The sequence below is a fragment of the Burkholderia sp. LMU1-1-1.1 genome (genome assembly GCF_040675865.1).
GTDB lineage: Bacteria > Pseudomonadota > Gammaproteobacteria > Burkholderiales > Burkholderiaceae_D > Rugamonas.
This window is the reverse complement of sequence record NZ_JBEGHG010000005.1, coordinates 111391-168677: the sequence shown is the minus strand read 5'-3', so window position 1 is coordinate 168677 and position 57287 is coordinate 111391. Positions and strand designations below refer to the sequence as shown.

Here is a 57287-nt window from a genome sequence, read left to right as displayed (position 1 = left end):
AGCGCCGTGGCGCTCGGCGTTTCGCCGGGCAGGGGCGTCTCGTCGATGTCGGGCACGGCGACCTCGAAAGGTAGTTGTAGCCGTGATAATAATTCCTTGCGATAGGCCGAACTGGAGGCCAAAACGAGCCGTTGTGCGGCGATTTGAGCGGTTGCGCTTGATGTCATAGGGGGAATGTTATATGCTCTGTCGCCGGCTTGGAGAGCGACGGAAAAAGACGAAAAACAGGAAAAAGCCGCGCAGGCTTTGACTTGGTGCCGAAAACCCTGTTATTATCGCAGGTTTTCCGGGGAATTTTCTGTAATGAATGCTATTGTCATCGACGCTTTTGAGTTCTGTCGGAGCAACGGCAGCCAGCAAGGCGTCACGCCTGTTGCCGAAATGACCCGCCTGACCAAGGATTGTGCCGATACCTCGGGCACCATCACCTGGAAGGTCGAAGGAGGCTCCGGCAAGATGGGCTTCCCGCAGTTGAAGCTGTCGGTTGCCGGCACCGTGCAATTGGTCTGCCAGCGCTGCCTGACCCCATACGCTCACACCATCGATTCGTCGACGCTGTTGATGCTGGGTAAGGATGATCAGCAGGCCGATGAAATCGAAGAAATGATCGACGACGAGACGATCGACGTGATCGTCGGTAGCCGCACCATGACGGTGGCGGATCTGGTGGAAGACGAAGCGCTGCTGGCCTTGCCGCACACGCCGAAACACGATGTCTGCCCCGACACCGCCCTGCTGGACAAGGCGAAAAGCGAGAAGATCTCGCCGTTCGACGCCCTCAAGGGCCTCAAATCCGAATAAGTAGCAAGACCGAACAAGTAGTACGTAAAGAACGTGCCACGCACGTGTTGTAGTCGAGTATGGCAAGTCAGTAGGGCAATGTAGTAAATCTCAGTTTAACTATGCCGGTTCCGTTTTGCCGGCAGGATACTCGATTCGCATGTATTTGCTGGTCGAATGTGTTAAAATTTTAGAACTTATGTATTAGGAGTCATTAACATGGCAGTTCAACAGAACAAGAAGTCCCCTTCGAAGCGCGGTATGCACCGTTCGCACGATTTCCTGGTAGCTCCACAACTGGGTATCGAGCCAACCACCGGTGAAACCCACCTGCGTCACCACATCAGCCCTAACGGCTTTTATCGTGGCCGTAAAGTCCTGAAAACCAAAAACGACGAGTAATCGACGCTTTTGCTGGACCTGGGAATAGGCGGTGCTGTCTTATGAAGCATCGCTTTTTCTTTTTTCATCGGCTGCAATCCTCTTTTGCACACCGTCATTTTGAAACGCGTAGACCTGGGTTTCAGTGGTCCGCCGCTTGCCGCAGCTTGCCCAGACAAGGGCTGGAGCGTGGTACTGAATCAAAACAATGACAATCAAAATTTCTATCGACTGCATGGGCGGAGATCACGGTCCATCGGTCACCATCCCCGCAGCTATTTCCTTCGTCAAACGCGAACCAGAGGCTGAGCTGATCCTGGTCGGTTTGGAAAACGTTATCCGCGCAGAATTGAAAAAACATCACGCCGAAGCGCATCCGCGCCTGTCCGTCGTGCATGCATCCGAACAAGTCACGATGGACGATCCGCTGGAAGTGGCGTTGCGCCGCAAGAAGGATTCGTCGATGCGCGTGGCCATCGAGCAGGTCAAGGGCGGCAGCGCCCAGGCCTGCGTCTCGGCCGGCAACACCGGCGCGTTGATGGCGGTGGCCCGCTACGTGCTCAAGACCATGACCGGCGTCGACCGTCCGGCCATCTGCAGCATCATGCCCAACCAGAAGGGCGGCCCGACCTACATGCTCGACCTGGGCGCCAACGTCGATTGCGAACCGCATCACCTGCACCAGTTCGCCATCATGGGGTCGGTGCTGGTGTCGGCGATGGAAAACATCGAGCGTCCGACCCTGGGTCTGCTCAACGTCGGCACCGAGGACATCAAGGGCAACGACGTCGTCAAGGCCACCAGCAAGCTGCTGCAGGCCGACCACGAACGCGGCGCGCTCAACTTCTACGGCAACGTCGAGGGCAACGACATCTTCAAGGGCACCACCGACATCGTCGTCTGCGACGGCTTCGTCGGCAACGTCACTCTGAAGGCGGTGGAGGGCGTGGCGCGCTTCTTCGCCGACACCGTCAAGACCGAATTCAAACGCAATCCGCTGACGATGCTGAGCGCCCTGATCGGCGGCGGCGCGTTGAAAGCCATCAAAAACCGCCTGTCGCCGTCGCGCTACAACGGCGCCAGCCTGCTCGGTTTGCGCGGCCTGGTGTTCAAGAGCCATGGCGGCGCCGACGCATATTCTTTTGAATGGGCGATCAAGCGGGCGTATGATGCTGCAAAAAATGATGTGTTGCCGCACATTTCGACGTTAATCGCCGAACTCATGCCGCGCAACACCGAAACCCCGGAAGTACCAAGCTCAACTATTTAGTGGATGGTAGACGGCATGACTTTGTACAGCAAAATAATCGGCACCGGCAGCTATCTGCCCGAGCGGCGTGTCACCAATCAGGATCTGACCGATCAGCTCGCAGCCAAGGGCATCGAGACCTCGGACGAATGGATCGTCAGCCGCAGCGGCATCTCGGCGCGCCACTTCGCCGAGCCGGGCGAGAAGTCGTCCGACCTGGCCGTGAAGGCCGCCAAGCGCGCGCTCGACATGGCCGGCTTGCAGCCCAACGATATCGACCTGATCGTCCTGGCCAGTTCGACCCCCGATTTCTTCGGCAGCTTCCCCAGCACCGCTTGCATCGTCCAGCAAAAGCTGGGCATCACCAACAACGGCGCCGCCGTCGACGTGCAGGCCGTCTGCAGCGGCTTCGTCTACGCGATGTCGACCGCCGACGCCTTCATCCGCGCCGGCATGAACAAGAACGTGCTGGTGATCGGCTCGGAAGTGTTCTCGCGCATCCTCGATTTCAACGACCGCACCACCTGCGTGCTGTTCGGCGACGGCGCCGGCGCCGTCGTCATGACCGCCTCGCAGGAGCCGGGCGTGCTGGCGACCGCGCTGCACGCGGACGGCCGCCATTCCGGCATCCTGTGCATGCCCGATTCGTTCGGCGGCGCGGTGGCCGGCGAGGCCTACCTGTACATGGACGGCCCGGCGGTGTTCAAGCTGGCCGTGTCGGTGCTGGAGAAGGTGGCCCACGAGGCGCTGGAGAAAGCCAATATGGGACAGGATCAGATCGACTGGCTGATTCCGCACCAGGCCAATATCCGCATCATGAACAGCACCGCCAAAAAGCTCGGCCTGCCGCTGGAGAAGATGGTGGTCACCGTCGACCAGCACGGCAACACCTCGGCCGCGTCGATTCCGCTGGCGCTGGACGCCGCCGTGCGCGACGGCCGCATCAAGAAGGGTCAGAACATCATGATGGAAGGTGTCGGCGGCGGCTTCACATGGGGCGCCGTACTGGCCCGCATCACCGACGACCTGGGCGCCCGCTAAGCTCCTGGCATGTTTTTGAGCGTGAATTAGAATTAGAACTCTAACGGGCTCTGCGGTAGTGGTGCGGTCATTATTGCATGCTAGCGTAGCTGCCAATTAATGAGATGGATGATGTAATGACTAAATTTGCTTTTGTATTTCCAGGCCAGGGTTCGCAGGCGATCGCGATGATGGACGGCTTCGCCGGCAACCCGGTGGTGGCGCAGACCATCGCCGAGGCGTCGGACGCGCTGAACTTCGACCTGGGCAAGCTGATGGCCGAAGGCCCCAAGGAAGAGCTGGACCTGACCACCAACACCCAGCCGGTCATGCTGACCGCCGCCGTCGCCACCTACCGCGCGTGGATCGCCGCCGGCGGCCCGGCGCCGTCGGTCGTCGCCGGCCACAGCCTGGGTGAATACTCGGCGCTGGTCGCCGCCGGCGTGATCGCGTTCAAGGACGCGGTGCCGCTGGTGCGCTTCCGCGCGCAAGCGATGCAGGAAGCCGTGCCGGTCGGGCAGGGCACGATGGCCGTGGTGCTGGGCCTGTCGGACGACGACGTCCGCGCCGCGTGCGCCGAGGCGGTCGCCGCCACGCCGGGTTCGGTGGTCGAGGCGGTCAACTTCAACGCGCCGGCCCAGGTCGTCATCGCCGGCGAAACCGCCGCCGTCGAGCGCGCCTGCGAGATCGCCAAGGCCAAGGGCGCCAAGCGCGCCATGAAGCTGCCGGTGTCGGCGCCTTTCCACTCGTCGCTGCTCAAGCCCGCGTCGGACCGCCTGCGCGACTACATGGCCGGACTGGCCTTCTCGGCGCCGCAAATCGCGCTGATCAACAACGTCGACGTCGCCGTGCTCAACGATCCGGCCGCCATCAAGGACGCGCTGGTGCGCCAGGCCGCCGCGCCGGTGCGCTGGGTCGAGACGATGCAAAAGGTCGCCGCCGAAGGCATCACCCAGGTGGTCGAATGCGGTCCGGGCAAGGTGCTGATGGGCCTGACCAAGCGCATCGACGCCACCCTGGTGGGCGACGCCATCACCGACCAGGCTTCGCTGGACCGTATCTTGGCCTCGCTCAAATAAGCGGCGAAGGCAAATCAAAGACACTCGTTATTTACGTAGAAGGACAACCATGAATTTAGCAAATCAAGTCGCCCTGGTCACGGGCGCATCGCGCGGCATCGGCAAGGCCATTGCGCAAGAGCTGGCCCGCCAGGGCGCGCGCGTGATCGGCACCGCCACCACCGAGGCGGGCGCCGAGGCGATCAGCGCCTACCTGGCCGAGTTCGGCGCCGAGGCGGGCAAGGGCATGGTCCTGAACGTGACCGACGCCGAACGCTGTGCCGCCGTCATCGACGAGATCGCCAAAACCTTCGGCGCCGTCGGCATCCTGGTCAACAACGCCGGCATCACGCAGGACCAGCTGGCCATGCGCATGAAGGACGAGGAATGGGACAGCGTCATCGCCACCAACCTGACGTCGGTGGGCCGTTTGTCGCGCGCAGTACTGCGCGGCATGATGAAAGCGAAAACTGGGCGTATTATTAACATCACTTCGGTGGTGGCGTCGTCCGGCAATCCAGGCCAGATGAACTATGCCGCCGCCAAGGCCGGCGTCGAGGGCATGGGCCGCGCGCTGGCGCGCGAGATCGGCAGCCGCAACATCACCGTCAACAGTGTGGCGCCGGGCTTTATCGACACCGACATGACCAAGGCGCTGGGCGAGGAGCAACACGCGGCGCTGCTGACGCAGATTCCGCTGGCGCGCCTGGGCAAGCCGGAGGATATCGCCGCGGCGGTGGCCTTCCTGGCGTCGCCGCAAGCGGCATATATTACCGGTACCACCTTGCACGTGAATGGCGGTATGTACATGAATTGACGGGTTCCGGCGTGAATAAAACGCCGATTCCCGTCTTTTACCAGTGATTTCGAAAGAGTTTGCAGTAAATTAGCGGCAGACATCGAAATTAGTTTTTCAGTGCGCAAACCTGATAAAATGCGCGCTTTCCGTAACAAACAAATGGAGCCATAACATGTCGGATATCGAACAACGCGTTAAGAAAATCGTCGCTGAGCAACTGGGCGTCGCCGAAGCAGACATCAAGATCGAATCCTCGTTCGTCGACGACCTGGGCGCTGACTCGCTGGACACCGTCGAGCTGGTGATGGCCCTGGAAGACGAATTCGAAATGGAAATCCCTGACGAACAGGCAGAAAAGATCACGACCGTACAGCAAGCGATCGACTACGCTACTGCACACGTCAAGGCCTGATTTACCGCCCGATCGACTTTAGGAGAATCGCTTGAGAGGTTCTAAAAACCGTCGTGTTGTCATTACCGGCCTGGGCGCCGTTTCCCCGATCGGCAACAACGTTGCCGACACGTGGGCCGCGGCGCTCGAGGGAAAATCCGGTATTGCCACCATCACCAAGTTTGACGCGCAAGCTTTCAGTACCCGTTTTGCCGGTGAAGTCAAAGGCTTCAACATCGAGGACTATATCTCGGCCAAGGAAGCCCGCCATATGGATACGTTTATCCATTACGGCATGGCGGCCGGTATCCAGGCCGTGCAGGATTCCGGCGTGGTCGTGACCGAAGAGAACGCCGATCGCATCGGCGTCATCATCGGTTCCGGCATCGGCGGCCTGCCGATGATCGAAGAGCAGAAGGAAGACTACGACAAGCGCGGTCCGCGCCGTATCTCTCCGTTCTTCGTGCCGGCGTCGATCATCAACATGATCTCCGGTAACCTGTCGATCAAGTACGGCATGCGCGGCCCTAACCTGTCGATCGTGACGGCCTGCACCACCGGCCTGCACTGCATCGGCGCCGCCGCTCGTTTGATCGAGTACGGCGATGCCGACGTGATGGTGGCCGGCGGCGCGGAATCGACCATTTCGCCGCTGGGCCTGGGCGGTTTCGCCTCGGCCAAGGCGCTGTCGTCGCGCAACGACGACCCGGCGACCGCTTCCCGTCCCTGGGATGCTGACCGCGACGGCTTCGTGCTGGGCGAGGGCGCCGGCGTGATGGTGCTCGAAGAGTACGAACACGCCAAGGCGCGCGGCGCCACGATCTATGCCGAACTGCACGGCTTTGGCATGAGCGCCGACGCGTATCACATGACCTCGCCGTTGGAAGACGGCGCCGGCGGCAGCAAGTCGGCGCAAGCCGCGTTGCGCAACGCCGGTGTCAACCCCGACCAGGTGCAGTACGTGAACGCGCACGGCACCTCGACGCCGCAGGGCGACGTGGCCGAGGTGCAGGGCATCAAGCGCACCTTCGGCGAGCACGCCAAGAAGCTGGTGGTCAACTCGACCAAGTCGTTGACCGGCCACCTGCTGGGCGGCGCCGGCGGTCTGGAAGCGGTGTTTACGGTGCTGGCGATCCACCATCAGGTGTCGCCACCAACCATCAACATCTTCAACCAGGACCCCGCCTGCGACCTGGACTTCTGCGCCAATGTCGCCCGCCCGATGAAGATCGAGTACGCGCTGAAGAACTCGTTCGGGTTCGGCGGCACCAACGGCAGTCTGCTGTTCGGTAAAGTGTAAAAAAGTTTGACTTCGCGTTGAACTAAATCCGGGCTCACCTGGTCAAACCAAAGTGAGCGAGGATTCGGCGCTGGCATTCGCCAGCGCCAGAATTGCCCAGCCTTGCGCTGGCGCTTCCAAGCTGTGTTGTTTCCCCCTATTTTTTGTGTACGCGTTTTGTGGTGCTGCCGTCATGTCGATTGCGGTGTCCGTCATCGTTCGCCCCTCGGCCGGCTTGCGTCTGTTGCACGCCGGGTTGTGTAGTTGCGTGACGATGTCGGGCGCCGTCTGTCCGGGCGTGCTGGCGCCGCTGCTGTGTGTGTTGGCCGGCGTGTGCGGCTGGGTGGTGGGGCGTCCCTGCGGTATCGCGCTGCAGCTTGATATATCGGGTGTCGGCCGGTTCCGGCTGGCGGTATACCAAGAACCAGGGACGGCCTTGCGCCTGCTGGATGGGTCGACCTTGTGGCCGGGCATCTTGTTGTTACGCCTGGGTGGCGATGACGGCAGGGTGCGGTGGGTGCTGGTGCTGCCCGACGGTGTGACGCGGCCCGAGCTGCGTGCGCTGTCTCTGGCGTGCCGTTCCGTTGCTGGACGCACTGAAATAAAAACGCCAACACTGTGAACTTCTTGCAGCGGGCTAACTCTATAGCATATATGACTATAAGATTCGGCGACGCTGCAGGCCACTGAGGAATGCAGGAGTGACGACAGAACGTGAGTGTGACCAGATGCTGGTCGACCGGGTCCGGGCCGGTGACAAGCAGGCGTTTGATATGCTGGTGGCGAAGTATCAACGCCGCCTGATGCGCTTGCTGTCACGTATCGTGCACGACCCGGCCGAGGCTGAAGATGTGGTACAAGAGACGTTTATCAAGGCGTACCGGGCGTTGCGGCATTTTCGCGGTGACTCCGCCTTCTACACGTGGCTGTACCGCATCGGCATCAATACCGCCAAGAACTTCCTGGCGACGCAGGGCCGCCGTACGCCCACGTCGACCGAAGCGGATGCGGAGCAAGCGGAGGGGTTTAACGATGGGGAGCATTTACGCGACATCAATACGCCGGAATCCATGCTGGCAAGCAAACAGATCGCGCAGACGGTCAATGCGGCGATGGATGCCTTGCCTGTGGATTTGCGCACCGCGATCGCCTTGCGCGAGATCGAGGGATTGAGCTATGAGGAGATTTCAGACATCATGGCCTGTCCGATCGGTACGGTCCGCAGCCGTATATTCCGTGCCCGCGAAGTCATCGCCGAAAAATTGAAGCCTTTACTGGATATGCCGATTGACAAGCGCTGGTAAGGCTATAATGATGGCAATTGTTGTTGGCGTCCGGAAAGTGTCGACTAGGCGGCACGGGTGGATGTGTTTTAAGTGGCGGGATATGCGATGGATACCCAGAAAAGACTGCATGAAAACATCTCGGCGTTGGCCGACGGTGAGCTGCCTCACAGCGAACGGGAGTTGGCGTTTGCCGCGCTCGACACTGTGGAAGGGCAGGCGGCCTGGCGCGCTTACCACCTCACCGGCGACGTGCTGCGCGACGAGGCCGACGGCACGCTGAGCGCGGGTTTCAGCGCGGCGCTGGCGGCGCGTCTGGCGGCCGAGCCGGCCCACGAGCTATCCCCGTTCACGCCCGGCGCCACCGATCCGGCCGCGCCGCCGTTCGACCAGAGCGCGCCTCCCGAGGACCGGCCGGAGTCCCGCGCGGACGTGATTCTGCCATGACGCCGGCGTAATGCCGCCGTAATTCTGCCTTAAGCCAGCGGCCGTCACATACTCTTATAATAACTTTGCGCAAGCTGGCGGGCGAGTTTTCGCTTACCATGTATGCTAGCCACCCATGACGCTTGGCGCTTGGGGGTGGTTGAACGCATCCAAGAACTTTATAGAGACCGATACTTTCCATGAAAAACAATTTCACTGCTGGTGGTAAAACTCTTTCCGCGCTGCTGGTCGGCGCAAGCGTATGGATGTCTCCGGCCCTGCTGGGCATGGCGCCCGCGACAGCGGCCGCGCCGGTCACCGGCGCCGTGGTGGGCTTGCCCGATTTCGCCGACCTGGTCGACAAGGTCGGCCCGGCGGTGGTCAATATCCGCACCACCGAAGTGATGAAGCAGGGCGGTCGCGGCGAGGAGCTCGGCGACGAGGAAATGCAGGAATTCCTGCGCCGCTTCTTCGGCGGCGCCATTCCCCAGCCCGGCCCCGGCGGCAAGGCCGTGCCGCCCGGCAGGGGCAATCCGCGCGGACGCCGCCAGGCGCCCGAGGAGCCGGTCCAGCGCGGCGTCGGTTCCGGTTTCATCCTGTCGGCCGACGGCTACGTGATGACCAACGCCCACGTGGTCGACGGCGCCGACGAGGTGTTCGTCACGCTGACCGACAAGCGCGAGTTCAAGGCCAAGGTGCTGGGCGCGGACGCCCGCACCGACGTCGCCGTGCTGAAGATCGAAGGCGACCGGTTGCCGTTCCTGATGATGGGCGATTCCGACAAGATCCGCGTCGGCGAATGGGTGATCGCCATCGGCTCCCCGTTCAACCTGGAAAACACCGTCACCGCCGGCATCATCTCGGCCAAGCAGCGCGACACCGGCGATTACCTGGCGCTGATCCAGAGCGACGTGGCCGTCAATCCGGGCAACTCGGGCGGCCCGCTGATCAATATGCGTGGCGAAGTCATCGGCATCAACTCGCAGATCGCCACCTTGTCCGGCGCCTACAACGGCATCTCGTTCGCGGTGCCGATCGACGAGGCGATCCGCGTCTCCGAGCAGCTGAAGAAGTCCGGCAAGGTCACGCGCGGGCGCATCGGCGTCCAGATCGGCGAAGTGAGCCGGGAAGTGGCCGAGTCGCTGGGCCTGAAGAGCGCGCAGGGCGCCGAGGTGTCGCTGGTCGAGCCGGGCGGTCCCGCCGACAAGGCCGGCATCAAGTCCGGCGACATCATCCTGAAATTCAACGGCGCGCCGGTGTCGCGCTCGTCGGATCTGCCGCGCCTGGTGGGCGGCACGGCCATCAACAGCAAGGCGACCGTGACGGTCTGGCGCAAGGGCGCGCAGATCGACCTGCCGGTGGTGGTGGCCGAGCTGGAGCCGGAAAAGGGCGCCAAGGCGTCCAAAGGCAAGGGCAAGGGTGAGCAGGCGGAGCCGGAGGCGGCCGGCAAGCCGAACGCGCTTGGCCTGGTGGTCAGCGATCTGAGCGCCGAGAAGAGGAAAGCGCTGGGCGTCAGCGGCGGCGTGGTGGTCGAGTCGGCCGAGGGTGTGGCCGCGCGCCTGCAGGAGGGCGACGTCGTGCTGCAGCTGAATAACAGCGAGATCAAGGACGCCAAGCAGTTCAACGCGCTGGTGGCCAAGCTCGATCCGAAGAAGCCGTCGGTGCTGCTGGTGCGCCGTGGCGAGGCGACGCAGTTCATTTCGTTGCGGCCGAGCGCGGCGGCGAAAGAGAAATAAAAGGCGGAACCACCCCGCACCCCCCCCCGGCCAACCCGGGGTCGGACCCAGCGGGTCCGACCCCAAGCCAACGGGGTGCGGGTTGAACGGTTCCGATTTTCATGCACTTCACCCTTTATTCCCGTAGTTACTGCCACCTGTGCCAGGACATGCTGGACGCCTTGCTGCGCCTGCAAACGCCGGCGCGCCCGTTCACCGTCGACGTCGTCGACATCGATACCTCGGACGATCCCACGCTGCTGGCCCGCTTCGACGAACTGGTGCCGGTGCTGTACGCCGACCTCTCCGGGCCGGAGCTGTGCCACTACTTCCTCGACGAGCCGCGCGTGCTGGCCGTGCTTCAGGCCCGTTCCTTGCTCAATAAATAAGCAAAATCCATCTCGCGGTGCAGAAGTCGGCCTTTCCCCTCTGAAATCCGGTAAAATGCGGGGTTAGCTACATCAGGCGCTCGCCAGGGCATTACTGCCCCGCTCGGAGCGCTTTTTTTGTATTGCGCACAGGATGTCACTTCCACGCGCGCCCGTCGTTTCACACCCGTTTTTGAATATTTGTTAATGAACAACATACGCAATTTTTCCATCATCGCCCACATCGACCACGGTAAATCGACCCTGGCAGACCGCATCATCCAACTGTGCGGCGGTTTGTCTGACCGCGAGATGGAGGCGCAGGTGCTCGATTCGATGGATCTGGAGCGCGAACGCGGCATCACGATCAAGGCGCAGACCGCCGCGCTGCAATACAAGGCGCGCGACGGCGTGGTCTACAACCTGAACCTGATCGACACCCCGGGCCACGTCGACTTCTCGTATGAAGTGTCGCGCTCGCTGTCGGCGTGCGAAGGCGCGCTGCTGGTGGTCGACGCCTCGCAAGGCGTGGAAGCGCAGACCGTGGCCAACTGCTACACCGCGCTCGACCTGGGCGTCGAAGTGGTGCCTGTGCTCAACAAGATCGACTTGCCGAACGCCGATCCGCCGAACGCCATCGCCGAAATCGAGGACGTCATCGGCATCGAAGCCGGCGACGCCGTCCATTGCTCGGCCAAGACCGGCCTGGGCGTCGAGGACGTGCTCGAATCGATCATCGCCAAGGTGCCGCCGCCGAAGGGCGACCCGGACGCGCCGCTGCAGGCGCTGATCGTCGACTCCTGGTACGACCCATACGTCGGCGTGGTGATGCTGGTGCGCGTGATCAACGGCACCTTGAAACCAAAAGACAAGATCAAACTGATGGCGACCGACTCGCTGCAACTGGTCGAGGACGTCGGCATCTTCGCGCCGCGCTCGGTCTCCTTGCCGCAGCTGTCGGCCGGCCAGGTGGGCTTCATCATCGCCGGCATCAAGGAATTGAAGGCCGCCAAGGTGGGCGACACCGTCACGCTGGCCAACCGTCCGGCCGCCGCGCCGCTGCCGGGCTTCAAGGAAGTCCAGCCGCAGGTGTTCGCCGGCCTGTTCCCGGTCGAGGCCAACCAGTACGACGCGCTGCGCGACTCGCTGGAAAAACTGAAGTTGAACGACGCCGCGCTGATGTACGAGCCGGAAGTGTCGCAGGCGCTGGGCTTCGGCTTCCGCTGCGGCTTCCTCGGCCTGCTGCACATGGAGATCGTCCAGGAGCGCCTGGAGCGCGAATTCGACATGGACCTGATCACCACGGCGCCGACCGTGGTGTACGAGGTCGTCATGCGCGATAACAGCATCATCAAGGTCGACAATCCGTCGAAGATGCCGGAGCCGACCAAGATCAACGAGATTCGTGAGCCCATCGTCACGGTCAACCTGTACATGCCGCAAGAATACGTCGGCTCGGTGATCACCCTGTGCATCGGCAAGCGCGGCGTGCAGATGGACATGGCCTACCACGGCCGCCAGGTCAAGCTGGTGTACGAGATGCCGATGGGCGAGATCGTGCTCGACTTCTTCGACAAACTGAAGTCGACCTCGCGCGGCTACGCCTCGATGGACTACGAGTTCAAGGAATACCGCGCCTCCGACGTCGTCAAGGTCGACATGCTGATCAACGGCGAGAAGGTCGACGCGCTGGCCATCATCGTGCACCGCTCCAACTCGGCGTATCGCGGCCGCCAGGTGGCCGCCAAGATGCGCGAGCTGATCCCGCGCCAGATGTTCGACGTGGCGATCCAGGCCGCCATCGGTGTCAACGTGATCTCGCGTGAAAACGTCAAGGCCTTGCGCAAGAACGTGCTGGCCAAGTGCTACGGCGGCGACATCAGCCGCAAGAAGAAACTGCTCGAGAAGCAAAAGGCCGGTAAAAAACGCATGAAACAAGTGGGCTCGGTCGAGATTCCACAAGAGGCATTCCTGGCAATCTTACAAGTGGACGATAAATGAGCCTGCAAGTAATCTTAGGTAACTTCGCATTAATCCTGTTCGTGCTGATGGTGATCACGGGCGTGATCTGGTTCCTGGACGTGTTCTACCTGGCCAAGCAGCGCCGCGCCGCCGCCAACCGCGCGCTGGCCGAGTACGACGCGCGCAACGCCAAGCTGACCGCCGACGGCATCAAGGTCGACAACAACGGCAACCGCGCCGCGATCGAGGCGGGCATCCTGCGCCAGCCGGTGTGGATCGAGTATTCGGGCAGCTTCTTCCCGGTCATCGCGCTGGTGTTCTTCCTGCGCTCGTTCCTGTACGAGCCGTTCAAGATCCCGTCGTCGTCGATGGTGCCGACCCTGCTGGTGGGCGATCTGATCCTGGTGAACAAGTTCACCTACGGCATCCGCCTGCCGGTCCTGAACAAGAAGATCATCCAGATCAACGATCCGCAGCGCGGCGACGTCATGGTCTTCAAATATCCGCGCGACATGAGCCAGGATTACATCAAGCGTGTCGTCGGCGTGCCGGGTGATAAGATCACGTATGCAAACAAGCGCTTGACGGTCAACGGCGTGGAAGTGAAGTACACCGCGCTGGACGATTACCTGGACGACGAGCGGCTGGTCTACAACAAGCAGTACCAAGAAGGCCTGACCGGCGTCACGCACCGCATTCTGAACAACGAACGCGCGCCGACGTTGAACCCGGCCGAAGTGCAGCAGTTCCCGTTGAAGGACGAGTCGTGCACCTACACCTATGACAGCTTCACGTGCGTGGTTCCGAAGGGCAACTACTTCATGATGGGTGATAATCGCGATAACAGCCTCGACAGCCGCTACTGGGGCTTCGTTCCTGATAAGAACATTGTTGGAAAAGCATTCTTTGTCTGGATGAACCTGGGTAATCTGCGCCGTATCGGCGGCATCCAGTAATCTCGAACGCGGGCGGACCGAAAGGGACTAACATGCAATCAGTTCGTCGATACAGGCAACAGGGTATTTCACTGGTGGGGCTGATCGTGGTCCTGGCCGCACTGGGCTTTATCGGCGTGCTGGGGCTGAAGATCGTGCCCACCTACACCGAATACCGGGCGATCCAGAACGCCATCGTCACCGCCAAATCCATCGGCGGCAATTCGGTGGTCGAGATCCAGAAGGCGTTCGACGCCAGCGCCACGACCGGGTACATCAGCTCGATCAGCGGCCGCGATCTGGTCATCGGCAAGGAAAACGGCGAGATGGAAGTGAGTTTCGCGTACGAAAAGAAAATCCCGCTGGTCGGACCGGCCAGCCTGCTGCTCGAATACCAGGGCACGACCGCCAAGTCCGGCCCGCCGGCGGCGAAAATCAATGAATAAAGCCAGCCGATTAATTTAAAGCGTCGCTACGACGTCACACAGAACCGATCAAACAATGAATCTTCAGTTATTGCAAACCCGTTTAGGCTATACGTTCCAGGATGCTGGCCTGCTGCAGCAGGCCTTGACGCATCGTAGCCACAGCAGTTTGCATAACGAACGACTGGAGTTCCTCGGCGATTCGATCCTCAACTGCGTGGTGGCGTCGATCCTGTACGAGCGTTACGTGGCGATCGACGAGGGCGACCTGTCGCGCCTGCGCGCCAACCTGGTCAAGCAGCAGTCGCTGTACGAGATCGCCCAGAAGCTGGAGCTGTCGCAGTTCCTGCGCCTGGGCGAGGGCGAGCTGAAATCGGGCGGCTTCCGGCGTCCATCGATCCTGGCCGACACGCTTGAGGCGCTGTTAGGCGCCATTTTTTTGGATGGCGGCTTCAACCCGGCGCGCGACGTGATCCGCGCCTTCTACATCCCCATCCTCGACACCGTCGACCCGCAAACGCTGGGCAAGGACGCCAAGACGCTGCTGCAGGAATTCCTGCAAAGTAAGAAGATTTCGCTTCCGCTGTACAATGTGGTGGCCACCCATGGCGCCGCGCACAGCCAGGAATTCGAGATCGAGTGCCTGGTGCCCAAGCTGGGCATCCAGGTCTACGGACGTGGCGGCAGCCGCCGCGCCGGCGAACAGGCCGCCGCCAAGCTGGCGCTGGAAGTGGCCGAGCAGGCGTTGCTGAAGACCCCGGCCGCCGGGCGCAAGGCCAAGCCGCGCGCCGCCCAGCTCAAGCTGGCCGGCATCGCCACCGTGCAGGGCGAGGCCGGCGGCGAGACCAAGCCGGCGGCGGCCGCGCCGGCCAAGGCGGCCACCAAGTAACCGCTGGAAATTGCATTACACGAAGCGCAACACCATACTCTGAAGCGATATAGCATGACTACCGAAACGACCCCCGCCAACTTCCGTTGTGGCTATATCGCCATTGTCGGCCGCCCCAACGTGGGCAAATCGACGTTGATGAACACGCTGATCGGCGCCAAGGTCAGCATCACCTCGCGCAAGGCGCAGACCACGCGCCACCGCATCACCGGCATCCAGACCCACGACGACGCCCAGTTCATCTATGTCGACACGCCGGGCTTCCAGACCCGCCACGCGAACGCGCTCAACAAGACCCTCAACAAGACCGTCACCAATACCTTGATCTCGTCGGACCTGATCCTGTACGTGATCGAGGCGGGCACCTTCGGCCCGGCCGACCAGCAAGTGCTCGATCTGTTGCCGACCGAAGTGCCGGTGATCCTGGTGATCAACAAGGCCGACAAGGTCAAGGACAAGGCGGTGCTGCTGCCGTTCGCCCAGCAGGTCGCGGCCAAGTTCAACTTCGCCGCCATCGTGCCGGTGTCGGCCAAGCTGCGCTTCCAGCTCGACGGCCTGGAAAAAGAGATCAAGAAATTCCTGCCGGAGAACCAGCCGATCTTCGGCCCGGACGACATCACCGACCGCAGCGAGAAATTCCTGGCGTCGGAGATCGTGCGCGAAAAACTGTTCCGCTTCGTCGGCGACGAGCTGCCGTACACCAGCACCGTGCTGATCGAGCAGTTCGAGCGGGAGGGCGACCTGCGCCGCGTGTTCGCCGCCATCCTGGTCGAGCGCGACACGCACAAGTCCATGATCATCGGTAACAAGGGCGCGCGCCTGAAGGAAGTGTCGACGCAGGCGCGGCTGGACATGGAAAAGCTGTTCGGCGGCCCGGTCTACCTGGAAATCTGGGTCAAGGTCAAATCCGGCTGGGCCGACAACGAAGCGGGTCTGCGCGCCTACGGCTACGAATAAAAGAGGACCGATGTCCAACACCACGCACGACGCCGAGGCTGATGCCGATACCACGGCCGAACCGCGACAGGCGGCGCCTGGGGCGGAGCGTGGCGTAGTGCCCGTCACCACGCCGGCGCAGGCGGCCGCCACCCCGGCCGCCGTCCCGGCAAGTCCCCCGAAGCGTCCCCGCGCGCCGTCGCGCGAACGCACCTTCGGCACCAAGGTCGCCGGCCAGCCGGCCTTCGTCCTGCACAGCTATCCCTACAAAGAAACCAGCCTGATCATCGATCTGTTCACGCGCGACTTCGGCCGCGTGGCCTTGATCGCCAAGGGCGCCAAGCGGCCGCACTCGCAGCTGCGCGGCGTACTGCAAACCTTCCAGCCGCTGTCGTCGAGCTGGGTCGGCAAATCCGAGCTGCGCACCCTGACCGACGCCGAATGGGTGGGCGGCATGCTGCCGCTGGAGAAAACCGCGCTGCTGTGCGGCTTCTACCTCAACGAGCTGCTGGTCAAGCTGCTGGCGCGCGACGACGCCCATCCGGCCCTGTTCGACCACTACGTCGCCACGCTGAATCAACTCGCGCACAACGAACCGGCGCCCATCGTCTTGCGAAAGTTCGAACGGGCCTTACTTAGGGAAACAGGGGTCTCGGCCGACCTGTCGCGCTGCACCACCACGCGCGCGCCGGTGCGGGCCGACGTGGTCTACGTGGTCGATCCGGAGCGCGGGCCGCGTCCCGAGCGCGCGTCCGACCAGTCGCCGCGCGTGGCCGGCAAGACGCTGCTCGACATGGAGCGCGAGGATTACCAGGACGCCGCCACGCAATCGCAGAGCAAGCAGCTGATGCGCTTCCTGCTGGCGCACCATCTGGGCGGCGCGCCGCTGAACACGCGCCAGATATTGATCGACCTGTCGCAGTTATAGAATCGCAGTCACAGAACAATCCGCAGTTATAAAACCATCATAGACGGTAAAGACAAATGAGCTACCTGCATCCTTCCGGCACCATCATCGACCTTGGCGTCAACATCGACCACGTCGCCACCCTGCGCAACGCGCGCGGCACCATGTATCCGGATCCGATCCGCGCCGCGCTGCTGGCCGAGCAGGCCGGCGCCGACTGCATCACGCTGCACCTGCGCGAAGACCGCCGCCACATCAAGGACGCCGACGTCATCGCGCTGGCGCCGCAGCTGCTCACCCGCATGAACCTGGAGGCGGCCGTCACGCAGGAGATGATCGACTTCGCCTGCCGCATCAAGCCGGCCGACGTCTGCCTGGTGCCGGAAAAGCGCACCGAGGTCACCACCGAGGGCGGCCTCGATGTCGTCACCCACTTCAACGCCGTGCGGGCGGCCGTCAAGCAGTTGCAGGCCGAGGGCATCCGCGTCAGCCTGTTCATCGATGCCGACGAGGCGCAGATCGCCGCCACGGTGGAAGCCGGCGCGCCGGTGATCGAACTGCACACCGGCCGCTATGCCGACACCGAGGGCGCCGAGCAGGCGACCGAACTGGAAAGGGTCAAGCGCGGCGTGCTGTTCGGCGTCTCCAAGGGCCTGAAGGTCAACGCCGGCCACGGCCTGCACTACACCAACGTCCAGGCCATCGCCGCCATTCCGGACATCGCGGAGCTGAACATCGGCCACGCCATCGTCGCCCATTCGGTGTTCGTCGGCTGGGAGAACGCCGTGCGCGAAATGAAGGCCATCATGGTCTCGACCCGGCTGGGGGCGCGGTGATCTACGGCATAGGCACCGATATCTGCAAAATCCCGCGCATCGAGGAGGCGCTGGCGCGCCACGGCGACCGCTTCGCCAAAAAGATATTGGGCCCGCAGGAGATGGAGAAGTACCTCGCGCGCAAGGCCAAGAACCCGGTGCGCGGCATCCGCTTCGTCGCCACGCGCTTCGCCGCCAAGGAGGCCTTCGCCAAGGCCATCGGCCTCGGTATCCGCATGCCGATGACCTGGCCGGCCGCGCAGATGCTCAACGCGCCGAGCGGCAAGCCGATGATCGTGTGCAGCGGCGTACTGAAGGAATTCATGGACAAGAACAAGCTGACGACGCAGGTGACGGTCAGCGACGAGGCGGAATACGCCGTCGCATTCGTCATCGTCGAACAAGCCATTTGAGACAGCACCGAGACACGTAATGACTGACGTCGCACCATCCGTACCAACCGCACCGGCGCTCGACCCGCGCGAACAAGTGCTGGCCACCGTGGCCAAGCTGCCCAACCTGCCGGGCGTGTACCGCTATTTCGACGCCGAGGACAAAGTCCTCTACGTCGGCAAGGCGCGCGACCTGAAAAAACGCGTCTCCAGCTACTTCCAGAAGAACATCGCCAGCCCGCGCATCGCCATGATGGTCGAGCGCATCGCCCGGCTTGAAACGACGGTCACGCACAGCGAGGCCGAAGCGCTGATCCTCGAGAACAACCTGATCAAGGCGCTGGCGCCGCGCTTCAACATCCTGTTCCGCGACGATAAGTCGTACCCCTACCTGAAGATCACCGGCGGCGACTCGCCGCGCATGGTCTACTATCGCGGCGCGGTCGACAAGAAGAACCAGTATTTCGGCCCGTTCCCCAGTTCCTGGGCGGTCAAGGAATCGATGCAGATCCTGCAGAAGGTATTCCTGATCCGCACCTGCGAGGACAGCGTCTACTCCAACCGCACGCGCCCCTGCCTGCTGCACCAGATCGGCCGTTGCAGCGGCCCGTGCGTCGACTTGATCAGCAAGGAAGACTATAAGACCGACGTCGAAAACGCCGCGCGCTTCCTGCGCGGACGCCAGAGCGAAGTGATGGAGGACCTGGAAAAGAAAATGCACGCCTACGCCGCCGACCTCAAATTCGAGCAGGCCGCGTCGGTGCGCAACCAGATCCAGTCGCTGTCGCGCGTGCTGCACCAGCAAAGCATGGAAACCACCGGCGACGCCGACGTCGACATCATCGCCGTGCTGGTGCAGGGCGGGCGCGCCTGCGTCAACCTGGCGATGGTGCGCGGCGGCCGCCACCTTGGCGACCGCGCTTACTTCCCCAACCACATCGGCGACGCCGCCGCCATCGCGGAAGACCCGATCGAAGTGGAGGTGCTGGCCGCCTTCCTGGTCCAGCACTACACCGAGAAGTTCATCCCCGGTACCTTGATCCTGAATATCGAATTCGACCAGCCGGCGCTGATGGTGGCCTTGCAGGAGCAGTGCGGCCACCGCATCAACCTGATCTTCCAGCCGCAGGACCAGCGCCGCAAATGGCTGGAACTGGCGCAGAAGGGCGCCGAGATCTCGCTGGCGCGCCTGCTGTCGGAGCAGGGCTCGCAGCAATCGCGCACGCGCGCGCTGGTCGAGGCGCTGGCGCTGGAGCCGGAGGATATCGACCTGCTGCGCATCGAATGCTTCGACATCTCGCACACGCAGGGCGAGGCGACGCAGGCCTCGTGCGTGGTGTTCCACCACCATCAGATGCAGAACGGCGAATACCGCCGCTACAACATCAACGACATCACCCCCGGCGATGATTACGCGGCGATGCGGCAGGTGCTGTTCCGCCGCTACGAGAAGGTGGCCAACGGCGACGGCGTCATGCCCGACGTGGTGCTGATCGACGGCGGCAAGGGCCAGATCGAGATGGCGCGCCAGGTGTTCGCGGAACTGGGGCTGGATATCAGCTTGATCGTCGGCGTGGCCAAAGGGGAGGGGCGGCGCGTCGGCCTGGAGACCTTGATGTTCGTCGACGGCCGCGCGCCGCAGGAGCTGGGCAAGGAATCGGCGGCGCTGATGCTCGTCGCCCTGATCCGCGACGAGGCGCACCGTTTCGCCATCACCGGCATGCGCGCCAAGCGCGCCAAGACGCGCCAGACCTCGCGGCTGGAGGAGATCGAGGGCATCGGCGCCAAACGCCGCCAGCGCCTGCTGGCGCGCTTTGGCGGCCTGCGGGGCGTGGTCAACGCCAGCGTCGAGGACCTGAAACAGGTCGAAGGCATCTCCAGCGCGCTGGCCGAGGAAATCTACCGCCAGCTGCACTAGCGGTGGCGTGGAAGGGCGGGGCGATGGCGCCCGGGGCAAACGTGCTGGTTTAATGTGCGGCGGCAAGGTAGACTAGCGGCGCGTAACAAAATATTCACAGCAGCACCTTCATTCAAGCCTATGCCCTTCAATATACCGATACTGTTAACCTGGTTGCGCGTCGCGCTGATTCCGCTGGTGGTCGGCGTCTACTATCTGCCGACGACGATGCTGCCGGTGGCCGATCAAAACCTGGCGGCGACGCTGGTGTTCATCATCGCCGCCGTCACCGACTGGTTCGACGGTTTCCTGGCGCGCCGCTGGAACCAGACCTCGGCCTTCGGCGCCTTTCTCGATCCGGTCGCCGACAAGCTGATGGTGGCGGGGGCCTTGCTGGTGCTGGTGCAGCTGGACCGCGCCAACGCCGTGCTGTCGTTCGTCATCATCGGCCGCGAGATCGCCATCTCGGCGTTGCGCGAGTGGATGGCGCAGATCGGCGCCTCCAAATCGGTCGCCGTCAGCTCGCTGGGCAAGATCAAGACCACCGCGCAAATGACCGCCATTCCGCTGCTGCTGTACCACGACGTGCTGTTCGGCGCGATCGACACGCAGTTCTGGGGCGCGCGCCTGCTGGAGATCGCCGCCGTGCTGACGGTGTGGTCGATGTTCTACTATCTGCGCCTGGCCTGGCCGCTGATCAAGGAAAAAGCCGGGACGGTGTAATGCCCGGCGCGAACTGAATAAACAATATTCAATCTTTTTCATTCGGCAAAGTTTTTGCCATTGACAGGCGGCACAGATACTCTATAATGCTGGCCTGTTGTTGCAGAAGACGACGCGGGAGTAGCTCAGTTGGTAGAGCGCAACCTTGCCAAGGTTGAGGTCGAGAGTTCGAGACTCTTCTCCCGCTCCAGTTTGATGCAACGCGTGGCGTAGCAAAAAAAGTAGCACTAGAATTAGCAACAGCTTGCTGCTATGATGTTGGACTCCGATGCGGGAGTAGCTCAGTTGGTAGAGCGCAACCTTGCCAAGGTTGAGGTCGAGAGTTCGAGACTCTTCTCCCGCTCCAGTGTTTTTAAAGCTGGCCGGTGTGGTAACGACAGTAAAAAATGTAGCTCCAATGCGGGAGTAGCTCAGTTGGTAGAGCGCAACCTTGCCAAGGTTGAGGTCGAGAGTTCGAGACTCTTCTCCCGCTCCAGAATTTCGGATCGCAGCGCGTAACCCGCTGTGCTCTCAGTCAAAAGTTTCCTCTGGCGAGGTAGCAAAGCGGTTATGCAGCGGCCTGCAAAGCCGTGTAGACGGGTTCGACTCCCGTCCTCGCCTCCAGACAATTTGAACTCCAAGCGGGAGTAGCTCAGTTGGTAGAGCGCAACCTTGCCAAGGTTGAGGTCGAGAGTTCGAGACTCTTCTCCCGCTCCAGTATGCAGAAGGGCAGCCATGTGGCTGCCCTTTTTGCATTGAAGCTTAGGCTCCCCGCCGCTCGATCACGATCCTTCCCATGGATTGAAGAGGCTTACTCCGGTAGGCTTGAAATCGGTGACATTGCGCGTGACGACCGTCATGCCATGTACAAGGGCGGTTGCCGCAATGAGTGCGTCGCGCTTTCCGCGCCTATTGGGTACGTGCAATCGGGCGCAGCGTTGTGCGACGGCAGTATCGACAGGCAGCGTGCGTCCAGCGAACTCAGGCAGAACTTGTTGTTCCAACCAGGAACGCAACACAGCCCCTTGCGTGGCGTCCTTTAGTTCGACCGACAAAACACCCAGCTCCAGTTCCATGATGGTGATGGCCGACACGAAGAGGTCGCTGGCATCAACGGTATCGGACCACGCCGTCACATTTACGTCGGCCTTACCTAGTCGTACTTTACGCAGTTCGGACACCACATTGGTATCGAGAACAAACATCATGAAAAGTCAGCCGGCCGAGTCTCGATGGCCGCGCGCGGTGGTTCAAACTCGATGTCGGCGAGACACGGCATAGCCAGAGCATCGGCAATATTGCGCCGCTGCTTGGTGAGCCGTTGGTAATCCTCGAAGGTCAGTAGCACATGAGCCGGCCGACCTCTGTCTGTGATGAAAACCGGCCCGTCGCTTGCCGCTCGTTTGGCCTCGCTTACCCCTTGGTTAAATTCGCGGCTCGAAAAGGTGGTAATAGTCATGACATCAATTCCGCAATATTGGCTTATGTAGGGATGTTACTACATCAAATGGTTGCTATGGTTTTGCCGCCGTTCGTCGCCCGGAAATTCCGTGATTCGGAGCCCGTGCGACGATATTGTTGCTTTATTAATACAGCGCACGTCGCGTCTCGTGGTAAATTCACTAGTCCCAAATCAATTCCGCAGCGCTTACACGCTTAAAATTGTTATCGATAACTTTCGTCCGTCTGTGGGCTATGCCCGATACCCTTTTGGCGATACCGGCTGCATAGCCTTTTTTTTGAGGTAATTTGTTATCGATAACACAGTGTGAATTGGCAGGGGAATCGGCATTTCTAACTATAAGGAGACATATGAATAAGCAATCACTTCAAGGCGCCAAGCGGCAACAGCCGCCAGCGCCCACCCATTATCGCGGCAAGCTGCGCGCCGCGATCGCGTCGGCGCTGCTGGTTTTTTCCACCGCGCCGGCGGCGGCCATCAGCTTCGTCGCCACCCCGCAGGCCCAGCCGTCGGTCAGCGACGCCGGTTTCAAGCATCCGGCGCTAGGCTTCACCTTGGAACAGCTCGAGTACGCCCGCCAGCAGGTCAGGGCGGACGTCGAGCCGTACAAGACCTACTACAACACCCTCTCCACGGTCTGCTGCAACTACGCCAACATCAACCTGCAGCCGACCAACCGCGACGCCACCAAGGTCGACACGCCCAACACGCCCAACTTCAACAACGGCACCGGCCAGACCCGCCTGATCAACGATTCGCAGGGGGCGCTGACGCAATCGCTGCTGTACTACATGACCGGGCAGAACGAGTATCGCCGCAACGCCATGCGCATCCTGCGCACCTGGAGCAACATGAATCCCAACGGCTACGCCTACTACCCGGATGCCCACATCCACACCGGCGTGCCGCTGTTCCGCATGCTGCTGGCGGCGGAGATCATGCGCTACACGCCGGCCGATGCCGCCTACACCGCGTACCCGCTGGCCTGGACCGCCACCGACACGCAAAAGCTCAAGGACAACCTGATCGACCCGATGGAGCGCACCTTCTTCGCCAGTAACGAGCGCTTCATGAACCAGCACGTCTATTCGATCGTAGGCCGCCTGGCCGGCGCCATCTTCACCGACAACCGCGCCCGCTACGACGAGACCGTCGAGTGGCTGACGGTCAACGCCAGCTCGACCCGTCCGGACATCAACGGCGGCATCCTGCCGCTGATTCCCTTCATCGATACCGACAACCCGCACAACACGGTGGGCTACCCGTTCTATCAAATCCAGGAGATGATGCGCGACCAGGCCCACGGCGGCGACAACGTCGACAACCTGATCGGCCTGCTGCGCCTGGTGACGTCGCAGGGGACCAAAGTGGACCCGTACACCGGCAAGCCGTCCACCGCCGGCGACGCCGTCAGCGTCTACAAATTCGGCGGCAACCGGGTGCTGATGGGGGCCAATGCCTACGCCCGTTTCATGCTGGGCTACAACACGCCGTGGGCCGACACCAGCGGCGGCACCTCGGGCATTTCCGAGGCCTACCGGGGGCGCCTGAACCAGGTCGAAGGCATCCCCGAGGTCTACAACGTCTACAAGTACGAGGAGGGCGTGGACGTCGACTCCGTGGCGCCGTATCTGGCGATGGCGGCCGCGCACGCCAACGGTCCCGTCACGCCGTGGGGGCAGGCCTCGCCCAACAACAAGGACATGGGCGCCGAAGCCTTCCTGACCTTGCCCAGGGCGCTGACCGGCATCCCGCTGCCCGCCAGCACGGGGATGCTGGAGACCGAGCGCAAGTCGATCTTCCTCAACGGCGAATGGGCCACGGCGACCGAAGGCGAGCGCACCTACGGACGCGCGCAGTTGACGCCGTCCGGCGCGACGGTGGTGTTCCACGACATCGGCTATGCCGACCGCAGCAAGTACGCCCCGGTGGGCATCATGGTGCGCACCAACGCCGTGACCAGGCTGGCGGCCAGCGCGACCGAGGGCGCCAAGCCGTGGAGCGAGATGACGGTGCCGGACACCGGCGGGCAATGGCGCTACATCGTGCCGGACAGCTCGAACGCGGCGACCGCCGGCAGGCGCCTGGGCGACAACATCATCTACTTCAAATTCACCGGCCCCGAAGGCGCGACGGTCGACGTGGACTTCGTCAACATGGCCGCGCCCACGCAGCTGACGCCGCCGCGCTTCGCCATGCCGGTCTTCCCGGAGACGGAGCTGGTGGTGCAGGGCATGCCTTACCAGGCCGTTTATACGGCGACCGACGCCAACGCCGCCGACAGCGTGGTCTACAAGGCGGTCAGCCTGCCGCCCGGCGCGACCCTGGACACGACGACCGGCGCGCTGACCTGGACGCCGGCGGCGAACCAGACCGGCATGCACGACCTGGTCGTCAGCGCCACGGACGGCGTCTCCATCAGCACGATGACGGCGCGCCTGAGCGTGCAGCCCGACCGCCATACGGCGTTCGCCGCCGCGCTGGGCGGCTATGACACGGGGGCGGCCTATACGACGCCATCGCTGGCGACGTTCAAGGCCGAGCTGGCGCCGTTGCGCAAGGCCATGGCCACGGCGCCCGACGCCGAATTTCCGGCGCTGCTGAAAAAGGTGCAGGAAGTGACGCGCAAGCTGGAGCTGGTCAATCCCCGGCTGGCCTCGGACGGCAGCCTGGACTGGAGCAAGAACATGGTCACCACGACCGTGCTCAACCCCGCAGCCATCCCGTCGCTGGTGGACGACGACTACAACACCACCTCGGGCGATTTGCGCAACCCCGTAACCTTGGACTTCGGCGAGAACTACCGCGTCGCGGCCAACGCCTTCGGCTTCCGCCCGCGCTTCATGTTCGGCAATCGTACGCAGGGCATCAATGTCTACGGTTCGAACGACAACGCCGCGTGGACCCTGCTGACCAGCCGCGAGACCAGCGACACCGGCAGCCAGAACTTCATCATGGAGGTCATTCCCGTGCTGCCGGGACTGGAGAACGAGCGCTACCGCTACTTCATGGTGCGCGTCGACCATCCGGGACCACCGACCGATCCGGCCTATCCCGGCATCTCCTCATACAGCGAACTGCACTTCCACGGTTCGCGCTTCGATTTGCTGGCGCCGGTCGATGTCAGCGCCAGCGTCAGCATGCTGCAGTCCGGCCTGACCATGAACCGCTTCACGCAGAAGTACACCGGCACGGTGACCATCACCAACACCACCCAGCAAGCCATCAAGGGGCCGTTGCACTTCAGACTGGAGAATCTCACCGCCGGCGTCACGCTCGACAACGCGACCGGCGTCGACGACAACACGCCCTACATCACGCTGCCGTCCGCCGACCTGGCGCCGGGCCAGAGCGTGACCCTGACCACGACCTTCAGCAACCCGTCCAAGCTGGCCATCGGCTATGGCCGCAAGCTGATCAGCGCTAAATACTAAGGAGATAAAACCATGAGTTACTTGAAAGGCCTATTGGCAAAACTGCTGCTGGCCGCCTGTGTGCTGGGCGGAGCGGGCCAGGCCGGTGCCGCGCCGCGCTACACCGTCACCATCGACACCGCGACACTGGGCGGTGGCCAGGCGTATCTGGGGCTGTACTTCCTCGGCCTGGCCGATGCCGCGCCGGCCACGGCGACGGTGAACAATCTGGCCGGCGCGTTCTCCGGCCAGCCCCAGCTCACCGGGTCGGTCACCGGCATGCCGCCGGGGCCGCTGGTGTTCAGCAACGCCGGCGGGGGCGGCGAGTTGGTGATGACGGTGAGCCTCGGCGGCATGCTGTCGTTCGACGTCGGCTTCACCTTGGGTGCGGGTGATGCCGGCACGACCTTCGGCTGGTCGCTGTTCAACGAGTCCAGTTATCTCGGGGCCGATGGCGATCTCGGTACGGTGTCGCTGCAGCCGGACGCCGCGTCCGGGGCCGTTTTCACGGTCAATAACGCCAGTCCGCTGAGCCATGTGCAGGCCGTTCCCGAGCCGTCGAGTGTGCTGATGCTGCTGGCGGGCATGCTGTGCCTGATGGCGCACGCGCGCCGCCGGCGTTAAGCGCCGTCGGGTAAGTCGGGCCGGTGCGCTGGCGCCGGCCCGGCCTGTCGGTCAGGCGCCCAAGGGGCGACCCCTCCGGCGCATTGACATGGGACCGATCGTGTATATACTTGTAGATACATACGGAGGGGTGTCATGGCGAAGCCAGTCAATCTGACTATTCAACAATGGGGCAACAGTCTTGCGGTGCGGATTCCGGCGGCTATTGCCAGGTCGGCGCGTTTTTCGGTGGGGCAGCCGGTCGAGATGGTGCTTGAGGAATCCGGCTTCACGGTGCGCTCGATGGGGCGGCCCAAATTATCGCTGGCTCAGAAACTAGCTTTATTCGATCCGGCCATCCATGCCGGCGAGGTGATGGAAACGCAGCCGCTGGGTATCGAGGAGATGTGATGGCGGTCGGTAGGACGTGGTCGCCCGAACGGCGCGACATCATCTGGATCGATTGCAATCCGCAGGCCGGGCGCGAAATGAAGGACGTCCACCCGCTGCTTGTGTTGTCTCCCCGGGCATTCAACGAGCGTACCGGCATCGTCATCGGACTGCCGATGACAACGGCCGACTACAACGACGCCAATCCGTTTGCGGTACGATTTGTCGGCGCTACCGGCGTCGTCAGCTATATCCTGACACATCAACCGAAGTCGTTCGACTGGAAACGCCGGGGGGCAAAAGCGCATCCAATGAAACAGGCGCCGGAAAACGTATTTGTCGAGGCTTGCGAGGCGCTGAACCAGATTATCGCGATCGGTCAGTAGCAGGCCGGGAACGGATGGGCGCGACGGTCAACCGCGCGGCGCGATCCTTGATCGACGATACGCGATCCGCGCAGGGCGGAGGCATTGAGATTAGGCGGCCTATGCTGTAATCTGTTGCTTTTTGGTTACTAAGTATGCCGCCAGTATGAGTTTCCCGTCGCCCGCTCCCTTGGCCAGCCTGCCCCGCGCGCGCCGGCATCGCGCCCTGTGGGCGGCTGCGGTCTTTGCGGGCACGGCCACTGTGATGGCCACGACGAAGGCCACCCCGGCCGCCGGCGAGCCGCCGCCGTTCTGGCGCACCAACCTGTCGCACAAGGCTTGGACCAAGCAGGACGGCGCGCCCTCCGACGCCATGGCCATGGTGCAGGACCGCGCCGGCATGCTGTGGTTCGGCGCGTCGGACGGCCTGTTCCGCTTTGACGGCGTGCGCTTCGAACGGCTCGACGATATCGCCGGCAACAAGCTGCTGTCGCCGAACGTGCGCTCGCTGGCCTTGTCCGGCGACGCGTTGTGGGTCGGCTACTCGCATGGGGGCATTTCCGTGTTCGAGCATGGCGCGGCGCGGCACTACGGCGAAGCCGAGGGCGTGCCGCCTAGCGCCATCCTGCAAATCGCGCAAACGGCGGACGGCACGCGCTGGTTTTCCAGTCCCTCCGGCATCTACCGGCTCGACGGCGCGCGCTGGCGCCAGGTGTCGCCGGCCGACGGCGTGCCGCCCGGCGACCAGCCGACCTTCAACGTCCTGGGCGATGGCGGACTGCTCGTCACGCATCTCGACGGCCTGTATCGCCAGATACCCGGCACGCACCGGTTCCGCCGGGTCGACGGCTTCGGCAGCATGCAGCCGAGCCAGTTGCTGCCCGACGGCCGGGTGAGGGTGTTCCGCTTCGGCGTGCAGCCCCGCATCTTCGACCCCGCGTCCGAGACGTCCGCGCCGCTGTCCTTGCCCGACGTCGGCGTCATGCCCTACAGCGTGCACCGCGACGGACGCAACGCCTGGTGGATCGGCCCCGGCGACGGCATGCGGCTGTACACGCCGGACTTCAGGTTGAAGAAGCGGCTGCCGGCGCCCAACGGTTTCAGCGCCAGGCGCGTGTTCACCGGCCCGTTCGACGACCGCGAGGGCAATCTCTGGTTCATGACGGAGAACGGCGTCGACCGCATACGGGAAACCCGCCTGTCGGTGCAGGACATGCCGACCGGCAGCACCGATTTCAGCATCACCGCCGGGGCCGACGGCGAGGTCTGGATCAACAGCCACTCGTCGTTGAGCGCGCTTTCGCCGCCGACCTTCGCCATCGCGGCCGACGGGCGCCGCATCGCCAGCACGATGGAGTCGGCCACCGCCGGCGTGCTCGCCGCCGATGGCACGCTCTGGTTCGGCAACGTCCACGCGCTGTGGAGCCGGCGCGATGGCCGGGTGCGCCGCTGGCCGCTGCCGCCGGCGCTGATACAGCAGCCGGTGCAGGCGCTGGCGATCGCCGGCGATGGCTGCCTGTGGGTGTCGATCATGCGGCGCGGCGTGCATACCTTCAAGGACGGCGTCTGGCAGGCCGGCGGCGGCCACGCCGAACTGGCGGGGCGCGACGCCACCTCCTTGCACACCGACCCCGGGGGGCGGCTGTGGCTCGGCTACGCCGGCAACGCCATGGCGATGCTCGACCAGGGAAAAATCCGGCGCTTCGGCGCCGCCGACGGGCTGGTGGTCGGCAACGTGCTGGCCATGTTCAGCCGCCGGGGCACGCTGTGGGTCGGCGGCGACCAGGGCCTGGCCCGCTTCCACAATGGGCGCTTCGTCGCGCTCGGCGACAGCGCCGGCCGGCCGTTCGCCGGCGTCTCGGGCATCGTGCAGACGGCGGCGGGCGACCTGTGGCTGCACGGGCTCAATGGCCTGATCCGCATCGGCGCGGCCGACCTGGCCGCCGCGACGGCGGACGGGGAAGGTGGTGGAACGGGCCGGGTCGCCGCCGAACGCTTCGACCATCTGGACGGCCACGAGGGCGTGCCGGCCCAGGTGCTGCCGCTCGACACCCTGGTCGAAGCCGGCGACGGCCGCTTGTGGTACGCCACCTCCGGCAGCGTCGGCCTGGTCGATCCGCGCCACATCGCCCGCAACCCGGTGGCGCCGACGCCGCTGATCACCGCGCTCACCACCGACACGCGGCGCTACCGCGCCACCGGCGGCCTCGGCCTGCCCAGGCACACGCACAACCTGCGCATCGACTTCACCGCCGCCGTGCTGTCGATTCCGGAACGGGCGCGCTTTCGCACCCGCCTGGTCGGACAGGACCACGCCTGGCGCGACGCGGGCGCGCTGCGGCAGGCCTTCTACACCAACCTCGGTCCCGGCGACTACCGGTTCGAGGTGATGGCCGCCAACGAGGACGGCCTGTGGAGCGCCGCGCCGGCCAGCCTGGAATTCCGCATCGCGCCGGCGTTCTACCAGACCCTCTGGTTCAAGCTGGCGTGCGGCGCGCTGCTGGCCGCCGGCGCGTATCTGCTGCACCGGCGCCGGCTGTCCAGCCAGACGGCGCGCGTCGTCGAGCGCATGCGCGCGCAGCTCGAGGAGCGCGAGCGCATCGCCCGCACCTTGCACGACACCTTCCTGCAAAGCGTGCAAAGCCTGATCCTGCGCTTCCACACCATCAAGAACGCGCTGCCGAGGGACGACGCGGCGCAGTCGCGCATCGACGCCGCCCTCGACGCCGCCGACGCCGTGCTCGACGAGGGGCGCGACCAGTTGATGGACCTGCGCGTTCATCACGCCTGCCGCGCCGATCTGGCGCCGGCGCTGGCGCTTGCCGGCGACGCGGCGTGCGCCGAGCGCGGCGTGGCGTTCTCGCTGCACGAGCGCGGCGGGCGGCGCGCGCTGCGGGCCGACGCCCAGGACGAGCTGTACGCCATCGCCAAGGAGGCGATCGCCAACGCGCTGCGCCATTCCGGCAGCGGCACGCTGGCCGCCGAGCTGTCGTATGGCGCGGCCGCTTTCACGCTGGCCATCCGCGACCAGGGCAAGGGCTTCGATGCCGCGCCGGGGGCGCCGCCGGCCGGGCTGGGCGGGCGCCACTGGGGCCTGACCGGCATGCGCGAGCGCGCCGTGCGCATCGGCGGCGCGCTGCGGCTGCACAGCGCGCCCGGCGCCGGCACCCGCGTCGAGGTGTCGCTGCCGGCCGCGCTGGCCTACCGGTGACGGCGCGTTTATGTCAGAATGGGCGTTCCCATTCGCCCCTGGCTTTTATGAGCGCCTTCATCCCGCTGCCCATCACGATCCTGAGCGTCGATGACCACCCGCTGTTCCAGCAGGGCATCGCCAGCGTCATCGCCGCCGAGCCGGACCTGTACCTGGTCGGCCAGGCCGCCAGCGGCGCGGAAGCGATCGCGCTGCACCGGGCGCTGCGTCCGGCCGTCACCCTGATGGACCTGCAAATGCCCGACATGGGCGGCGTCGAGGCCATCGCCGCCATTCGCGCCGAGTTCCCCGCCGCGCGCATCGTCGCGCTCACCACGCTCGAGGGCGACTGCCACGCGGCGCGCGCGATCACCTCCGGCGCGGTCGGCTACGTGTTCAAGAGCGCGGTGCGCAAAAGCCTGATCGAGACGGTGCGCCACATCCATGCGGGCGGCCGCAGCATTCCGCCATCGCTGGAATCGGCGCTGGCCCAGACCCGCAACGGCACGGTGGTCACGTCGCGCGAGGTGGACGTGCTCAAGCTTGTCGCGCGCGGCAACACCAACGCGGCCATCGCCGAGACGCTGGGCATCTCGAGCGAAACCGTCAAGGGCTACATGAGCAACATCCTGCTCAAGCTGCAGGCGCGCGACCGCGCCCACGCGGTGATGATCGCGCTGGAGCGGGGCATCCTCGGCCTCTGACCCTCGCCGCGCCGGCCCGATCGTGCCGGCGCCGCCGTGCCCCCCATTTCAGGGGGGTAATCCGGCGCCATCTGCGCGTCGGGCCGCCCCGGCCGGGGGGAAATCAGGCAAGCTGGTCGCTATGACAACGACTTCCAACGAGGACGGCCTTGGCAATGGACCAGATACATCTCATGCGCGTTTTTGTCGCCGTGGGCGAACAAGAAAGTTTTGCCGGCGCCTCGCGGCGGCTCGAGCTGTCGCCGGCGGCCGTCACGCGCGCCGTGTGCGCGCTCGAGGCGCGCCTGGGCGTCACGCTGTTGCTGCGCACCACGCGCAACGTGCGCCTGACGGAGGCCGGCCAGCGCTACCTGGACAACAGCCGCCAGATCCTGGCCAGCATCGAGGAGGCGGGGCGGGCCGCCGCCGACGTCAACGCCGCGCCCAAGGGGCGCCTGTCGGTCACGGCCTCGGTTTTGTACGGCAAGTCCTTCGTCGTGCCCTGCGTGGTCGAATTCCTCAAGCGCTATCCGGAGGTCGAGGTGCTGGCCCATTTCCTCGACCAGAACGTCAACCTGGTCGACGAGGGCATCGACGTGGCCGTGAAAATCGGCCATCTGCCCGATTCGGGCCTGAAGGCCTTGCGCGTCGGCCAGGTGCGGCGCGTGCTGTGCGCCTCGCCGGAGTATCTGGCCAGGCACGGCGTGCCGCGCCATCCGGGCGAGCTGCAGCGCCATACCGTGATCGCGGCCGCAGGCGTGTCGCCCGGCGTGGAATGGAAGTTCGGCGGCGCCGGCGAGCCGACCACGGTGCGGATGAAGCCGCGCCTGACGGTCACCAGCAACGACGCCGCGATCGAAGCGGTGCTCGCCGGCCTGGGCATTTCCCGGCTGCTGTGCTACCAGGTGGCCGCCGGCCTGGCCGAGGGCCGCCTGCGTATCATCCTGGCCGACTACGAGGAGGCGCCGTGGCCGGTGCACATCCTGCACCGCCATAGCACGCTGGGCTCGTCGAAGGTGCGCCACTTCATCGACCTGCTGGCGGCGTCGCTGCGCGCGCATCCGTACATGAACCATCACGCCTGACTGCGGCCGAGCACGTGGGCGATCTTTTTACGGCGTGCTTTACCCGCCAAGGGTTTGCGCGCACAATGCATCGTCCCGTTCACTTCCTTCTCCCATGATATTTTCGCCGCCAGACTCCGCAAGCGCCGCCGGCGATCCTGGCGTGTATCGCACGCTGCTCGAATCGACCCGCGCCATTCCCTGGCGCATCGACTGGGCCACGATGAGCTTTAGCTACATCGGCCCGCAGATCGAGGCGCTGCTCGGCTGGAGCCAGTCCAGTTGGCTCTCGGCCAACGATTGGATCGAACGCATCCACGAGGAGGACCGCCAGAAGACCGTCGATTTCTGTATCGCCCAGTCGCAGCAGGGTATCGACCACGAGGCCGACTACCGCGCCCTCACCAGCGACGGCGACTACGTCTGGATCCGCGACGTGGTGCATGTGGTGCGGCGCGACGACGGCAGCGTCGATTCGCTGGTCGGATTCATGTTCGATATCACCGAGCGCAAGCAGGCTGAGGACAAGATCCTGCAACTGCAGCGCGAGCTGGAGGTGCTGTCCTACCGCGACAGCCTGACCAACGTCGCCAACCGCCGCATGTTCGACACCCTGTATCCGGTCGAGTGGGCCAAGGCGCGCGCCACCGGCGAGCCCTTGTCGTTGGTGGTGGTCGACATCGACTACTTCAAGCAGTACAACGACCATTACGGCCACGTGCAGGGCGACGAGTGCCTGCGCCGCGTGGCCCATGCGCTCGACGCCGGCGCGTCGCGCTCGCGCGATCTGTGCGCGCGCTTCGGCGGCGAGGAGTTCGTGCTGCTGCTGCCGGCGACCGACGTCGACTCGGCCCGCAATGTGGCCGAGCGCTGCCGCAAGCTGCTGGCGCACGCGGGGTTGCCGCACGCCCGTTCGGGCGTCGGGCGGGCCGTCACCGTCAGCATGGGCGTCGGCACCATCGTGCCGGGCGCGCGGGACGACGCCCACGTCTTCCTCGACCGGATCGACCGCCGCCTCTACCAGGCCAAGTCCTCGGGGCGCGACCGCATCTGCGACGCCGAGGCCTGACGGCCGGCTAGCGGCGGCCGCTCACGGCACCACCGTCACGAACAGGTACACCGCGAAGATCATCAGCAGCACCGTGCCCTGCATGATGGTGGTGCGCCCGCTGCCCAGCGACAGCGAGGTGACGATGATCGACAACAGCAGCAGCACCGTCGATTTGACGTCGATGCCCAGGGTCAGGGTCCAGCCGTTGATCAGCGAGACGATGGCCACCGCCGGAATGGTCAGGCCGATGCTGGCCAGCGCCGAGCCGAGCGCCAGGTTCAAGCTCGTTTGCAGGCGGTTGGCGCGTGCCGCCTGGTAGGCGGCGATGCCTTCCGGCAGCAGCACCACGGCCGCGATGATGATGCCGACCAGCGCCTTGGGCGCGCCCATCCTCAATACCGCCGCCTCCAGCGCCGGCGACAGCGACTTGGCCAGCAGCACCACCCCGCCCAGGCACACCAGCAGCAAGACGCCGCTCCACCAGGCCAGCCTGGCCGGCGGCACCGGCGCGTGGTCGTCCTCGCCGCCGCTGGCGGGCAGGAAGTAATCGCGGTGGCGCACCGTCTGCACGAACACGAACGTGCCGTACAGCACCAGCGACACCACGGCGATGAAAATCAGCTGGCTGCCGCTGTAGAACGGCCCCGGCGTGGTGGTGGTGTAGTTGGGCAGCACCATCGTCAGCACCGAGATCGCCGCCAGCGTGGTCAGCGCCGCCGACACGCCGCTCAGCGTGAAGGTTTGCTCGCCGTGGCGGCTGCCGCCGGCCAGCAGGCAGATGCCCACCATGCCGTTGAGGATCAGCATGACGGCGGCGAACACGGTGTCGCGCGCCAGGCCGGTGGTCTCGGCGCCGCCGGCGATCATCAGCGACACGATCAGCGCCACCTCGATCGCCGTCACCGCCACCGCCAGCACCAGGGTGCCGTAGGGCTCGCCGATTTTATGCGCCACCACCTCGGCGTGGAACACCGCCGCCAGCACGCCCCAGAACAGGCCGATGGCGAGCACCACCAGATAGGCGCCGCCCAGCAGCTCCTGGGCGCCGAGCGCCTTGCCGGCCAGTGCCAGCCAGCCGACCACGGGTCCGGCGATGGCCCAGGCGGGCAGGGTGGTGGATATTTTCATAGGCGGCTCATCAGGAAATAGTGGACGGAAACGGGCGATTTACTGCCAGCGTTTATTGCCAGCGCGTTAATTTTACCCGATGGGCCGGCGCGGCACCTGTCCCGGTCGCGCCCGGCGTGGCGGACCGTTGTGGCGGAAATGCGCCACCGTGTTCCCCGGCCGCCGTGCTGCCGGACTGAACTGCTATGATGCGAGCGCACACCCTGTAGAGGTGATCGACCAAGAGACTGACGACATATCGCAATGCAAGATTTTTATAAGAGGGCGCTGATCGCGCTCCTGCTCCTGGTGGCCGCCGACGCGCTGCTGGCGGGCTTGTTCATGTATCGGAGCTATCCGACGTTTTCGCTATTGCCGGCGCAGCGGGACGACGCCCGCTGGCATTACCGCACCTATTCGGACCAGGCGACGGCCGGAACCTCGTCCGTGCGCATGCCCGCGCCGTCGCGCGAGCGCATGCGCTTCGACTTCAAGCTGACCGACAAGGCGCCATACCCCTATGCTTCGGCCGAACTGGTGCTGGACGACCAGCGCGGCAAGCAGGCCCATCTCGACTGGTCGAAGTACACCACGATCAGCTTCCTGGCCAAATGCTCGCCGGCCAATACGATGTCGTTGGTCATTTCCACTTTCGACCCGAAGATTTCCACGCTTGGCAAGCCCGAGACCTACCGCTCGCCCGGCACCTACTTCTCCTGCAACGAGCAGGGCGTGCCGGTGTCGCTGGACATGACCCGCTTCACGATGCCGGAATGGTGGTTCACCAAGATGAAACTCGACTTCTCGGAGCAGGGCTATACGCTGGACCGGGTGTCGAAAATCGTCTTCGGAACCGCCCCCTACAGCCGCCGCGACATCGACTCCTATTTTGAGGTGAGCGAGCTGACCTTGCGCGGCCGCGATTACCGCTATCCGGCCGCGCTGGCGGCGCTCGTGCTGGCCAGCTGGCTGGGATTCGCCCTGTGGTTTTTCCGCGGGCAGGCGCGCGCCCTGATCGCCAACCGGGATACCCAAATCCACAAGGACCTGCCGCTGGTCGCCTACCGCCAACTGACCTTGGAGCCCTTCAAGGACAAGGAAAAGGCATCGGTACTGCGCTTCATCGCGACCAACTACACCGACCAGTGTCTGGACCTTGACGGCGTGGTGGCCGGAACCGGCGCCAACCGCAACAAGGTCAACGAGGTGCTCAAGGCCGAACTGGGCATGACCTTCACCAGCTACCTGAACAAGCTGCGCCTGACGGAGGCGGCCAGGTTGCTGGCCGAGCAAAACAGCGCGGCGGTGGCGGAAATCGCCTACTCGGTCGGCTACGGCAACGTGTCCTACTTCAACCGCCTGTTCAAGGAGGAATACGGCTGCACGCCGAAAGCCTTCCGCGCCATGTCCGCCCAACAAGACAAGGCGTCAACCGAAGCAACGGAGGCCGGCCGCCCCGAGGAGACGGCCGGCCCGTGATCACTTGCCGTCTTCTTCGACGATGGCCACTTCCCACGGTCCCAGGGTCAGCTTTTCGGCGGCGGCCACGCGCCGGCCCGCGAGCAGCTCGGTGCCGGCCTTGCGCGGATAGTTGAAGCCCACCTCGGCGCCGGTGTAGTTGAAGTAGTAGTGGACCGCGCGCTTGAAGCCGTTGGTGCCGGTGCGCGTCTGCACGCCCGGCGGCAACTGCTGGTCCGGCCCCACCATGCCCAGCTCGCGCAGCGACGACTGCAGCACCGCCTTTTGCAGCTTGTCCGACAGATAGGTGCCCTGGTACACCACCTTGCCGGCGCCGAACTGGTTGGACGTGATGGCTGGCCAGCGGCCGAAGAAGGCGTGGTCGTACCAGGCCAGCGCCTTGGCCGTGTCCAGTTGCAGGAACTCGGCCCAGTGCTTGACCTGGTTGTCGGCGCCCGCCTGGAAGGGATCGCCCTTCAAGGCCAACGGCTGCGCCAGGTTGGAGAATTCCTGGTAGTGGAAGCCGAGCGCCTCGCGCAGCGGCCCCGGCGCCATGGTCCAGCGCACGGCGGCGTTCTCGTTGACGAAGCCGCTCTTGAAGGTCATCACGACGTGGCCGCCCTTGCGGATGTAATCCGAGATGCGCTTGAGCAGCGCGTCGTCGGCCACGTACAGCGACGGCACCACCAGCATCTTGTAGGACGAAAAGTCCTGTGTCTCGTCGAACACGAAATCGGTGCCGACATTCATGTCGTACAGCTGGCGGTGGAGCTGGCGCACCAGCGAGCCGTAGTCGGCCTTGGTGCCGCCGCCGCCCCATTGCGATTCCTTGGCGAAGGGCATGTCGTTGAGGGCGTTGAGCGAATCGCGGCTCCACAGGATGGCGACGTCGTTCTTGATCTTCATGTTGACCAGGCGCGGGCCGATCTTCTTCAGCTCCTGCCCGGTGCGGCTCATTTCGGCGTAGGCGCGGTTCGGCTCGAGGTCGTGGGACAGCACGCCTTTCCAATAGGTTTCCTGGTTGGCGTGGATCGACGCCCAGTGCCAGTACTCGACCATATTGGCGCCGTTGGACAGGTGGGTATAGACGTCCTGGCGGAACTGGCCGTCATACGGCGGATACTGGAACGACGAGCTCCAGTCGGTCGACTGCGCATTGGTCTCCGTCACCAGGAAATTGCCGCGTTTGAGCGAGCGCGTGAAGTCGGCGTCCAGGGTCTGCGCGGCGCCGTTGTAGTACTCGCGCGGGCCCCAGTGGTAGACGTTCACGGCCGGCATGTCGAGCTTGCGCGACACCGCCACTTCGTTGACGTCGCCGTGCATGGAGCCGGCGAAATCGTGGGTGACGAACTGGCGCGGCGAGGCGCATTCGCGGATCAGCGCGGTCTGCCATTGCAGGAAGTCGGTCACGCGCATCTGGCCCCAGCGCGACCATTCGAGCTTGTAGCCGGTGCTCTGGGCGCCGTCCGGGCGCGGCAGGTCCACCCAGCTGTGCAGGTTCTGGCCCCAGTAGTTCAGGAACCAGGCCTTGCTGAGCGCTTCCGGCGTGCCGAATTTCTTCTCGAGATAGTGCTGGAAGCGGATGAAGACGTCGTCGTTGGCGGCGCCGTAGGTGCCGGTCTCGTTGTCGACCTGCCAGCCGATGACGTTCGGGTTGTCCTTGTAGCGGGTGGCGATCTTGCGGATCAGGCGCTCGGCGTAGAAGCGGTAGGCCGCCGAGTCGGTGTTCATGTTCTGGCGCATGCCGTAGGTGTTTTGGGTGCCGTTGAGCTTGCGGGCCAGGATTTCCGGGTTTTGCTTGGCCATCCAGGCGGGAATCGAGTAGGTCGGCGTGCCCATGACGACCTTGATCCCGGCCTTGCCCATGGCGTCGACGACGCGGTCCATCCACGCGTATTCGAAGCGGCCGTCCTCCGGCTCCCACAGGCTCCAGGTCGATTCGCCCAGGCGCACCACGTTGAAACCGGCGGCCTTCATCATCTCCACGTCTTTTTCCAGCCGCTCGGAGGGCATGTACTCGTGGTAGTAGGCTGCCCCGTACAGCACGGTGGGGAATTCCGGCGGCGTGGCTGGCGTGGCGGGCGTGTTTTGCGCGGCGGCCGGCGCGTGCAGTGCGGCCGCGAGCGCGCACGACAGCGCATACGAGAGGAGGGTGCGTTTCAGCATTCGATGTCTTCCTGGTTTGTTTTTATGGCGTCACATAGCGCGCGCCTATTGTGGCCGCACGCGGCCCCTCCGCGCAATTACAAAAATCACCGGCGGGGGCAATGATTTGTGCGGCGCTGCGCAATTTCATATTCCTCATTGACGAATTTTGCAATTGCGGCACATCGGCGCCGCTTCCAGAATACGTTACGAGTTCGCCGCAAGGTTTACGTAACGGGTTTGTGTTTGTCTGCCTCTCCAAAGGCACTTTCAGGGGCGGCTTCGGCCGCCCCCTTTTTTACGACCAGCAGACGGGATTCAAGGCGTCGATAGACCGGCCGTTCTAGCACTTCCTGCAGAACTTCTCGTACTTTTTGCACCGTATTAGTAATTCTTTTACGGTCGTTAACAGCGCGCCGGGGCCGGCGATATGCTTGGCCTGACTTCGCCGGACGGCTTTGGGCCGGGGTGGCGGAGGATTGATTGACCGAGGCGCTGCCATAAAGCGCCCGGATAAAATCTATAAACCGGAGACCTGGACCATGCCTACGAAAGTGCGTCGGATTGCCCTGCTGTTTAATGCGAATAAAAGTTTCGATCGTGAAGTGACCGCCGGTATCGCCGCCTACCTGGGCGGCACGCGGGCGGCCTGGGACCTGTTCCTGGAGGAGGATTTCCGCCTGCGCCTGTCCGGCATAGAACGCTGGCAGGGCGACGGCATCATCGCCGATTTCGACGATCCCGCCGTGGCCGACGCCTTGTCGCGCTGCAGCGTGCCCGTCGTCGGCGTGGGCGGCTCCTACGCCGACCCGGCCGACTATCCCGTCGGCGTGCCCTACGTGGCCACCGACAACTACAAGCTCATTAAAATGGCGCGCGACCACCTGATCGACGTCGGCCTGACCCGCTTCGCCATGTTCAGCCTGCCCAAGACCGGCGAGAACCGCTGGGCGCAGGAGCGCGAAAACGCTTTTCTCGGCCTGATGCGCCAGGACCGGATGGAAGGCGAGATCTTCCATGGCAGCGGCACGTGCGCCTCGTCCTGGGAGGAATCGATGCGCTTGCAGATCGACTGGCTGCGCAGCCTGCCCAAGCCGGTCGGCATCATCGCCGTCACCGACGCGCGTGCGCGCCAGCTGTTGCAAGCCTGCATCATCGCCGGCATCGAGGTGCCCGAGCAGGTGGCGCTGATCGGCATCGACAACGATCCGATGGTGCGCATGCTGACCCGGATACCGCTCAGTTCGGTGATCCAGGGCGCGCAGGAAATGGGCCGCACGGCCGCCCACCTGCTGGACCGGATGCTGCACGGCGTGCGCCTGGCGGACACCCGCATCCAGGTGCCGCCGGCCGGCATCAACATCCTGGCCTCCAGCGAGCATCAACGGATCAGGCATCCGCAGGTGATGCGCGCCTGCCATTTCATCCGCCAATACGGTTGCCAGGGCATCAAGACGCAGCAGGTGGCCGAACACGTGGGCGTGTCGCGCTCGTCGCTGGAAGCCTACTTCCGCGAGGAGCTGGGCTGCAGCGTGCACGACATGATTCTGCGCTTCAAGCTCGACGCGGCCAAGGCCGGGCTGGAGGGCGGAAAGCGCAGCATCGCCGACGTCGCGCTGGGCTGCGGCTTCACGTCCACCCAGTATATGCACCTGGTGTTCAAGCGCGAGCTGGGCTGCACGCCGCGCGCCTACCGCGACCGCGTGCTGGGCGAGAGCATGGAGCCGGCCTGAGGCCGCCTGTTGTGTCGACCCCGTTGATTGATATCGTTGCCCCGGTTAGTGGTTTTGGTAATTGCCCCGTGCTACGCTTACTTGCACAATGTACTGTTTCAATCACTGATCGCGGGGGTAGGGCATGGATGCGGCATACAAAAGCGCATACAAGAGCGCATACAAGCGCATCGTGGTGGTCGGCGGCGGCGCCGCCGGCTGGATGGCGGCCACGGCGCTGGCCACGGCGCTGCCGGGCAGCACGGTGGAGCTGGTCGAGTCGGAGGAGATCGGCATCATCGGCGTCGGCGAGGCGACCTTTCCCTCCATCCGCGCCTTCCACAAGATCCTCGGCATCGACGAGGCCGAGTTCCTGCGCGCCACCAACGGCACCTACAAACTGGGCATCGAGTTTTGCGACTGGCGTGTGCGGGGCGAACGCTATTTCCATACTTTCGGCGATTTCGGCGCGCTGGCCGGCCCGCAATCGCTGTGGGGCCAGCACCGGCGGCTGGGCGACGCCGGCCTGGGCGCGCTGGGCGAGCAATGCCTGCCCAGCGTGATGGCCAGCCAGGGGCGCTTCCAGGTGCCGCCGGAAGAGGGACAATTCTTTAACTACGCCTACCACTTCGACGCCGTGCTGTACGCCGGCTTCCTGCGCACGATGGCGCTGCGCAAGGGCGTGCGCCGCACCGAGGGACGCATCGTCGACGTCGGCCGCCGCGCCGACGGCGGCGTCGGCCAACTGCGGCTGGCGGACGGCCGGGTGGTCGAGGGCGACCTGTTCGTCGACTGTTCCGGCTTCGCCTCGCTGCTGCTGGGACGCACCCTGGAAGAGCCCTTCGTCGATTTCAGCCACTGGCTGCCGGTCGACCGGGCCTGGGCCTGCCCAAGCGAGCGCAGTAGAACCGGGCTGGCGCCGTACACGCGGGCGACGGCGCTGGAAGGGGGCTGGGCATGGCGCATTCCATTGAGTAACCGCACCGGCCATGGCCACGTCTTCGCCAGCCGCCACATCGACGAGGAGCGGGCGCTGTCGCAGTTGCTGGGACAGATGGACGCCCCGGCGCTGTCCGAACCGCGCCTGCTGCGCTTCGCCACCGGCCACCGCGCGCGTTTCTGGGTCCACAACGTGGTGGCGCTGGGCTTGTCCTCCGGTTTCCTGGAACCGCTGGAGTCGACCAGTATTTTCCTGGTCCAGAGCGGCCTGGGACGCCTGATCGAAGCGCTGCTGCCGGGCACCATGCCCGACGCGCGGGCGCTGGCCGGCTACAACGCCGGCATGGTACGCCAGTTCGAGCGCGTGCGCGACTTCATCATCCTGCACTACCGCCTGACGGCGCGCCGCGACAGCGCGCTGTGGCGCGAGATGGCGGCGATGGCGTTGCCCGACACCCTGGCCTTCAAGATCCATGCGTGGCGCCAGACCGGCGCGCTGCACCAGTACGGCGACGAGGGCTTCGACGCCACCAGCTGGCTGGCGATCCACGCCGGCATGGGGCACTGGCCCGAGCACGCCGACCCGGCGCTGCGCGAAGTGGCGCCGGAGGCGGCGTTGCTGGGCCTGCGGCAGCGGCGCGCGGACATCGCCGCCGCCGTGGCGGCCATGCCCGCCCACGACGACTACCTGCGCGCCGTGCTGGCGCGGCCCGCGAGGGCATAAAGACAATGCCATAAAAATACAACCGGAGGAGACACAATGAAGCGTAGGGATTTGTTGAAGCACATGGGGGCGGCCATCCCGGCGGTCGCCTTGTCCGGCGTGGCGCGCGCCGCCGACGCGCTGGCGCAAACGCCGCCGGGCGCCATCGCCGCCGGCCCGTTTTCGCCGGACTGGAATTCGCTGGAGAAGTACCAGACCCCGGACTGGTTCCGCAACGCCAAGTTCGGCATCTGGGCCCATTGGGGCCCGCAGTGCGAACCGGAGTTCGGCGACTGGTACGGCCGCATCATGTACGAGGAGGGCAGCGATCCCTACCGCTACCACGTGCGCAAGTACGGCCACCCGTCCAGGTTCGGCTTCAAGGACATCATCCATCGGTGGAAGGCCGAGCAATGGAATCCGGACGAACTGGTGGCCTTCTACAAGCGGGCCGGCGCGAAGTACTTCGTGGCGCTGGCCAACCACCACGACAATTTCGACCTGTACAAGAGCAGCTACCAGCCGCAGTGGAATTCCACCAGCATGGGTCCGCGCAAGGACCTGATCGCCGGCTGGAGCAAGGCCGCGCGCGCCAACGGCCTGCGCTTCGGCGTCAGCGTGCACGCGGCGCACGCGTGGACCTGGTACGAGACGGCGCAGGGCGCCGACAAGCATGGCCAGTACGCCGGCGTCCCCTACGACGGCAAGCTGACCCGCGCCGACGGCAAGGGCAAGTGGTGGGAAGGACTGGACCCGCAGGCGCTGTACGCGCAGAACCACGCGCTGAGCAAGTCCGGCGGCGACGGCGGCGTGCAGCACGAGCAGTGGCACTGGGGCGGCGGCGCGTCGATTCCGGACCAGGCCTACAACGACAAGTTCTTCAACCGCACGCGCGAGCTGATCGACAACTACGACCCGGACCTGGTGTACTACGACGACACCGTGCTGCCATTGTGGCCGTTCAGCGACGCCGGCCTGCGCCTGGCCGCCCACATGTACAACCGCAGCATCGCGCGCAAGGGCAAATTGGAGGCGGTCGTCAACGGCAAGATCCTCAACGCCCAGCAGCGCCGCAGCATGGTGCTCGACATCGAGCGCGGCCAAAGCAACAAGATCGAAGAGTTGCCGTGGCAAACCTGCACCTGCATCGGCAACTGGCATTACGACCGGCGCGTGTACGACAACAAGGGCTACAAGAGCGCGCAAACGGTGGTGCACACGCTGATCGACGTGGTCAGCAAGAACGGCAACCTGCTGCTGAGCGTACCGGTGCGCGGCAACGGCACCATCGACGACCAGGAGCGCGCCATCGTCGAGGAGATCGGCCGCTGGATCGCCGTCAACGGCGAGGGCATCTACGACACCCGGCCGTGGGCGCTGTTCGGCGAGGGGCCGGTGGCGTCGGACGCCGGCGCGCCGATGTCGGGGGCGGGCTTCAACGAGGGCAAGGGCAAGCCGTTCTCGGCGGCCGACATCCGCTTCACCGCCAAGGGCGACACCGTCTACGCTTTCCTGATGGGCTGGCCGGAGACGAGTCAGCTGGCGATCAAGTCCATGGGCAGCGGCGGCACGCACCTGGCGCGGCCGGTCAAGCGCGTCGAACTGCTCGGCGGCGGTGGCGCGCTGGCGTTCCGCCAGACCGCCGACGGCCTGCAGGTGACGTTGCCGGAGGACCGCCCGGCGCTGGCCTACGCCAGCGCGCTGAAGATCAGCTAGCGCATTTTTTTCTCGGAATTTTTGTTCTCCGTATTGAGCAATTTTGTAATTGCCGCCCCTTTTGTCGGATCGCACAATGAATCATCGCCATCACGGATGATCAAGTGCGGCGGGCGATCCGACAATAATAACGGGGACTGGAAAATTGAAAAACTTTAGAAAAACGGCCATCGCGACGGCCGCGGCCCATATCGCGTTGATGGCAAGCGGCGCCGTGCTGGCGCAGGACAAACCCGGCGCCGACAGCGGCAACCAGGACAGCGTGGTGGTCGTCGTCGGCCAGCGCGCGGCGCTGGAATCGGCGCAGAAGATCAAACAGAATGCCGACGAGATCGTCGATTCGGTGGTGGCCGACGACATCGGCAAGCTGCCCGACAAGTCGGTGACCGAGGTGCTGCAGCGTATCACCGGCGTCACGATTGACCGCACCATGAACCGCGCCAGCCCGCAGCAGGGCGTCGGCGACGGCATCGCCCATTTCGCCGCCGAGGGCACCGGCGTGTCGATCCGCGGCCTGAGCTATGTGCGCTCGGAACTGAACGGGCGCGATTCCTTCTCCGCCAACGGCGGCCGCTCGCTGAGCTTCGAGGACGTGCCGCCCGAGCTGATGGCTGGCGTCGACGTGTACAAGAACCCGTCGGCCGAGCAGATCGAAGGCGGCATCGGCGGCCTGGTCAACCTGCGCACGGCGCTGCCGTTCGACTTCAAGGGGCGCAAGGGCGCATTGTCGGTCGAGGCCACGCGCTCCGAACTGCGCGGCAAGACCGCGCCGTCGTTCTCGGGCCTGATCTCGGACCGCTGGGACACCGGCCTGGGCCAGTTCGGCGCGCTGATCGACGTCGCCCGCTCGCGCATCGACACGCGCAGCGATGGCATGCAGATCTCGCCGTATATCCCGCGCACCGACGCCGTCAGCGGCGACACCAGCGGCAAGCTGCGCTGGGTCTCGCCGGGTGGCTCGTGGACCTCGAACAACTTCGAGCGCGAACGCGAAGGCCTGTACGGCGCGCTGCAATGGAAGAAGGACAGCCTGTCCTCGACGCTGACGTTCTTCCGCTCGAAATACAAGGTCCGCACGACCGAGGCGGCGTTGTTCCAGTCGTCGAATCCGCGCACCTTGACGCTCGATCCGGACGCCACCTTCGACGACCAGGGCGCGCTGCTGACCGGCACCCTGCGCGCGCCGACCGAACCGGGCATCGGCATGGGCACCGTTTCGCGCGGCACCGGCCGCGAGTCGGCCACGCGCGACCTGTCGTGGAACCTGGCCTGGCGCCCCAGCGACCAGTGGCAGTTCCGCGCCGACCTGCAGCATATCCGCGCCACCAGTGACGGCTACGACAACACCATCGGCCTGGGCGGCTACATGTCCAAGGCGACGGTGGACCTGCGCGAGTCGCCACCGTTGTTGTCGTTTGACGCCCGGGACCGCGCCGAGCTGACCGACCCGTCCCGCTACTACTGGGGCTTCGCCCAGGAGCACCGCGACCAGTCCGTGGCCACCCAGAGCGCGGCGCGCCTGGACGCCAAGTACACGTTCGACAACCCGGTGCTCAACGACCTGCGCTTCGGCGTGCGCTTCACCGAGCGCGACGCGGAGACCCGTTCGACGCACGACACCGAGTGGTCGCAGATCAGCCAGCCGTGGGCGGTCGGCGATTCGTGGCAACCGCTGAGCAGCTTCGCCTACCTGAGCGACCCGCGCTTCGCCGGCGGCACCAACACGCACACGTTCTCCAATTTCTTCAACGGCAAGGTGCCGATGCCGCCGCAGGTGATCGTGCCGAACTTCGGGCTGACCGAGGGCACGCCGCCGTCCAGCCTGGCCACCCTGCACAGCTACACGCAGATGGTGTGCAAGAACCCTTGCTCCCTGGCGCCGTGGACGCCGGCGCCGTTCGGCGACGACAAGGGGCTGAACGAGCAGAACGAGCGCACCAAGGCGGCCTACGCCCAGCTGCGCTTCGGCTTCGACCACCTGCCTTACCCGGTCGACGGCAATGTCGGCCTGCGCGTGGTGCGCACCAACATGCGGGCGCAAGGCTACACGCTGTTCACGCCGCCGACCAGCACCTTGCCCGGCGTGCCGCGGATACCGGCGCAGTCCGATAAGATCTCGGTCGACAACAGCTACACCAACGCCTTGCCCAGCCTGAACCTGCGCATGAAGGTGGGTAACGAGTTGCAGTTCCGCACGGCCTTTTCCCAGGGCATGACGCGGCCCGAGTTCTACCAGATGCAGGCCTACACGACGCTGAGCCAGAACGTGCGCACGCGCCAGGACGCCGCCACCAACACCGCCATCCTCGAATCGATCGACTACAGCGGCAACGCCAGGGGCAATCCGCTGCTCAAGCCCACGTTGTCGAACAATTTCGACGTGACCGCCGAGTACTACTTCGGCCGCACCAGCTCGCTGACGGTGGCGCTGTTCAACAAGCGGCTCAAGGACATCATCATCGGCAAGACCTCGTTCCACACCTTGCAGGACACCGCCGGCCAGCCGCACGACTTCATGGTCACCGCGCCGGTGAACGGCGCCAAGGGCCGCGCCAGCGGGATCGAGATCGGTTACCAGCAATACTTCGACAAGCTGCCGGGCCTGCTGTCCGGATTCGGGGTGTCGGGCAACTACACCTACATCGACAGCAGCATGAAGCTGGGCGGCGGCGCCAGCCAGGGCTGGTGCACGCCCAAGGACACGGCGCTGGGTAATATCGCGCGCGACCTGAACGGCTGCGACACGGACGGGCGCCTGCTGGGCGGCTTGCCGATGACGGGCATGTCGAAGAACGCCTACAACCTGGCGCTGCTGTACGACAGGGGCCCGGTGTCGGCGCGCCTGGCCTACAGCTGGCGCTCGAAGTATCTGCAGGCGGCCAACGCCTACGGCACGGCCAACGGCGACGGCATCGACCGCAACCCGGACAGCCCGAACTTCGGCCAGGGCTATTCGGTAAACTACGCGTTGCCGACCTGGGGCGGCTCCTACGGCCAGCTGGACCTGGGCCTCCACTACAAGGTCACCGACAACCTGAGCGTGGCCATCGAAGGGCAAAACCTGACGGACGCCTTATACAAGCAGTACATGCAGCAGGGGATAGGCATGAAGGAGCGCTCGGCCTTCTACGCCGGACGCCGCTACACGGTGCAGGCGCGGTATTCCTTCTAACCTTCGTTCAGGGAGAATCCGATGGACGCCGACGGCGGCAAGGCCATCCGCAAGATCGTCATCGTTGGCGGTGGCACGGCAGGCTGGATGACGGCCGCGCCGCTGGCGCTCAGGCTGGGCAAGGCCTGCTCCATCGTGCTGGTGGAGTCGCCGGACATCGGCACGGTCGGGGTGGGGGAGGCGACCCTGCCCACGATCGCCTATTTCAACCGGGCGCTCGGCATCGACGGCGCCGATTTCGTCAGGAAGACCCGGGCCACCTTCAAGCTCGGCATCGAGTTCAAGGACTGGGGCCATGTGGGCAACCGCTTCTTCCACGGCTTCGGCGATTTCGGTCCCGCCATCGAGAACCGCTCGCCGTATATGTACTGGCTGCGGCTGGCGCGCGCGTTCAAGGACACGCCGTCGTACGAGCAGTGGTCGGTGGCGACGGCGATGGCGCGCGCCAACCGTTTCACGCATCCGTGCGGCGACCAGCCGTCGGTGACCAACGCCTTCCAGTACGCCTATCACTTCGACGCCGGCCTGTATGCGGCCTATCTGCGCGACTACGCGATGCGGCGTGGCGTGGCGCGCGTGGAGGGCATGATCACCGGCGTCGAGCAGCATCCCGGGACCGGTTTCATCACCGCCGTCAAGCTGCGCGATGGCGGCCTGATCGAGGGCGACCTGTTCATCGATTGCTCCGGCTTCCGGGGTCTGTTGATCGAGGGCGTGTACCGGGCCGGCTACGACGACTGGAGCGCCATGCTGCCGTGTAACAGCGCGCAGGCCGTGCCGTGCGAGCGGGTCGATCCGCTCACGCCCTACACCTTGTCCACCGCGCGTGGCGCCGGCTGGACCTGGCGCATTCCGCTGCAACACCGCACCGGCAACGGCCATGTGTATTGCGACGCCTTCACGTCGGACGGGGAGGCGTCGCGCGTGCTGCTCGCGGGCCTGGACGGCCGCGCGCTCGACGACCCGCGCCAGCTGCGCTTCACCACGGGCCGGCGCCGCAAGTCCTGGATCAAGAACTGCGTGGCCATCGGCCTGTCGAGCGGCTTTCTGGAACCGCTCGAATCGACCAGCATCAACATCATCGAGAATTCGGTCGGCTGGCTGTTGCAGCATTTCCCCGACCGCGATTTCCGGCCAGCGCTGGCCGACGAGTTCAACCGCCTGGTGTCGCGGCGCTACGAGTTCGTGCGCGACTTCATCATCATGCACTACAAAATCACGCGGCGCGACGACACCGGGTTCTGGCGCTACTGCGCCGCCATGCCGATACCCGATACCTTGCGCCACCAGATCGAGCTGTTCCGCGAGACGGGGCGCGTGGTCGTCTACGATCCGCAGGGATTTTCGGTGGCGTCGCACATCTCGATATTGGCCGGGTTGGGTGTCTCGCCCCGGACCTACGATCCGCTCATCGACCTGATGGACCCGCAGGCGCTGCGCACGCATTTCGAGCGGGTGCGGGAGACCATCGTGCGCACCGTCGACGCGATGCCGGACCACGCCGGCTACGTCGCGAAGCTGACCGGCGTGCCCTAAAAGTCCGGCTGTGCACATTCTTTAAAATTGGCATATGAAGACCGTCATAAAATTGCGACGGTAAAGCGGCGGTCGTCCCTGCTGGGGGGGCTCGAGCTCGCGGCGGGCCATGTCACGCCGAAGATTTTGGTTCCGGTCGGGCTGGAAGTTGCGATGTCGCTGGCATTCTTGTATGTCGGGCGCGGGCGGTCCCTGCGCTCACATTGAGCGAGAAGTTGGGATTCTTGCAGTCACAGGCGGCGCGGTGGATTCATGCGCTCGTGTAAGACCCGGACGATTGCGATGCCGTAGGGCGTGATGCGAAAATAGACTACGTGCCGATGAACACTTCGGCGTCGATACCCCGGCCGTATGTGATCGCATGCCAGCGCGGTTTTGGGCGACTTAGCCAGTTCGGCAAAGGTCGCCGTCAACATGTCGATATAACGATTGGCCTGCGCAACGCCCCATTGCTGCAAGGTGTACGTCCAGATTTCCTCAAGATCACGCTCCGCCGCAGGCGTAAGGCGATATTCAGCCACGTGGGGTCAGCATTCGCTGTTTGAATGCGGCAACATCGAAGGATGCCGGCTCTCCACTGGCCTCCCCTTCAATCAGTGCAGCGCGAATGGCCTCAGTTTCCGCATTGCGCTCCTGTTCACGTTGAATCAGATCGCTAATGTACTCGCTGTCGCTGTTGAAGTGTCCGGCTTCAATTTGCGTTTTTATCCATTCATCTTGCGTATCCGTCAGCGTAATTGTCCTGCGCACGGTTCCCATTGTCATCTCCTTGACCGGCCTCAATAATCATACTATTTATGAATTATGGCGCACTCCGAGGCACGCCGCTAGCGCCAATTGTTACCAACTGTGGCAGGTACATGCCACAAGTCACGTTGCAGGATGAAGGGTAGCAACGAGGCGGGAAGGGCGGCGCCCCGGGCCAAGCCGCAGGCCGCCACCACGCCGCGATGCCGGGTCTGCGCCGGCAGGTTGGCCAGGGTTCAGGCGCGTTCCAGGCACAGGGCGATGCCCTGGCCGCCGCCGATGCACAGCGATACCACGGCCTTGCGCCCGCCCGTGCGCCGCAGCGCGTGGGCGACCCGGGTGACGAGGATGGCGCCGGTGGCGCCGATGGGGTGGCCGTGGGCGATCGCGCCGCCGTCGACGTTGAACCGCGACGGCTCGATGCCCAGCTCGTCCCGCACGACGATGGCGATGGCGGCGAAGGCCTCGTTCACCTCGAAGCGGTCGACCTCGCCCACGCTCCAGCCGGCGCGGTCGAGCGCCTGGCGGATCGCCGGCAGGGGCCCGAGTCCGAAGTAGTCCGGCTCGACGCCGGCCACGCCCACGCCCCGGATGACCAGCATCGGCGTGAGCCCGGCGCCGCGCGCCGCCTCGCCGTCGCACACGATCATCGCCGCCGCGCCGGCGTTGACGCCGGGCGCGCTGCCGGCGGTGATGGTGCCGTCGGGACGGAACACGGGCTTGAGCCGCGCCAGTGTCTCCACCGTCGTCTCGGGGCGGTTGGACTCGTCGGCGCCGAAGGTGGTCGGCCCCTTCTTGCCCTGCAGGACCAGCGGCTCGATCTCGTCGTTGAACCATCCGGCCGCCTGGGCGGCGGCGAAGCGCTGCTGGCTTTGCGCCGCGAACGCGTCCTGCGCCTCGCGCGTGAGCCCATATTTTTGCACCAGGTCTTCGGTATGCCAGCCGGAGTGGCGGGTCGAGAAGGCGTCGTGCAGGCCGTCGAACAGCAGCGCGTCGACCGCCTCGGCGTTGCCCATGCGCGCGCCGAAGCGCATGCCGGGCAGCAGGTAGGGCGCGCGGTCCATGTTTTCGACGCCGCCGGCGACCACCATCCGCGACAGTCCCGCCGCGACCTCGGCATAGGCGGTGGCGACCGCCTGCGCGCCCGAACCGCACACGCGGTTGACCGTCAACGCCGGCGCGGCCACCGGCAGGCCGCCGTGGATGGCCGCCTGGCGCGCGATATTCATGCCGTTGCCGGCCTGGACGACATTGCCGATCACCACCGAGTCGACCAGCGCGGGGTCCAGTCCCGAGCGGCGCAGCGTGGCGGCGATGACATGGGCGCCGAGCGCGTGCGTCGGCGTGTCTTTCAAAGAGCCGCCGAAGCCGCCGATCGGGCTGCGGACGGGGGAACAGATGACGATATCTTTGCTCATGGCGATGGCCTCCGAGGTTTTGATGATGACCATAATAGCATGACGATCGTCATATTTGTAAACCGGGGATCTGGTGGGTGCGGCAGGCGTCGCGGGCGGCGGCTAAGGCCCTTTTTTTACCGGGGCTTTCCGCCGCGCCTCTTGGCGCTGTTGCTCGATGTAGCGGACCGCCTGTTCCGTGTCATGGGGTGGTTTCAGGAAGCGGCGCATGCCCTCGTACGCCGGCGCGACCAGTTCCGCCGTGGCGTCGCGGTCGAAAAAATAGGTCAGTCCGGCGGCGCCGGTCCAGATGGCGCTGGTGGCTGGGCCCAACAGGGTGGCGCGCGTGGTGGCGTCCGCCTGCGCCGACAAGGTTTGATCGGCCTCGGCGACCTGGCGCAGCGAGCCGCTCTCCGCCAGGAAGGTGAGGAAGCGCTTGCGGGCCCGGGGATTGCGCGCCGCCGCCGGCATCACCAGCACATCGAGCGGCGCTTCCTCATAGTTGGGCATATCCGGTGAATAGCGTGGAAAGCCGAAGAAGCCCATGTCGGCGGCTATCGCGGCGGGAAACCGGGAGGCGGCTGAACTTGCCATCAACGCCATGCCCACATGGTTGCGGTACAGATAGGGCATGACGCGGTCCGGCTCCTGGTCCATCGTCGCCTCCAGAAAATACCCCTTGCGTAGCAGATCGCCCCAGACATCGAACACGCGCCGCGCCCGCGCATCGGTGAAGCGGGCGTCTCCGCGCAGCAGTTTGCGGTGGAAGTCGATGCCGTTGATGCGCAGGTTCAGATAATCGAACCAGCCGGCCGCCGGCCAGCCGCTCTTGGCGCCGACCGCCAGCGGCGTCACGCCCGCCGATTTCAAGCGTTCGCACACATACAGGAACTCGCTCCAGGTGGTGGGCGGGCGCAGGCCGAGCTGGTCGAACAGGGATTTGCGGTAGACGAAGCCCCAGACATAGTAATACAGCGGAAAGCCATAGACCTCGCCATCGACGCGCGTGCCTTCGATGGTGGCGGGGGCGAAGCGCTTTTTCTTCAGCTGCGCGACCATGTCGGCATCGAGCGGCGACAGCAGCTTGTTCCTGGCGGCGTCGCGCAAACGCTCGCCCGCGTACCAGAACGCCAGGTCGGCTTGTCCGCTGCGCAGGCGGGCGGTGAAGTCCCGTTTGTATTGTTCCTGCGGGTAGCCGTTATGTGTGACCTGGATGTCGGGATTGGCGGCGGTGAACTGATCGATGATGCCGATCCATGTGGTGCGTTGCGGAGTGTTCGACACGATGTAGTCGATCACCAGCGGTTCGGCGGCGGCGCCAACGGCCGACAGGCCGAGCGCGGCGCACAGCAGGCCGCCCGCCAGTCGGCTTGAAACTCGCGTGTTTGCTCTGCAACGTGGGGTGATCGCGGCGGCATGCATCGGTAAAGTTTGTCCGTGTAGCCGGGGTATGTCAACAAGCGATTGCCGCTTGCCGCATGATGCCGCCGTGATCGTGCGGGCCGACAGCCTGGCGCCGCCTTCCAGCGCGGCATCGTCGGCGTGGACAGCACCGGCCAAAATAACGCCCCAGGCCGATGGATGGCTACTTTGCGGACAACGCGGTCTTGCCGTCGGCTGCCGGCCCCGTTAATTTACGCACGACGATGTTCTTGAAAAATGCCTCGGCCCCCTCGGACTGGATCGAGAACTTGCCGCGTGTCAGGGGGATCATTTTACCGTCCACCAGTTGACGCGAGTTGGTCATGCGCAGCACCTCGTGGCCGTTGACGATGTGGACCAGCGTCTTGCCGTCGGCGATCACTTCCATCGTGTTCCATTCGCCGCTCGGCTTTTCGAAATTGCCCTTTTTCAGGATGCGCGCCTTGATGTCGGTGCGCAGCGGCAGGGACGGCTCGTAGCGGTAGAATTTCCAGTCGCCCTGGTTGGCGTCGCCGACGTGCGCGTCGACCGCCACGCCGTCGAGGCTGTGGTAGTCGGCGCAATCGCCTTCCTGCAGCTGGAACTCGTGGCTGCGCATCCAGTGGCCGTCCTGCGCGCCTTCCTTGCCGACGGCGTAGTACAGCAGGCCGCTGTCGCGCATCACGTTCTCGCGCGGCGGCCACTTCTTGACGCCCCATTTGAATTCGAACTTCAGGTGGAAGTTTTCGTATTCGTCCAACGTCGAGACGCTGCCCCATTCCTCGCCCGAGACGCGTAGCATGCCGTCGACCACCGAAAAGACCCGGCGCTGGTCGTTGTCCACCCCGCGCACCGAGGTCGGCGTCTTCATGCCTTCGGTGGTCGGCTGCATGCTGACGTAGGTGCTCCAGCCGCTTAGATCCTTGCCGTTGAAAAGCGATTTCCACGGACCGGCTTCGGCGGCGGACGCCGCGCAGCCCAGCGCGAACAGGGCGCCGAGCAAGGCGGTTTTGGTGAACAGGTTTTTCATATCGTTTCGTCTCCTTTTTTGGAAAAAAACGAATCTATCACGCGTCGCCGGGGACGGGTCCGAAAAGGGCGGGATTGCCGAATTCGTTATAAAAATCTCCGAATTTCGACAGCGGCGGCCACCGGGGCCGGCGCGGTTCAAGGGCGCTTTTGAGACGCCCGTGCTTTCGCGATCGCCTCGTCGATGTAGCGCACCACCGTGTCGGTGTCGTGCGGCGCCTTCAGGAAGCGGCGCAGGCCCTCGTAGGTGGGGCCGACCAGTTCGGCCTTGGCGTCGCGGTCGAAGAAGTAGGTTAACCCGGCGGCGGCGCCCCAGACCCGGCTCGGGGCGTCGCCCAGCCAGATCGGGCGCGGATCGGGGTCCACCTGCGCCGACAGGGTCTGGTCGGCCTCGGCGATCTTGCGCATGGCGCCGGTCTCGGCCAGGAAGGTGAGGAAGCGGTTGCGCGCGCGCGGATTCAGGCCCCGCGCCGGCAGCACCAGCACATCGATCGGCGCCTCCTCGTAGGTGGGCATGTGCGGCGCATAGTTCGGGAAACCGAAGAAGCCCATGTCGGCCGCGATCGCGGCGGGAAAGCGGGAGGCGACGAAGCTGCCCGCCAGCATCATGCCGACCCGGTCGCGGTAGACGTAGGGCATGACGCGCTCCGGCTCCTGCTCCATCGTCGCGTCGAGGAAGTAACCCTTGCGCAGCAGGTCGCCCCAGACATCGAACACTTGCCGCACCTGCGGACTGTCGAAGCGCACGTCGCCGCGCACCAGCTTGCGGTGGAAGTCGATGCCGTTGATGCGCAGGTTCAGATAGTCGAACCAGCCGGCCGCCGGCCAGCCGCTCTTGGCGCCCACCGCCAGCGGCGTCACGTCCGCCGCCTTCAGCCGTTCGCAGGTTTGCAGGAACTCGGCCCAGGTAGTCGGCGGGCGAATTTGCAAACGCTCGAACAGCGACTTGCGGTAGACGAAGCCCCAGACGTAGTAGTACAGCGGAAAGCCGTAGACGGCGCCGTCGATGCGCGTGCCGTCGAGGGTGGCCGGTGAAAACTTCTTTTTTTTCAGCAGCGCCACCAGCTCGGCGTCGAGCGGGGCCAGCAGCTTGTTCCTGGCGGCGTCGCCCAGACGCTCCCCCGCGTACCAGAACGCCAGGTCGGCGCGCCCGGAGCGCAGGCGGGCCGTGAAGCCGCGTTTGTATTCCTCCTGCGGATAGCCCTGGTGGATGATCCGGATGTCCGGATTGGCGGCGGCGAATTCATCGATGATGCCGACCCAGGTGGTGCGCTGCGGGGTGTTGGACACCACGTAGTCGATCACCAGGTGTTCGGCGGGGGCGCCGGCGGCGGCCGGCGGCAATGGCGCACACAGCAGCGCCCATGCCAACCAACCCCGGTTGCGTATGGTGTTGAACCGGGAGCGGAGGGGAAGCGGGGATGGATGCATCGATGAAGTTTGTCCGCGAAGGTGGGCGCTGTCAACTCCGGCGGTCGTGTTGGCCGCGCTGTGGCGGAATTGGGACGCCCGTGTCGCCCGGACCGCTTATGGCGCCGGATCGTTGCTATACTGCAATGATCTCGTCAACGCGACATACCGCATGCCATTTAAACCTCAACTGGCGCTGGCGTTCGCGGCGCTGTTCGTCTTTACATGGTCCGGCGCCGCGCGCGGCCAGCAACTGCCGCTGCGCTATTTGACCCAGCAGGATGGCTTGGGCAATCTGCAGATCAACACGCTCGTCCAGGACCATACCGGCTATGTGTGGGTGGGGACGGAAAACGGCCTGTATCGTTACAACGGCGCCGAATTCCAGCGCTTCGGCCGGGCCGAGGGACTGGCCAGCACGCAGATCAGCGCCCTGCTGGCCGACCGCCGGCAGCGCCTGTGGGTCGGCGCCGCCGAAACCCTGTACCTGCGCGTCGGCGACCGGCTGGTCCCGGTCAAAAGCGAAGGGCGGGACTTCTGGATCGCGACGGGCCAGCCGCTGGCCGACGGGCCGGGCGGCAGCGTGCTGGCGGTGAGCTACCAGCGCTTGCTGCAGCTGTCCGAGACGGGCGGCAAGGTCACCGTGCGCGACTACTTCACCGACGAACAGATCTTGCGCCAGCCCGCGCTCAAGGTGGTCACCAGCGTCATGGCGGACGCCGGAGAGCGGTTGTGGATCGGCTGCGGACGGTCGCTGTGCGCGACCAAATCAAGCGCGGGGGCGGACGGCGTGATCGTGTGGGGCGCAGCCGACGGCGTGCCGGAGGACGATTGGGTCAATCTGCGGCGCGCGGCCGACGGCGCGCTGTGGGCGCGCGGCAAGCGCCACGTCATCGTGCTGGAGGCGGGCACGGCGCGCTTCGTCGACCGCACGCCGCCCGGCGATGTGATGCGCAAGGCCACGGTGTCGACCACGCTGGTGGAGGACGCCGATCAACGCATGCTCCTCAACGTCGACCATGGCGTGGCGCGCTGGGGCGCGGGGCGCTGGGAATTTTTCGGGCCGCCCAACGGCCTGAAGATGGGTGGCGGCGTGCCGGCCATGCTGGTCGACCGCGACCAGGGGCTGTGGCTGGGTACGGGCGGCCACGGCCTGGCGCGCTGGCTGGGCTATGACAACTGGGAAAACTGGGGCTCGGCGCAGGGACTGCCGGACGACAAGGTGTTCGCCTTCCTGCGCGACGGCCACGGCCGCCTGCGCATCGGCACCCGTTCCGGCCTGGCGATGCTGGAGGGGCGCCAGCCCACGCGCGCCGTGCCGGTGCCCGGTTACCCACCCCAGCAATGGAACAGCATGGTGCTGGACCGCGAGGGCAATTTGTGGACGTCCAGTTATATCGGCTCGCTGATGCGCGAGGATGGCCGCACCGGCGTCGTCACGCAGGTGGCCACGCTGCCGATGATCCTCAAGCTGATGGTCGACCGCGGCGGGCGCCTGTGGATCAGCACCAGCGATGGCGTGTACGTGATCGAGCGGCCCGAGGCGGGCGGCGCGCCGCGGCGGCCCGCCGGCGTGGCCCCGGACAACGGCCTGGTGCTGGACCCGGGCATAGATAGTTGCGAGAGCCCCGACGGCACCTTGTGGTTCCTGACCGGGATCACGCTGCGCAGGCTGCACCAGGGGCGCTGGAATTTTTACCCGATGTCGGATCCGGGGCAACCGGAGCTCCAGGCGATGGCGTGCGGCGCCGACGGCGCGGTGTGGCTGAGCCAGAGCCCCGGCGTGCTGTGGCGCTTCGAGTTGCGCGGGCAGGGGTTCGTCAAGCGCGCGCAGGCGATTCCTCTGTTGCAGGGCAAGTCGTTGCTGGCCATCCACGAGGACCGCGATGGCTGGCTGTGGCTGGCCACCGACGCCGGCCTGCTGGTGTGGAACCGGCAGGAGTGGCGCCAGTTCGACAACGGCGACGGCCTGGTGTGGAACGATCTGAGCTCGCGGCCCATGTACGAGGACATCGACGGCACGTTGTGGCTAGCCAGCGCCAATGGCGCCTCGCAGGTGAAGCGGCCAGGGCGGTTGTTCGCGCCGTACGCGATGTCGGCCATCATCGAGTCGGCCGAGCGCGACGGCAAGGCGTTCACCTTGCACGACGGCCAGGCGCTGCCGTGGTCGGCCGGCTCGCTCAACTTCACCATGGCCAGCCTGAGCTACCAGCACCGCGGCGCCTTGCGTTTCCGCTACCGCATCGCCGGCCTGGAGACCGAGTGGACCACCACCGCCGTGCCGCGCTTGCGCTACGCGGCGTTGCCGCCGGGGCAGTACCGGCTGCAATACGCGGTCGAGAACCTCGACACCCAGAGCAAGTCGGAGGTCCGCGAGCTGCGCTTTTCCATCCTGCCGCCATGGTGGTTGAGCACCCGCTTCTTCCTGCTGTGCGCGGTCGCCGCCATGCTCGCGCTGTGGGGGCTGTACCGCTACCGGGTGCGCGGCCTGCGGCGCCACAACGCCGAGATGGAGCGCTTGGTGCGCGAGCGCACGCGCGAGCTCGAACTGTCGCAGGAGGCCTTGCGCGAGCGGGCGCTGCGCGACGGCCTGACCAAGGCGTGGAACCGGGTGGCGATGCTGGAGATGATGGACCAGGCCATCCTGAAGGCCGAGCGCCAGGGGGCGACGTTCCTGCTCTGCCTGCTGGACTTGGACCACTTCAAGCGCATCAACGACACCCACGGCCACCTGGCCGGCGACGCCGTGCTGCGCGGACTGGTGCCGCGCCTTGCCGACGGCTTGCGCGCCTACGACCTGGTGGGGCGCTACGGCGGCGAGGAATTCCTGGTGCTGCTGACGGACATGAGCCAAGCGACCGGCGCGGCCCGCGTCGAGGCCATGCGCGCGGCGGTGGCGGCCACGCCGTTCGACATCGGCGAGGGCCGCACCCTGGCGGTGACGGCCAGCTTCGGCGTGGCCGAGTTCGATCCGGCGCAACCGGCGGCCGGCCTGGAGCTGGTGCGGCGCGCCGACCTGGCGCTGTACCGCGCCAAGCAGCAGGGCCGCAACCGGGTCGAGTTCGCCGGGCTGGCCGACCACTAGCCTTAACTGCGGCCGGGTAGAATTGAACCTTCGGCGAACTCACATGCCGTCCTAAACTTCTTCGAGGAGAGCAACGTTGATTTACGAATTACGCGTCTACCACTGCGCCGCCGGCCGGCTGCCGGCCTTACACAAACGATTCTCGCACGTGACCTTGCCGCTGTGGCAGAAGCACGGCATCGAACAGGCCGGGTTCTTCACCACGGTGGTCGGTCCGAGTAACCAGACCTTGACCTATATGCTCAAGTGGGAAAGCCTAGCCGAGCGCGAGACCAAGTGGAACGCCTTCGCCACCGATCCGGAATGGGTGGCCGCGCGCGCCGCCTCGGAGGCCGACGGTATCATCGTCGAGCGCATCGAGAACTCGTTCCTGGAGCCGACCGCGTATTCGTCGGTGCGTTGAGGATGGCTTTGACGGGGAACGGGCGGCAGGCGCCGCTGGACATCGGAGTCAGGGGGGACGTGCGTAGTTATGTCGGCAGGCGTATTCCCCTTTCTGATCGTGTTCGCCGTTGTTTTACTGAATATTTCGTACCGCCGTTCGCCGCTACGCCACTTTTGCCTTGCTGCGTTTGTTCATATACATGTCGTCATCGGCCATTTTGAGAAAATCCTTCGCCGCTCCGGAATGTTCCGTGGCCATGGCGACACCGATACTGACATCAACGGCCACCTCGACGTCGCCTATGTTGATGGGGCGCAGTACTTCCGCGCGCATTCGTTCGGCGATCAAGTGAGCTTCGCCCACCTCGGCATCGGGCGCAAGCAACGCGAATTCATCACCGCCCAAGCGACAGAGAATATCGGTTTCTCTTTTGACCGCGCTAAGACGGTCGCCGACCGTTCGCAACACGAGATCGCCAGCCTGGTGACCATGGGTGTCATTGACGGGCTTGAACT

At 64.9% G+C, this 57287-nt stretch carries 52 protein-coding genes, 5 tRNA genes and 1 pseudogene (2 of these 58 only partly in view); 44 read left to right on the top strand and 14 right to left on the bottom strand.

All coding sequences use genetic code 11. The features are described from left to right. Nucleotides 1-167, bottom strand: the 5' portion of a protein-coding gene (locus MRBLMU1_RS06655) for a Maf-like protein (protein WP_363498833.1). It extends 460 nt beyond the left edge of the window; only the first 167 of its 627 coding nucleotides appear in the window; its start codon is at nt 165-167; its stop codon lies beyond the left edge, outside the window. A gap of 136 nt (nt 168-303) precedes the next feature. On the opposite strand from MRBLMU1_RS06655, the gene MRBLMU1_RS06650 reads away from it, so the two are divergent. Beyond that, nucleotides 304-801, top strand: coding sequence for a YceD family protein (locus MRBLMU1_RS06650; RefSeq protein ID WP_363498830.1), 498 nt, complete (start codon nt 304-306; stop codon nt 799-801). 198 nt (nt 802-999) lie between these two features. Continuing rightward, the gene (rpmF, locus tag MRBLMU1_RS06645) at nt 1000-1182 is read left to right on the top strand and encodes a 50S ribosomal protein L32 (RefSeq protein WP_008449924.1); all 183 of its coding nucleotides are present in this window, start codon (nt 1000-1002) and stop codon (nt 1180-1182) included. A 39-nt stretch (nt 1183-1221) separates the two neighbouring features. Here the strand turns inward: rpmF and MRBLMU1_RS06640 are convergent, their stop codons facing one another. Further along, on the bottom strand, nt 1222-1398 hold the full coding sequence (locus MRBLMU1_RS06640) for a hypothetical protein (protein WP_177196599.1): 177 nt from the start codon (nt 1396-1398) through the stop codon (nt 1222-1224). Between MRBLMU1_RS06640 and plsX the strand changes: the two genes are divergently transcribed. From plsX to MRBLMU1_RS06510, 26 genes are all read left to right on the top strand, one after another. Then, the gene (gene plsX / locus MRBLMU1_RS06635; RefSeq protein WP_363498826.1) at nt 1370-2431 is read left to right on the top strand and encodes a phosphate acyltransferase PlsX; all 1062 of its coding nucleotides are present in this window, start codon (nt 1370-1372) and stop codon (nt 2429-2431) included. The genes MRBLMU1_RS06640 and plsX overlap by 29 nt on opposite strands. Before the next feature lie 15 nt (nt 2432-2446). Continuing rightward, a complete protein-coding gene (locus tag MRBLMU1_RS06630) occupies nt 2447-3451 on the top strand; it encodes a beta-ketoacyl-ACP synthase III (protein ID WP_363498823.1) in 1005 nt (334 codons plus the stop codon). Nucleotides 3452-3567: 116 nt separating this feature from the next. Then, nucleotides 3568-4509, top strand: coding sequence for an ACP S-malonyltransferase (fabD, locus tag MRBLMU1_RS06625; protein ID WP_363498820.1), 942 nt, complete (start codon nt 3568-3570; stop codon nt 4507-4509). Between the two features lie 49 nt (nt 4510-4558). After that, nucleotides 4559-5305: a 3-oxoacyl-ACP reductase FabG gene (gene fabG / locus MRBLMU1_RS06620; protein ID WP_363498817.1), complete on the top strand. Its 747-nt coding sequence runs from the start codon at nt 4559-4561 to the stop codon at nt 5303-5305. Between the two features lie 154 nt (nt 5306-5459). Then, a complete protein-coding gene (acpP, locus tag MRBLMU1_RS06615; protein ID WP_008449912.1) occupies nt 5460-5699 on the top strand; it encodes an acyl carrier protein in 240 nt (79 codons plus the stop codon). A gap of 31 nt (nt 5700-5730) precedes the next feature. Next, a complete protein-coding gene (gene fabF / locus MRBLMU1_RS06610) occupies nt 5731-6978 on the top strand; it encodes a beta-ketoacyl-ACP synthase II (RefSeq protein WP_363498811.1) in 1248 nt (415 codons plus the stop codon). Nucleotides 6979-7030: 52 nt separating this feature from the next. Further along, nucleotides 7031-7579 carry a hypothetical protein gene (locus MRBLMU1_RS06605; RefSeq protein ID WP_363498808.1) on the top strand — a complete coding sequence of 183 codons (549 nt, stop codon included), beginning with the start codon at nt 7031-7033 and terminating at the stop codon, nt 7577-7579. Nucleotides 7580-7658: 79 nt separating this feature from the next. Next, complete coding sequence (rpoE, locus tag MRBLMU1_RS06600; protein ID WP_363498805.1) at nt 7659-8261, top strand: RNA polymerase sigma factor RpoE; 603 nt, start codon at nt 7659-7661, stop codon at nt 8259-8261. Between the two features lie 87 nt (nt 8262-8348). Beyond that, the gene (locus tag MRBLMU1_RS06595) at nt 8349-8687 is read left to right on the top strand and encodes a sigma-E factor negative regulatory protein (RefSeq protein ID WP_363498802.1); all 339 of its coding nucleotides are present in this window, start codon (nt 8349-8351) and stop codon (nt 8685-8687) included. A 179-nt stretch (nt 8688-8866) separates the two neighbouring features. After that, nucleotides 8867-10402, top strand: a complete 1536-nt coding sequence (locus MRBLMU1_RS06590; protein ID WP_414646032.1) for a Do family serine endopeptidase — start codon at nt 8867-8869, stop codon at nt 10400-10402. Nucleotides 10403-10503: 101 nt separating this feature from the next. Then, nucleotides 10504-10770 carry a glutaredoxin family protein gene (locus tag MRBLMU1_RS06585; RefSeq protein ID WP_363498799.1) on the top strand — a complete coding sequence of 89 codons (267 nt, stop codon included), beginning with the start codon at nt 10504-10506 and terminating at the stop codon, nt 10768-10770. Nucleotides 10771-10956: 186 nt separating this feature from the next. Beyond that, a complete protein-coding gene (gene lepA / locus MRBLMU1_RS06580; protein WP_363498797.1) occupies nt 10957-12750 on the top strand; it encodes a translation elongation factor 4 in 1794 nt (597 codons plus the stop codon). Continuing rightward, a complete protein-coding gene (lepB, locus tag MRBLMU1_RS06575; RefSeq protein ID WP_363498794.1) occupies nt 12747-13667 on the top strand; it encodes a signal peptidase I in 921 nt (306 codons plus the stop codon). The genes lepA and lepB overlap by 4 nt, the downstream gene beginning before the upstream one ends. A 32-nt stretch (nt 13668-13699) precedes the next feature. Beyond that, on the top strand, nt 13700-14092 hold the full coding sequence (locus MRBLMU1_RS06570; protein WP_363498790.1) for a DUF4845 domain-containing protein: 393 nt from the start codon (nt 13700-13702) through the stop codon (nt 14090-14092). A 55-nt stretch (nt 14093-14147) separates the two neighbouring features. Further along, nucleotides 14148-14960 carry a ribonuclease III gene (gene rnc / locus MRBLMU1_RS06565; RefSeq protein WP_363498787.1) on the top strand — a complete coding sequence of 271 codons (813 nt, stop codon included), beginning with the start codon at nt 14148-14150 and terminating at the stop codon, nt 14958-14960. Between the two features lie 54 nt (nt 14961-15014). After that, on the top strand, nt 15015-15917 hold the full coding sequence (era, locus tag MRBLMU1_RS06560; protein WP_363498784.1) for a GTPase Era: 903 nt from the start codon (nt 15015-15017) through the stop codon (nt 15915-15917). A 10-nt stretch (nt 15918-15927) separates the two neighbouring features. Then, entirely contained in the window at nt 15928-16824 is an 897-nt protein-coding gene (gene recO / locus MRBLMU1_RS06555; protein WP_363498781.1) for a DNA repair protein RecO, read from the top strand. Between the two features lie 56 nt (nt 16825-16880). After that, the gene (pdxJ, locus tag MRBLMU1_RS06550; protein WP_363498778.1) at nt 16881-17639 is read left to right on the top strand and encodes a pyridoxine 5'-phosphate synthase; all 759 of its coding nucleotides are present in this window, start codon (nt 16881-16883) and stop codon (nt 17637-17639) included. Then, nucleotides 17636-18031, top strand: a complete 396-nt coding sequence (gene acpS, locus MRBLMU1_RS06545; protein ID WP_209715033.1) for a holo-ACP synthase — start codon at nt 17636-17638, stop codon at nt 18029-18031. The genes pdxJ and acpS overlap by 4 nt, the downstream gene beginning before the upstream one ends. 19 nt (nt 18032-18050) lie before the next feature. Next, nucleotides 18051-19928, top strand: a complete 1878-nt coding sequence (gene uvrC / locus MRBLMU1_RS06540) for an excinuclease ABC subunit UvrC (protein ID WP_363498773.1) — start codon at nt 18051-18053, stop codon at nt 19926-19928. 120 nt (nt 19929-20048) lie between these two features. Further along, entirely contained in the window at nt 20049-20630 is a 582-nt protein-coding gene (gene pgsA, locus MRBLMU1_RS06535) for a CDP-diacylglycerol--glycerol-3-phosphate 3-phosphatidyltransferase (RefSeq protein WP_363498770.1), read from the top strand. 114 nt (nt 20631-20744) lie between these two features. Beyond that, nucleotides 20745-20820: transfer RNA gene (locus MRBLMU1_RS06530), tRNA-Gly, on the top strand. A gap of 80 nt (nt 20821-20900) precedes the next feature. Further along, nucleotides 20901-20976: transfer RNA gene (locus MRBLMU1_RS06525), tRNA-Gly, on the top strand. A 53-nt stretch (nt 20977-21029) separates the two neighbouring features. After that, nucleotides 21030-21105 (top strand) — tRNA-Gly (locus MRBLMU1_RS06520). Between the two features lie 54 nt (nt 21106-21159). After that, a tRNA-Cys gene (locus MRBLMU1_RS06515) sits at nt 21160-21233 on the top strand. A 17-nt stretch (nt 21234-21250) separates the two neighbouring features. Further along, a tRNA-Gly gene (locus MRBLMU1_RS06510) sits at nt 21251-21326 on the top strand. A gap of 65 nt (nt 21327-21391) precedes the next feature. Here the strand turns inward: MRBLMU1_RS06510 and MRBLMU1_RS06505 are convergent. Both MRBLMU1_RS06505 and MRBLMU1_RS06500 read right to left on the bottom strand, forming a co-directional pair. Further along, a complete protein-coding gene (locus MRBLMU1_RS06505; RefSeq protein ID WP_363498767.1) occupies nt 21392-21817 on the bottom strand; it encodes a type II toxin-antitoxin system VapC family toxin in 426 nt (141 codons plus the stop codon). Beyond that, nucleotides 21814-22068, bottom strand: coding sequence for a type II toxin-antitoxin system Phd/YefM family antitoxin (locus MRBLMU1_RS06500; RefSeq protein ID WP_363498764.1), 255 nt, complete (start codon nt 22066-22068; stop codon nt 21814-21816). The genes MRBLMU1_RS06505 and MRBLMU1_RS06500 overlap by 4 nt, the downstream gene beginning before the upstream one ends. Nucleotides 22069-22421: 353 nt before the next feature. Between MRBLMU1_RS06500 and MRBLMU1_RS06495 the strand changes: the two genes are divergently transcribed. The 8 genes from MRBLMU1_RS06495 to MRBLMU1_RS06460 all read left to right on the top strand — a co-directional run bounded on the left by MRBLMU1_RS06495 (nt 22422) and on the right by MRBLMU1_RS06460 (nt 32848). After that, on the top strand, nt 22422-25505 hold the full coding sequence (locus tag MRBLMU1_RS06495) for a putative Ig domain-containing protein (RefSeq protein ID WP_363498761.1): 3084 nt from the start codon (nt 22422-22424) through the stop codon (nt 25503-25505). Between the two features lie 12 nt (nt 25506-25517). Further along, nucleotides 25518-26108: an NF038129 family PEP-CTERM protein gene (locus tag MRBLMU1_RS06490; protein ID WP_363498758.1), complete on the top strand. Its 591-nt coding sequence runs from the start codon at nt 25518-25520 to the stop codon at nt 26106-26108. Between the two features lie 135 nt (nt 26109-26243). Beyond that, on the top strand, nt 26244-26498 hold the full coding sequence (locus MRBLMU1_RS06485) for an AbrB/MazE/SpoVT family DNA-binding domain-containing protein (protein ID WP_363498754.1): 255 nt from the start codon (nt 26244-26246) through the stop codon (nt 26496-26498). After that, a complete protein-coding gene (locus MRBLMU1_RS06480) occupies nt 26498-26863 on the top strand; it encodes a type II toxin-antitoxin system PemK/MazF family toxin (protein WP_363498751.1) in 366 nt (121 codons plus the stop codon). The genes MRBLMU1_RS06485 and MRBLMU1_RS06480 overlap by 1 nt, the downstream gene beginning before the upstream one ends. A gap of 244 nt (nt 26864-27107) precedes the next feature. Continuing rightward, nucleotides 27108-30053, top strand: a complete 2946-nt coding sequence (locus MRBLMU1_RS06475) for a sensor histidine kinase (protein WP_363498748.1) — start codon at nt 27108-27110, stop codon at nt 30051-30053. Nucleotides 30054-30100: 47 nt separating this feature from the next. Continuing rightward, entirely contained in the window at nt 30101-30736 is a 636-nt protein-coding gene (locus MRBLMU1_RS06470) for a response regulator transcription factor (protein WP_363498745.1), read from the top strand. A gap of 155 nt (nt 30737-30891) precedes the next feature. Continuing rightward, nucleotides 30892-31800, top strand: coding sequence for a LysR family transcriptional regulator (locus tag MRBLMU1_RS06465; RefSeq protein ID WP_363498742.1), 909 nt, complete (start codon nt 30892-30894; stop codon nt 31798-31800). Between the two features lie 94 nt (nt 31801-31894). Continuing rightward, on the top strand, nt 31895-32848 hold the full coding sequence (locus MRBLMU1_RS06460) for a GGDEF domain-containing protein (RefSeq protein ID WP_363498739.1): 954 nt from the start codon (nt 31895-31897) through the stop codon (nt 32846-32848). Nucleotides 32849-32869: 21 nt separating this feature from the next. On the opposite strand, the gene MRBLMU1_RS06455 is transcribed toward MRBLMU1_RS06460, so the two are convergent. Further along, nucleotides 32870-33958: a calcium:proton antiporter gene (locus MRBLMU1_RS06455; protein ID WP_363498736.1), complete on the bottom strand. Its 1089-nt coding sequence runs from the start codon at nt 33956-33958 to the stop codon at nt 32870-32872. A 243-nt stretch (nt 33959-34201) separates the two neighbouring features. Here MRBLMU1_RS06455 and MRBLMU1_RS06450 point away from each other — a divergent pair, with 243 nt between their 5' ends. After that, a complete protein-coding gene (locus tag MRBLMU1_RS06450) occupies nt 34202-35416 on the top strand; it encodes a helix-turn-helix domain-containing protein (protein ID WP_363498733.1) in 1215 nt (404 codons plus the stop codon). On the opposite strand, the gene MRBLMU1_RS06445 is transcribed toward MRBLMU1_RS06450, so the two are convergent. Then, the gene (locus MRBLMU1_RS06445; protein ID WP_363498730.1) at nt 35417-37561 is read right to left on the bottom strand and encodes a beta-galactosidase; all 2145 of its coding nucleotides are present in this window, start codon (nt 37559-37561) and stop codon (nt 35417-35419) included. It abuts the gene before it with no gap. Between the two features lie 521 nt (nt 37562-38082). Here MRBLMU1_RS06445 and MRBLMU1_RS06440 point away from each other — a divergent pair. From MRBLMU1_RS06440 to MRBLMU1_RS06420, 5 genes are all read left to right on the top strand, one after another. Further along, entirely contained in the window at nt 38083-39273 is a 1191-nt protein-coding gene (locus MRBLMU1_RS06440) for a XylR family transcriptional regulator (protein WP_363498727.1), read from the top strand. Nucleotides 39274-39397: 124 nt separating this feature from the next. Further along, complete coding sequence (locus MRBLMU1_RS06435; protein ID WP_363498724.1) at nt 39398-40915, top strand: tryptophan halogenase family protein; 1518 nt, start codon at nt 39398-39400, stop codon at nt 40913-40915. Nucleotides 40916-40951: 36 nt separating this feature from the next. After that, nucleotides 40952-42610 (top strand): alpha-L-fucosidase, encoded by a 1659-nt coding sequence (locus MRBLMU1_RS06430; RefSeq protein WP_363498721.1) that lies wholly within the window; start codon nt 40952-40954, stop codon nt 42608-42610. A 145-nt stretch (nt 42611-42755) separates the two neighbouring features. After that, a complete protein-coding gene (locus MRBLMU1_RS06425) occupies nt 42756-45782 on the top strand; it encodes a TonB-dependent receptor (RefSeq protein ID WP_363498718.1) in 3027 nt (1008 codons plus the stop codon). Between the two features lie 21 nt (nt 45783-45803). Next, the gene (locus tag MRBLMU1_RS06420) at nt 45804-47318 is read left to right on the top strand and encodes a tryptophan halogenase family protein (protein WP_363498715.1); all 1515 of its coding nucleotides are present in this window, start codon (nt 45804-45806) and stop codon (nt 47316-47318) included. A gap of 230 nt (nt 47319-47548) precedes the next feature. Here the strand turns inward: MRBLMU1_RS06420 and MRBLMU1_RS06415 are convergent, their stop codons facing one another. The 7 genes and pseudogenes from MRBLMU1_RS06415 to MRBLMU1_RS06390 form a co-directional block, all read right to left on the bottom strand. Beyond that, nucleotides 47549-47839, bottom strand: a complete 291-nt coding sequence (locus tag MRBLMU1_RS06415; protein ID WP_363498712.1) for a type II toxin-antitoxin system RelE/ParE family toxin — start codon at nt 47837-47839, stop codon at nt 47549-47551. Further along, entirely contained in the window at nt 47832-48077 is a 246-nt protein-coding gene (locus tag MRBLMU1_RS06410) for a type II toxin-antitoxin system ParD family antitoxin (protein WP_363498709.1), read from the bottom strand. The genes MRBLMU1_RS06415 and MRBLMU1_RS06410 overlap by 8 nt, the downstream gene beginning before the upstream one ends. A gap of 116 nt (nt 48078-48193) precedes the next feature. Continuing rightward, nucleotides 48194-48301, bottom strand: a pseudogene (locus MRBLMU1_RS32675) (oxidoreductase); the annotation flags it as partial. After that, nucleotides 48302-49483 (bottom strand): thiolase family protein, encoded by a 1182-nt coding sequence (locus tag MRBLMU1_RS06405; protein WP_363498706.1) that lies wholly within the window; start codon nt 49481-49483, stop codon nt 48302-48304. Nucleotides 49484-49585: 102 nt separating this feature from the next. Beyond that, entirely contained in the window at nt 49586-50884 is a 1299-nt protein-coding gene (locus tag MRBLMU1_RS06400; RefSeq protein ID WP_363498703.1) for an ABC transporter substrate-binding protein, read from the bottom strand. Nucleotides 50885-51047: 163 nt separating this feature from the next. Further along, nucleotides 51048-51893 carry a 3-keto-disaccharide hydrolase gene (locus MRBLMU1_RS06395; protein WP_363498700.1) on the bottom strand — a complete coding sequence of 282 codons (846 nt, stop codon included), beginning with the start codon at nt 51891-51893 and terminating at the stop codon, nt 51048-51050. 137 nt (nt 51894-52030) lie between these two features. Next, on the bottom strand, nt 52031-53263 hold the full coding sequence (locus MRBLMU1_RS06390) for an ABC transporter substrate-binding protein (RefSeq protein WP_363498697.1): 1233 nt from the start codon (nt 53261-53263) through the stop codon (nt 52031-52033). A 211-nt stretch (nt 53264-53474) separates the two neighbouring features. On the opposite strand from MRBLMU1_RS06390, the gene MRBLMU1_RS06385 reads away from it, so the two are divergent. Then, a complete protein-coding gene (locus tag MRBLMU1_RS06385; RefSeq protein ID WP_363498695.1) occupies nt 53475-56387 on the top strand; it encodes a ligand-binding sensor domain-containing diguanylate cyclase in 2913 nt (970 codons plus the stop codon). Nucleotides 56388-56463: 76 nt separating this feature from the next. Further along, a complete protein-coding gene (locus tag MRBLMU1_RS06380) occupies nt 56464-56790 on the top strand; it encodes an NIPSNAP family protein (RefSeq protein WP_363498692.1) in 327 nt (108 codons plus the stop codon). A gap of 144 nt (nt 56791-56934) precedes the next feature. Here MRBLMU1_RS06380 and MRBLMU1_RS06375 read toward each other — a convergent pair whose 3' ends face one another. Continuing rightward, a protein-coding gene (locus tag MRBLMU1_RS06375) for a sensor domain-containing diguanylate cyclase (RefSeq protein WP_363498689.1) crosses the window boundary here: on the bottom strand, nt 56935-57287 show its 3' end. The gene runs 688 nt beyond the window's last position; only the last 353 of its 1041 coding nucleotides appear in the window; the start codon falls outside the window, past its right edge; the stop codon is at nt 56935-56937.

Coding starts and splice junctions, on each gene's coding strand:
- MRBLMU1_RS06650 (WP_363498830.1), top strand. CDS start 304: ATGAATGCTATTGTCATCGACGCTTTTGAGTTCTGTCGGAGCAACGGC.
- rpmF (WP_008449924.1), top strand. CDS start 1,000: ATGGCAGTTCAACAGAACAAGAAGTCCCCTTCGAAGCGCGGTATGCAC.
- plsX (WP_363498826.1), top strand. CDS start 1,370: ATGACAATCAAAATTTCTATCGACTGCATGGGCGGAGATCACGGTCCA.
- MRBLMU1_RS06640 (WP_177196599.1), bottom strand. CDS start 1,398: ATGCAGTCGATAGAAATTTTGATTGTCATTGTTTTGATTCAGTACCAC.
- MRBLMU1_RS06630 (WP_363498823.1), top strand. CDS start 2,447: ATGACTTTGTACAGCAAAATAATCGGCACCGGCAGCTATCTGCCCGAG.
- fabD (WP_363498820.1), top strand. CDS start 3,568: ATGACTAAATTTGCTTTTGTATTTCCAGGCCAGGGTTCGCAGGCGATC.
- fabG (WP_363498817.1), top strand. CDS start 4,559: ATGAATTTAGCAAATCAAGTCGCCCTGGTCACGGGCGCATCGCGCGGC.
- acpP (WP_008449912.1), top strand. CDS start 5,460: ATGTCGGATATCGAACAACGCGTTAAGAAAATCGTCGCTGAGCAACTG.
- MRBLMU1_RS06595 (WP_363498802.1), top strand. CDS start 8,349: ATGGATACCCAGAAAAGACTGCATGAAAACATCTCGGCGTTGGCCGAC.
- MRBLMU1_RS06590 (WP_414646032.1), top strand. CDS start 8,867: ATGAAAAACAATTTCACTGCTGGTGGTAAAACTCTTTCCGCGCTGCTG.
- MRBLMU1_RS06585 (WP_363498799.1), top strand. CDS start 10,504: ATGCACTTCACCCTTTATTCCCGTAGTTACTGCCACCTGTGCCAGGAC.
- lepA (WP_363498797.1), top strand. CDS start 10,957: ATGAACAACATACGCAATTTTTCCATCATCGCCCACATCGACCACGGT.
- lepB (WP_363498794.1), top strand. CDS start 12,747: ATGAGCCTGCAAGTAATCTTAGGTAACTTCGCATTAATCCTGTTCGTG.
- MRBLMU1_RS06570 (WP_363498790.1), top strand. CDS start 13,700: ATGCAATCAGTTCGTCGATACAGGCAACAGGGTATTTCACTGGTGGGG.
- rnc (WP_363498787.1), top strand. CDS start 14,148: ATGAATCTTCAGTTATTGCAAACCCGTTTAGGCTATACGTTCCAGGAT.
- era (WP_363498784.1), top strand. CDS start 15,015: ATGACTACCGAAACGACCCCCGCCAACTTCCGTTGTGGCTATATCGCC.
- recO (WP_363498781.1), top strand. CDS start 15,928: ATGTCCAACACCACGCACGACGCCGAGGCTGATGCCGATACCACGGCC.
- pdxJ (WP_363498778.1), top strand. CDS start 16,881: ATGAGCTACCTGCATCCTTCCGGCACCATCATCGACCTTGGCGTCAAC.
- uvrC (WP_363498773.1), top strand. CDS start 18,051: ATGACTGACGTCGCACCATCCGTACCAACCGCACCGGCGCTCGACCCG.
- pgsA (WP_363498770.1), top strand. CDS start 20,049: ATGCCCTTCAATATACCGATACTGTTAACCTGGTTGCGCGTCGCGCTG.
- MRBLMU1_RS06505 (WP_363498767.1), bottom strand. CDS start 21,817: ATGATGTTTGTTCTCGATACCAATGTGGTGTCCGAACTGCGTAAAGTA.
- MRBLMU1_RS06500 (WP_363498764.1), bottom strand. CDS start 22,068: ATGACTATTACCACCTTTTCGAGCCGCGAATTTAACCAAGGGGTAAGC.
- MRBLMU1_RS06495 (WP_363498761.1), top strand. CDS start 22,422: ATGAATAAGCAATCACTTCAAGGCGCCAAGCGGCAACAGCCGCCAGCG.
- MRBLMU1_RS06490 (WP_363498758.1), top strand. CDS start 25,518: ATGAGTTACTTGAAAGGCCTATTGGCAAAACTGCTGCTGGCCGCCTGT.
- MRBLMU1_RS06485 (WP_363498754.1), top strand. CDS start 26,244: ATGGCGAAGCCAGTCAATCTGACTATTCAACAATGGGGCAACAGTCTT.
- MRBLMU1_RS06480 (WP_363498751.1), top strand. CDS start 26,498: ATGGCGGTCGGTAGGACGTGGTCGCCCGAACGGCGCGACATCATCTGG.
- MRBLMU1_RS06475 (WP_363498748.1), top strand. CDS start 27,108: ATGGCCACGACGAAGGCCACCCCGGCCGCCGGCGAGCCGCCGCCGTTC.
- MRBLMU1_RS06470 (WP_363498745.1), top strand. CDS start 30,101: ATGAGCGCCTTCATCCCGCTGCCCATCACGATCCTGAGCGTCGATGAC.
- MRBLMU1_RS06465 (WP_363498742.1), top strand. CDS start 30,892: ATGGACCAGATACATCTCATGCGCGTTTTTGTCGCCGTGGGCGAACAA.
- MRBLMU1_RS06460 (WP_363498739.1), top strand. CDS start 31,895: ATGATATTTTCGCCGCCAGACTCCGCAAGCGCCGCCGGCGATCCTGGC.
- MRBLMU1_RS06455 (WP_363498736.1), bottom strand. CDS start 33,958: ATGAAAATATCCACCACCCTGCCCGCCTGGGCCATCGCCGGACCCGTG.
- MRBLMU1_RS06450 (WP_363498733.1), top strand. CDS start 34,202: ATGCAAGATTTTTATAAGAGGGCGCTGATCGCGCTCCTGCTCCTGGTG.
- MRBLMU1_RS06445 (WP_363498730.1), bottom strand. CDS start 37,561: ATGCTGAAACGCACCCTCCTCTCGTATGCGCTGTCGTGCGCGCTCGCG.
- MRBLMU1_RS06440 (WP_363498727.1), top strand. CDS start 38,083: ATGCCTACGAAAGTGCGTCGGATTGCCCTGCTGTTTAATGCGAATAAA.
- MRBLMU1_RS06435 (WP_363498724.1), top strand. CDS start 39,398: ATGGATGCGGCATACAAAAGCGCATACAAGAGCGCATACAAGCGCATC.
- MRBLMU1_RS06430 (WP_363498721.1), top strand. CDS start 40,952: ATGAAGCGTAGGGATTTGTTGAAGCACATGGGGGCGGCCATCCCGGCG.
- MRBLMU1_RS06420 (WP_363498715.1), top strand. CDS start 45,804: ATGGACGCCGACGGCGGCAAGGCCATCCGCAAGATCGTCATCGTTGGC.
- MRBLMU1_RS06410 (WP_363498709.1), bottom strand. CDS start 48,077: ATGGGAACCGTGCGCAGGACAATTACGCTGACGGATACGCAAGATGAA.
- MRBLMU1_RS06405 (WP_363498706.1), bottom strand. CDS start 49,483: ATGAGCAAAGATATCGTCATCTGTTCCCCCGTCCGCAGCCCGATCGGC.
- MRBLMU1_RS06400 (WP_363498703.1), bottom strand. CDS start 50,884: ATGCATGCCGCCGCGATCACCCCACGTTGCAGAGCAAACACGCGAGTT.
- MRBLMU1_RS06395 (WP_363498700.1), bottom strand. CDS start 51,893: ATGAAAAACCTGTTCACCAAAACCGCCTTGCTCGGCGCCCTGTTCGCG.
- MRBLMU1_RS06385 (WP_363498695.1), top strand. CDS start 53,475: ATGCCATTTAAACCTCAACTGGCGCTGGCGTTCGCGGCGCTGTTCGTC.